Source organism: Bifidobacterium ruminantium DSM 6489 (genome assembly GCF_000770925.1).
GTDB classification, from domain to species: domain Bacteria; phylum Actinomycetota; class Actinomycetes; order Actinomycetales; family Bifidobacteriaceae; genus Bifidobacterium; species Bifidobacterium ruminantium.
This window is the reverse complement of the sequence record NZ_JDTK01000002.1, coordinates 171,285-212,754: the sequence shown is the minus strand read 5'-3', so window position 1 is coordinate 212,754 and position 41,470 is coordinate 171,285. Positions and strand designations below refer to the sequence as shown.

General features: G+C 60.3%; 35 protein-coding genes and 4 tRNA genes (1 of these 39 running past the window's edge). 13 read left to right on the top strand and 26 right to left on the bottom strand.

Annotated elements, in window-relative coordinates; translation table 11 throughout:
* Positions 1–159 precede the first annotated feature (159 nt).
* On the top strand, positions 160–1,440 hold the full coding sequence (locus OU26_RS02070) for an O-acetylhomoserine aminocarboxypropyltransferase/cysteine synthase family protein (protein WP_026646431.1): 1,281 nt from the start codon (positions 160–162) through the stop codon (positions 1,438–1,440).
* 312 nt (positions 1,441–1,752) lie between these two features.
* Here OU26_RS02070 and OU26_RS02060 read toward each other — a convergent pair whose 3' ends face one another.
* On the bottom strand, positions 1,753–3,252 hold the full coding sequence (locus OU26_RS02060; protein ID WP_026646433.1) for an amidohydrolase: 1,500 nt from the start codon (positions 3,250–3,252) through the stop codon (positions 1,753–1,755).
* Between the two features lie 247 nt (positions 3,253–3,499).
* Here OU26_RS02060 and OU26_RS02055 point away from each other — a divergent pair, with 247 nt between their 5' ends.
* Positions 3,500–4,441, top strand: a complete 942-nt coding sequence (locus OU26_RS02055) for a DUF559 domain-containing protein (RefSeq protein WP_026646434.1) — start codon at positions 3,500–3,502, stop codon at positions 4,439–4,441.
* Positions 4,442–4,652: 211 nt separating this feature from the next.
* On the opposite strand, the gene OU26_RS02050 is transcribed toward OU26_RS02055, so the two are convergent.
* Positions 4,653–5,450, bottom strand: coding sequence for a bifunctional diaminohydroxyphosphoribosylaminopyrimidine deaminase/5-amino-6-(5-phosphoribosylamino)uracil reductase RibD (locus OU26_RS02050; protein WP_237743825.1), 798 nt, complete (start codon positions 5,448–5,450; stop codon positions 4,653–4,655).
* Between the two features lie 155 nt (positions 5,451–5,605).
* On the opposite strand from OU26_RS02050, the gene OU26_RS02045 reads away from it, so the two are divergent.
* From OU26_RS02045 to OU26_RS02035, 3 genes are all read left to right on the top strand, one after another.
* A complete protein-coding gene (locus tag OU26_RS02045; RefSeq protein WP_026646436.1) occupies positions 5,606–6,031 on the top strand; it encodes a peptide deformylase in 426 nt (141 codons plus the stop codon).
* Between the two features lie 245 nt (positions 6,032–6,276).
* A complete protein-coding gene (ettA, locus tag OU26_RS02040) occupies positions 6,277–7,953 on the top strand; it encodes an energy-dependent translational throttle protein EttA (RefSeq protein WP_026646437.1) in 1,677 nt (558 codons plus the stop codon).
* Positions 7,954–8,143: 190 nt separating this feature from the next.
* Positions 8,144–9,067, top strand: coding sequence for an acyl-CoA thioesterase (locus OU26_RS02035; RefSeq protein ID WP_026646438.1), 924 nt, complete (start codon positions 8,144–8,146; stop codon positions 9,065–9,067).
* A gap of 3 nt (positions 9,068–9,070) precedes the next feature.
* On the opposite strand, the gene OU26_RS02030 is transcribed toward OU26_RS02035, so the two are convergent.
* The 9 genes from OU26_RS02030 to OU26_RS01990 form a co-directional block, all read right to left on the bottom strand.
* Positions 9,071–9,610, bottom strand: a complete 540-nt coding sequence (locus OU26_RS02030) for a DUF3180 domain-containing protein (RefSeq protein WP_026646439.1) — start codon at positions 9,608–9,610, stop codon at positions 9,071–9,073.
* Positions 9,607–11,190, bottom strand: a complete 1,584-nt coding sequence (gene folK / locus OU26_RS02025; protein ID WP_026646440.1) for a 2-amino-4-hydroxy-6-hydroxymethyldihydropteridine diphosphokinase — start codon at positions 11,188–11,190, stop codon at positions 9,607–9,609. The genes OU26_RS02030 and folK overlap by 4 nt, the downstream gene beginning before the upstream one ends.
* Positions 11,191–11,245: 55 nt before the next feature.
* Positions 11,246–12,124 carry a dihydropteroate synthase gene (folP, locus tag OU26_RS02020; RefSeq protein ID WP_026646441.1) on the bottom strand — a complete coding sequence of 293 codons (879 nt, stop codon included), beginning with the start codon at positions 12,122–12,124 and terminating at the stop codon, positions 11,246–11,248.
* A 118-nt stretch (positions 12,125–12,242) separates the two neighbouring features.
* Positions 12,243–12,878 carry a GTP cyclohydrolase I FolE gene (gene folE / locus OU26_RS02015; protein ID WP_026646442.1) on the bottom strand — a complete coding sequence of 212 codons (636 nt, stop codon included), beginning with the start codon at positions 12,876–12,878 and terminating at the stop codon, positions 12,243–12,245.
* Positions 12,878–14,992: an ATP-dependent zinc metalloprotease FtsH gene (gene ftsH / locus OU26_RS02010; RefSeq protein WP_026646443.1), complete on the bottom strand. Its 2,115-nt coding sequence runs from the start codon at positions 14,990–14,992 to the stop codon at positions 12,878–12,880. Before ftsH ends, folE begins: the two co-directional genes overlap by 1 nt.
* Entirely contained in the window at positions 14,989–15,552 is a 564-nt protein-coding gene (gene hpt / locus OU26_RS02005) for a hypoxanthine phosphoribosyltransferase (RefSeq protein WP_026646444.1), read from the bottom strand. The genes ftsH and hpt overlap by 4 nt, the downstream gene beginning before the upstream one ends.
* Positions 15,553–15,632: 80 nt before the next feature.
* Positions 15,633–17,075: a D-alanyl-D-alanine carboxypeptidase/D-alanyl-D-alanine endopeptidase gene (dacB, locus tag OU26_RS02000; protein WP_033498817.1), complete on the bottom strand. Its 1,443-nt coding sequence runs from the start codon at positions 17,073–17,075 to the stop codon at positions 15,633–15,635.
* Between the two features lie 92 nt (positions 17,076–17,167).
* On the bottom strand, positions 17,168–18,391 hold the full coding sequence (locus tag OU26_RS01995) for a glycosyltransferase family 2 protein (RefSeq protein ID WP_026646446.1): 1,224 nt from the start codon (positions 18,389–18,391) through the stop codon (positions 17,168–17,170).
* Positions 18,391–19,908 (bottom strand): AI-2E family transporter, encoded by a 1,518-nt coding sequence (locus tag OU26_RS01990; protein ID WP_026646447.1) that lies wholly within the window; start codon positions 19,906–19,908, stop codon positions 18,391–18,393. The genes OU26_RS01995 and OU26_RS01990 overlap by 1 nt, the downstream gene beginning before the upstream one ends.
* A gap of 54 nt (positions 19,909–19,962) precedes the next feature.
* On the opposite strand from OU26_RS01990, the gene OU26_RS01985 reads away from it, so the two are divergent.
* Positions 19,963–20,889: a glycosyltransferase family 2 protein gene (locus tag OU26_RS01985; protein ID WP_026646448.1), complete on the top strand. Its 927-nt coding sequence runs from the start codon at positions 19,963–19,965 to the stop codon at positions 20,887–20,889.
* 108 nt (positions 20,890–20,997) lie between these two features.
* On the opposite strand, the gene fucO is transcribed toward OU26_RS01985, so the two are convergent.
* From fucO to trmB, 5 genes are all read right to left on the bottom strand, one after another.
* Positions 20,998–22,149, bottom strand: a complete 1,152-nt coding sequence (gene fucO / locus OU26_RS01980) for a lactaldehyde reductase (protein ID WP_026646449.1) — start codon at positions 22,147–22,149, stop codon at positions 20,998–21,000.
* A gap of 418 nt (positions 22,150–22,567) precedes the next feature.
* Positions 22,568–22,643 (bottom strand) — tRNA-Phe (locus tag OU26_RS01975).
* A gap of 23 nt (positions 22,644–22,666) precedes the next feature.
* Positions 22,667–22,740 (bottom strand) — tRNA-Asp (locus tag OU26_RS01970).
* 25 nt (positions 22,741–22,765) lie between these two features.
* Positions 22,766–22,837: transfer RNA gene (locus tag OU26_RS01965), tRNA-Glu, on the bottom strand.
* Positions 22,838–22,971: 134 nt separating this feature from the next.
* A complete protein-coding gene (gene trmB / locus OU26_RS01960) occupies positions 22,972–23,844 on the bottom strand; it encodes a tRNA (guanosine(46)-N7)-methyltransferase TrmB (RefSeq protein WP_033498815.1) in 873 nt (290 codons plus the stop codon).
* A 167-nt stretch (positions 23,845–24,011) separates the two neighbouring features.
* Between trmB and galE the strand changes: the two genes are divergently transcribed.
* Both galE and OU26_RS01950 read left to right on the top strand, forming a co-directional pair.
* The gene (galE, locus tag OU26_RS01955; RefSeq protein ID WP_026646451.1) at positions 24,012–25,022 is read left to right on the top strand and encodes a UDP-glucose 4-epimerase GalE; all 1,011 of its coding nucleotides are present in this window, start codon (positions 24,012–24,014) and stop codon (positions 25,020–25,022) included.
* 222 nt (positions 25,023–25,244) lie between these two features.
* Positions 25,245–25,321, top strand: a tRNA-Asp gene (locus tag OU26_RS01950).
* A 411-nt stretch (positions 25,322–25,732) separates the two neighbouring features.
* Here the strand turns inward: OU26_RS01950 and OU26_RS01945 are convergent.
* The 3 genes from OU26_RS01945 to OU26_RS01935 all read right to left on the bottom strand — a co-directional run bounded on the left by OU26_RS01945 (position 25,733) and on the right by OU26_RS01935 (position 27,858).
* On the bottom strand, positions 25,733–26,236 hold the full coding sequence (locus tag OU26_RS01945) for a low molecular weight protein-tyrosine-phosphatase (RefSeq protein WP_026646452.1): 504 nt from the start codon (positions 26,234–26,236) through the stop codon (positions 25,733–25,735).
* 7 nt (positions 26,237–26,243) lie between these two features.
* Positions 26,244–26,909, bottom strand: coding sequence for a dihydrofolate reductase (locus tag OU26_RS01940; protein ID WP_026646453.1), 666 nt, complete (start codon positions 26,907–26,909; stop codon positions 26,244–26,246).
* A 76-nt stretch (positions 26,910–26,985) separates the two neighbouring features.
* Positions 26,986–27,858, bottom strand: coding sequence for a thymidylate synthase (locus tag OU26_RS01935; protein ID WP_026646454.1), 873 nt, complete (start codon positions 27,856–27,858; stop codon positions 26,986–26,988).
* A gap of 164 nt (positions 27,859–28,022) precedes the next feature.
* On the opposite strand from OU26_RS01935, the gene OU26_RS01930 reads away from it, so the two are divergent.
* Positions 28,023–28,436, top strand: coding sequence for an OsmC family protein (locus OU26_RS01930; RefSeq protein WP_026646455.1), 414 nt, complete (start codon positions 28,023–28,025; stop codon positions 28,434–28,436).
* A 124-nt stretch (positions 28,437–28,560) separates the two neighbouring features.
* On the opposite strand, the gene OU26_RS01925 is transcribed toward OU26_RS01930, so the two are convergent.
* From OU26_RS01925 to OU26_RS01915, 3 genes are all read right to left on the bottom strand, one after another.
* Complete coding sequence (locus tag OU26_RS01925; protein WP_026646456.1) at positions 28,561–29,595, bottom strand: universal stress protein; 1,035 nt, start codon at positions 29,593–29,595, stop codon at positions 28,561–28,563.
* 156 nt (positions 29,596–29,751) lie between these two features.
* Positions 29,752–30,519 (bottom strand): C40 family peptidase, encoded by a 768-nt coding sequence (locus tag OU26_RS01920; RefSeq protein WP_026646457.1) that lies wholly within the window; start codon positions 30,517–30,519, stop codon positions 29,752–29,754.
* 75 nt (positions 30,520–30,594) lie between these two features.
* Entirely contained in the window at positions 30,595–31,530 is a 936-nt protein-coding gene (locus tag OU26_RS01915) for a CHAP domain-containing protein (protein ID WP_026646458.1), read from the bottom strand.
* A 238-nt stretch (positions 31,531–31,768) separates the two neighbouring features.
* Here OU26_RS01915 and serC point away from each other — a divergent pair, with 238 nt between their 5' ends.
* Both serC and OU26_RS01905 read left to right on the top strand, forming a co-directional pair.
* Complete coding sequence (gene serC / locus OU26_RS01910) at positions 31,769–32,911, top strand: phosphoserine transaminase (RefSeq protein ID WP_026646459.1); 1,143 nt, start codon at positions 31,769–31,771, stop codon at positions 32,909–32,911.
* Positions 32,912–32,941: 30 nt separating this feature from the next.
* Entirely contained in the window at positions 32,942–33,196 is a 255-nt protein-coding gene (locus tag OU26_RS01905; protein ID WP_026646460.1) for a DUF2530 domain-containing protein, read from the top strand.
* A 115-nt stretch (positions 33,197–33,311) separates the two neighbouring features.
* On the opposite strand, the gene OU26_RS01900 is transcribed toward OU26_RS01905, so the two are convergent.
* Positions 33,312–34,487, bottom strand: coding sequence for a sensor histidine kinase (locus tag OU26_RS01900; protein WP_081815630.1), 1,176 nt, complete (start codon positions 34,485–34,487; stop codon positions 33,312–33,314).
* A 194-nt stretch (positions 34,488–34,681) separates the two neighbouring features.
* Here OU26_RS01900 and phoU point away from each other — a divergent pair, with 194 nt between their 5' ends.
* Together phoU and OU26_RS01890 are read left to right on the top strand one after the other, a co-directional pair.
* Entirely contained in the window at positions 34,682–35,362 is a 681-nt protein-coding gene (phoU, locus tag OU26_RS01895) for a phosphate signaling complex protein PhoU (protein ID WP_026646462.1), read from the top strand.
* 319 nt (positions 35,363–35,681) lie between these two features.
* Positions 35,682–37,562 (top strand): oleate hydratase, encoded by a 1,881-nt coding sequence (locus OU26_RS01890; RefSeq protein ID WP_026646463.1) that lies wholly within the window; start codon positions 35,682–35,684, stop codon positions 37,560–37,562.
* A 212-nt stretch (positions 37,563–37,774) separates the two neighbouring features.
* Here the strand turns inward: OU26_RS01890 and OU26_RS01885 are convergent, their stop codons facing one another.
* The 3 genes from OU26_RS01885 to lysS form a co-directional block, all read right to left on the bottom strand.
* Positions 37,775–38,515: a phosphoglyceromutase gene (locus OU26_RS01885; protein ID WP_026646464.1), complete on the bottom strand. Its 741-nt coding sequence runs from the start codon at positions 38,513–38,515 to the stop codon at positions 37,775–37,777.
* A 108-nt stretch (positions 38,516–38,623) separates the two neighbouring features.
* Positions 38,624–39,706 carry a 1,4-dihydroxy-2-naphthoate octaprenyltransferase gene (gene menA, locus OU26_RS01880; protein ID WP_026646465.1) on the bottom strand — a complete coding sequence of 361 codons (1,083 nt, stop codon included), beginning with the start codon at positions 39,704–39,706 and terminating at the stop codon, positions 38,624–38,626.
* Between the two features lie 222 nt (positions 39,707–39,928).
* Positions 39,929–41,470 carry the 3' portion of a lysine--tRNA ligase gene (gene lysS / locus OU26_RS01875; protein ID WP_026646466.1) on the bottom strand. 138 nt of this gene lie beyond the right edge of the window, so the window shows 1,542 of its 1,680 coding nt (coding positions 139–1,680); its start codon lies beyond the right edge, outside the window — the gene reads right to left on this strand; it ends in the stop codon at positions 39,929–39,931.

Genomic DNA, 41,470 nt, shown 5'->3' with positions numbered 1-41,470 from the left:
TTCTTCAGTCCAACAATCGGGGTGCGGTTCAGCACGGGTAGACGGGGCTCATCCTTATTTCAATAAAACCACCGAAGTGATAAAGTGTGCTTGTTTGTTCACATCGCGGCGCAACACTTGCGCGGCGCACAGAAGCGCGGAATCAAAAGAAGGAATCATATGAGCGAAAACGTCGATACCATTTGCGTGCAGGGAGGCTACCAGCCAGGCAACGGCGAGTCCCGCACTCCCCCAATCATTCAGGCGACGACCTTTAAATACCAGTCGAGCGAGCAGATGAGCCGCTTGTTCGACCTGTCCGAATCCGGATACTTCTATACCCGTCTGCAGAATCCGACCAACGACACCGTAGCCGCGAAGATCTGCGAGCTGGAAGGCGGCGCCGCAGCGATGCTCACCTCATCCGGCCAGGCGGCGAATTTCTTCGCTCTGTTCAACATCTGCAACAACGGAGACCACATCGTCGCTTCCTCCGCCATCTATGGCGGCACGTTCAACCTCATCAACGTGACCATGCGCAAGATGGGTGTCGAATGCACATTCGTAAGCCCGGACTGCACCGAAGAGGATCTTGAGGCCGCGTTCCAGCCGAATACCAAGGCCGTGTTCGGCGAGTCCATCTCCAATCCAGCGCTTATCGTGCTCGACTTCGAGAAGTTCGCGAACGCGGCGCATCGCCATGGCGTGCCGCTGATCGTCGACAACACCTTCCCAACACCGATCAACTGCCGTCCGTTCCAGTACGGCGTGGATATCGTCACGCACGCCACCACCAAGTACATGGACGGCCACGGCTCCTGCGTGGGCGGCGCGATCGTCGATTCCGGCAATTTCGATTGGCTGGCCCACGCGGAGAAGTTCCCGGGCCTCACCACTCCGGACGACTCCTACCATGGCGTCACCTACGCGAAGGAATTCGGCAAGGCCGCATACATCACCAAGGCCACCGCACAGCTCATGCGCGACTTCGGCTCCACGCCGGCACCGATCAATTCGTGGATCATGGGTATGCATCTGGAATCCCTTGGCGTGCGCATGGAACGCCACTGCGCGAACGCTCTGGCCGTGGCCAAGTGGCTCGATGCAGATCCGCGCGTCAGCTGGGTGAGCTTCCCGGGCCTCGAAACGGACAAGTACCATGCGCTGGCGGAGAAGTACATGCCGAACGGCACCTGCGGTGTGATCTCCTTCGGCGTGCCGGGCGGCCGCGAGAAGGTCTCCGCGTTCCTCGACCATCTGAAGATGGTGTCCATCGCCACGCATGTGGCCGACGCCCGCAGCTGCACGCTGTATCCGGCCGGCACCACGCATCGCCAGCTCACCGAGGAGCAGCTTGAGGAAGCCGGCGTCGGCATCGACCTGGTTCGTCTGAGCTGCGGCATCGAGAACGCGGCCGACATCATCGCCGACCTCGACCAGGCCCTCGCCGCCGTGCAGTGAGCCTCATAAGCCTGTAGATAGGGCTTGTATCCCCGCCATTGCAGGGATACAAGCCCTATCTTTATTCGAATTCATCTTCAACCCCTGGATAACCAACTCCTTGGATATCCAGCAGCACATGAAATCCGCTATATGTGGCAGATTTCCGTACCCATCGAAAATGATTTGTCCTATGTGTGGCAGCTCCAGGTACAAAGCCCTATGTTCGGGGGCATAAATCCGGCGATTCCTTCATCTTAGGAGCCATCGACCTGCCACATATAGCGGTTTTGACTTTTCCGGCATCCCAGGATCTGCCACACATAGCGGTTTTCATTCAGCGCATTGATATGTCCAGCGGCCGGCAAGCATGGTGGCAAGCACATGGTCGGGCATGGCGCGCATGGCCTCCGGAGAGTCAAGCGTGCTCGGGTCGCAATCCAGCAGCACCAGGTCCGCCACGTCTCCGGCTTGCAACGTAGTGCGTCCAAGTGCGGTGGACGAGGCGAGCGCGGTTTCAAAGTCCAAGCATTGCTCAGGCTGGAAAGGCTCCCGGTCGGAACTCTCCGTGCCGAATACCGCGGCGGAGATGGCCAGCCATGGGTCCAACGGCGCGACCGGCGCGTCCGAGCCCATAAGCAGTTTGGTTCCGACCTCATGCAGACTGTTGAACGCGTAGGGAATGCCAGCGGGATTACCCCAGAATCGTGTGATGACGTCGCGGTCGTCCATGGCGTGCTGCGGCTGGATGCTGGCGGCAAGTCCCAGTTGCGCAAGACGCGGAATATCACGCTCCTTGAGCATTTGGGCATGCTCGATGGAGCCGTGCGCATGGGTGCGCTCCGCACAGTCGAGCACGATGGTGTTCGCTTCGTCGCCTATGGCATGACAGGCGATATCAAAACCATGTTCGGTGGCTAGCCGCATATACGATTCGATTTGCTCAGGGGTGTAGCTCAACGTGCCGTAGGTTTCCGGGGCGATGCCCGAGTATGGCGTGGAACAGTAAGCGGAGCGGGTGTTGAGTGAGCCGTCGGAGATCATCTTCATCGCACCGACGTGGCCTAGCCCATGACTTCCAGGCAGTTCGTCGCCGGTGTGCCAGCCGTCGTCGATGGCCTGCTGGAGCCGTTCGGGGTATACGCCGGCCTCGATACGCAGGCCGACGAGTCCTTGCGAGAATCGCTCGATCCATGTGTCGATGTTCTCCGCCATCTCGTAGTCGCGCACACCGACCACACCTTTGCCGGCAGCGTCCCGCTCCGCGTTGCGTAGCAGACGAGTCAGTTCATCGGCCGCGCCTGGCCCTTTGTCCAGCTTGCAGTAGGCGTCGAACCACTCAAGCTCTCCGACGAGCCCGGATTCGCCCACATGCACACCCAGGTTGCGCGCGGCAGCGGAGTTCACCCAGCCGCAGTGCATGTCGGCACTTGACAAAGCCACCGGCTGGTCGCCCGACACCGCGTTGATCGCGGCCAATGTCGGCTGGGCGGCATCGGCCCACAGTGAGTGCCGGAAGCGCATGCCGACCACATATTGGTTCGGGTCGAGCGTGCCGTTCTCACGACGTTCATCCAAGTGCCGACGCAACATGTCGAGCGCCTCGTCGGCACTGCGCGCGTCGATCAAATCAAGACGTCCCAACGTGTACGACCACTGCGTGAAGTGCGTATGACAATCCCACAAGCCGGGAATGATCCACGTTTTCGAAGCCTTCTCTACCGACTTTTCCGAAGACCGTACATCCGCAATCCGCCCTTGCTCAATCGTGATGTCGACAGGCTCATTGGACCCCACGAAACACACATTTTCAATCACATACGGTTCGCCCATACATCCTCGATTCAACAAAATGACCTCATTGCCAGTCATAGTATCCTTGCGATGCTTGCGATTGCCACCCTCATCTCAATCGGCTATGTGCACTTTGGGTTTTCGCTATTGAAATGCGTTTATCTACATAGGCAAGAGAAAGGCGCAGTTATCCACCGGTTTTTCAAGGAAGGGTGAATCATCCACTTTTCCACCGTTTCCCAAAAGCCGGTAGACAGCGCAGTGCCATTTCCTCTACTTTGACGCTATGGACAATGGAGTACAATATTCGGAAAACCTCGCGCAGCTGAGGGCAAGGACCATCGAACAATGTCTTGAAGCGCAGAAAAGAACCGGAAGGCGATTGGTGTTCGCGCTCAATACCGCACTGGACCTTCTAGGCATCGAAAGGCCAAGATATCCACGAAACCAGCAAACGGAATCTTCCCTACACGTTCTCGCTTCATGCAACAACGCCCGAACGCATCTTCAGAACATCCACTTCGCACTATGGGAAGGCCCCGTTCTCGAAACAACCACGCATTATGGCAAAATTCATCACACTGACGCGATAACCACTTGGGCGATGCACGCCAATCGTATCCCGCAAGAGGAATTGGTAACGCTCGGCGATTCCATGATGAGGAGGAACGCTCGCTTTGGAACAATCACTCTCGACGAATTCATCGACTATGTAAACCGTCTCGAAAATCTCAACGAATATGTGAGAACAAACAGACAACGGCCGATTCGCGGAATCAACAAAATGAGGCAAGCCCTACGGCTTATGCGCGAAGGCACGGATTCCTCACAGGAGAGCCGTTGCCGAATCACGCTGATTCGACACGGGCTTCCCTGCCCGGAAGTCAATTACAAGGTCCGCTCATCTAATGGGAAAATCGTTTTTCTGGACATGGCTTATCCAGAGATAAAAGTGGTTATTGAATATGATGGAAGGCATCACGCCGGACAGTGGCTCGCAGACAGCAAGCGACGCGAAGCCCTAGAGGATGAGGGCTGGATCTACATCCAAGTGACCGCCGAGAATCTGGCGAGCGAAAACGAAGAACGGCTCCTCGCCGAACGAGTGGCCAGCAGAATAAATCAGAGGCTCAGCAAATCCATCAGACTCAGCCAAAGAATGCCATCAGGAAGAATACATATCCGTATAGCGTCCCTTGCCACTGGGAACAGACGGATTCTCATCTGACAATCCCTATATGTGGCAGATTTGACATCCCCAGGAAACTTAAAACCACTACATGTGGCAGACCTAAGTAGACAATGACCGTCAAACCCACTGATTTATACCCTCTAACTCAGGATTTCTTTGGTTGTCTGCCACATATAGGGAAAATCACTTTCGTACGACGACGGAATCTGCCACATATAAGGCATTTCAAAACCGCGAACGCGACACATCAGTCTTTTTGGCAGGCCGTGGACAACCGCTCGAACGCTTCGTCTCTTTCCACGATGAGGCTGTCGATTTTGCATTTGCCCAGTTCGTGCAACCACTCGTCCGGGTCCGCGCCGGCGAGCGTGCTGGTCTTCAACAGCAACGGCTTGTGACGGCCGATCACCACTTCGTCCGCACCGACGGATTGGACCGGTCCGTCGAAGTGCGCGAAGGACTCGTCAGAAACATCCGATTCAGTTCCGGCAAGCACCGCCGCATACGTGGCATACAGTTCGCGCCGACGGACCGCATACTCGGCATCCGATTCCCCCACACGTCTTCTGCTGTCCACAATGTACGGCATTCCCGTGGTGATGTAGTGGAAGAAATGACGATTGATGGCGTCGCATTCCGACCGCATGACGTCACGCACCACTTTCACGCCGGCTTCCTCAAGGATGCGAAGGCCTTTCCCAGCCACGACGGGATTGGGGTCGATGGAGCCGACCACCACCCGCGAGATGCCGTGGGCTAGAATCAGATCAGTGCATGCCGGCTGCGATCCAACGTGGCAGCAGGGTTCGAGCGTATCGATGACTGTAGCTCCACACATATCGATGCCATGCGCGTCGGCATAGTCGAACGCCATGCGCTCCGCATGCGGACCACGGTAACAGTCGTGGTATCCGGCGGCAAGGACTTCGCCGTCGCGCATCACCACCGCGCCGACCAGCGGATTCGGATTCACCCATCCGGCTCCCTTGCGGGCCAGTTCGAGCGCCTGCTTCATGTATTCCCGATATTGAGACATGTCATCCATGGTCCCAAGCATATTGCACCGATTGCGCTTCACATTCCGAAGCCGACATGAGGCGCCATGCAAATGGACGGGCACGAGTCGACCATCCGTTTCACCGCCGTGCGACGCATACAATATTGGCAGACCGGCAAAGGAACCAGCGAGAGGAAAACCACATGCAGCGCGAAATCATGACGTCCATTCCATTTTTGAGCCAGCCATCCGTCGAAGCCGAGAACACCGAAGCAGATTTGGCCGTGGCTCAGGACCTGAAGGATACGCTCGACGCGCACCGCAACGGCTGCGTCGGTATGGCAGCCAATATGATCGGTGTATCCAAACGCATTATCGCATTCGTGGACAAGGAGCTGGGCGACCGCATCACCATCATGTTCAATCCACACATCACCGCGCGGGACGGAGCCTACGACACCGCCGAAGGCTGCCTGTCGCTCAAGGGAGAGCGCCGCACCCTGCGCTACCAGCGCATCGAGGTCACCTATCTCGACCGCCGCTGGCGCGAGCGCCACGCTGCGTTCACCGGTTTCACCGCGCAGATCATCCAGCATGAGATCGACCACTGCGACGGCGTGATTATCTGACGCGCCTGCACCGCACTCGATACGCCTACTGTGTAGACGGGGTATGGGATAATCGGCGATGGTACTTTGCGTAATGGCATGGTCCGAGAATACTTGGTTTCGACCGATTCGCAGCAGATTTGCGATTCGTCCACGGCCAAGCCGCGTCACGTAATGCGCCGCAAAGCGGCGATAAGTGCGATTCCCGTCGACCGACGTACGCAAGACGCTGGAATTCCAACGTTCTTTAAGGATGGAACACAACATTGGCTGAGTTTATTTACCAGATGATCAAGGCTCGCAAGGCCTACGGCGACCGCGTGATCCTCGACGACGTGACCCTGAGCTTCCTGCCGGGCGCCAAGATCGGCGTCGTCGGCCCGAACGGCATGGGCAAGTCCACACTGCTGAAGATCATGGCCGGACTCGACACCGTTTCCAACGGCGAAGCCTATCTGACCCCGGGATTCACTGTCGGCATCCTGCAGCAGGAGCCGCCGCTGGATGAGACCAAGACCGTCGGCGAGAATATCAAGATGGCATTCGGTCCGATCGCCGAAAAGGTGGCCCGCTTCAACCAGATTGGCGAGGAGATGGCCAATCCTGACGCCGACTTCGATGCCCTGATGGAAGAGATGGGCAAGCTGCAGAACGACATCGACGCGGCCAACGGCTGGGATCTCGATTCCCAGCTTGAGCAGGCCATGGACGCCCTGCAGTGCCCAGACCCGGACACTCCGGTGACCGTGTGCTCCGGTGGCGAGCGCCGTCGTGTGGCGCTGTGCAAACTGCTGCTTGAAGCTCCGGATCTGCTGCTGCTTGACGAGCCTACCAACCATTTGGACGCCGAGTCGATTCTGTGGCTGGAGCAGTTCCTGCACCAGTACAAGGGCGCGGTCATCGCCGTCACCCACGATCGTTATTTCATGGACAATGTGGCCGAATGGATCTGCGAAGTGGATCGTGGTCACCTGTATCCGTACAAGGGCAACTACTCCACCTATTTGGAGACCAAGGCCAAGCGCATGGAGATCCAAGGCGCCAAGGACGCCAAGCTTGCCAAGCGACTCAAGAGCGAACTCGACTGGGTACGTTCCTCGCCGAAGGCTCGTCAGGCCAAGAACAAGGCCCGTCTGGAACGTTACGACCAGATGGAGCAGGAGGCACGCAACAACAAGAAGCTTGACTTCTCCGAAATTCAGATTCCGGCAGGTCCGCGTCTGGGTTCCACTGTGCTGGAAGCCGAGCACATCCACAAGGCATTCGGCGACCGTGTGCTCATCGATGACCTGAGCTTCACCCTGCCGCGTAACGGCATCGTCGGCGTAATCGGTCCGAACGGCGTGGGTAAGTCCACCCTGTTCAAGACCATCGTCGGTTTGGAACCGTTGACCTCCGGCTCGCTCAAAATCGGCGACACCGTGCAGATCAGCTATGTCGATCAGAACCGTGCAGGCCTCGACCCGAACAAGAACCTGTGGGAGGCCGTGTCCGACGGACTCGACTTCATCGAGGTTGCCGGCGTCGAGGTGCCGACCCGCGCCTACGTGGCGTCCTTCGGTTTCAAGGGTTCCGACCAGCAGAAGCTTGTGGGCGTGCTCTCCGGCGGCGAGCGCAACCGTCTGAATCTGGCGCTGACCCTGAAGCAGGGCGGCAACCTCCTGCTGCTCGACGAACCGACCAACGACCTTGACGTCGAAACGCTGGAATCGCTCGAAAACGCGCTACTTGCCTTCCCGGGCTGCGCTGTGGTGATTTCCCACGACCGTTGGTTCCTCGACCGTGTGGCCACGCATATCCTCGCATGGGAAGGCGATGACGAGAACCCGGCCAAGTGGTACTGGTTCGAAGGCAACTTCCAGGCCTATCAGGAGAACCGTGTCGCCCGCCTCGGCGAGGACGCGGCCCGCCCGCACCGCCTGCATCGCAAACTAACGCGCTAAGCACATATGATGAGGCGCCACCTTTCGCAACGAGAGGTGGCGCCTCATCATATGCAGCCATCCCCCGCAGCTAACCGGCCGTTCACTCTTCTCACGTACTCGTTACAAAACCATCCGGCGAAATTTACCGCACGTCGATAGACTCAGTGTCAGTACAAAGCTTTCCAGTGCAGGAGGAATCAGGACCATCATGACGCAGACAGACATGACGCCGTTGCAGCGGCTGACGAAGGTGCTTCAGCTGGGCACGCCCTCAAATTACCGCAATCACACCTATATCAATGGCGAGAGCCTGTACTTCCCCACAGGCCGCGTCTACGGCGGGCAGGTCATCGCGCAGTCGCTGGTGGCCGCGGCGAAGACCGTTCCGCCGTCAAGGCTGCCGAATTCGATTCATGGTTATTTCATTTCGGCCGGGGACATCCACCAGGATCTGCTGTTCGATGTGGAGAATCTGCGTGACGGCCGCTCCTTCTCCGCCCGCCGCGTGAACGTCACGCAGGCGCAGGGTTCGATTCTGACCGCGATCGCCAGCTTCCAGGAGCATGACCAGGAAGGCATCGAATTCGCGGATCCCATGCCGGAGGACGTTCCGGATCCGGACAGCCTGACCAGCGCGAAGCAGCTGATGGAACCGTTCGCGGAGAAGTCGTCGTTCGCCAAGTATTATGCGAAGAAATCGCCGTTCGATATCCGCCATGCGACACGCACCATCATGCTCGGCGCCGACAAGAAGAGCGCCAGCAACGATTCCGGCAAGCAGATGGTGTGGATGAAGGCCGATGGCAAGGTGGACGCGCCGCAGGCCATGCACCGCGCGATGCTGGCGATGGGCTGCGACCAGATCATGCTGGAACCGATTCTACGTAGGGCGGGCTTGAGCATCGCCACCCCCGGCATCTCGTACGCGTCCATCGACCATTCGATGTGGTGGTATCGCGACATCGATATCAACCAATGGCACCTCTACGTGCAGGACACGCCGACCGCGGCCCATGGGCGCGGCCTCGGCTCGGCGAAGGTCTACACGCAGGACGGCAGTCTGGTGGCCTGCATGGCGCAGGAAGCCATGTTCCGCGTGCCGAACATGGCAGAAACGCCGGAGAAGGCCTGATCCTCAGATCTTGGATTTGGTGGCGGCGGCCGCATAGCGATTGCGCTGTGCGGCTTTTTTCATTGCCGGGCTTTCCGGGCCGTCGATGGGCGGAATCCGGCACAGCCACTCCCCCACGATGCCGACAATCATGTTGGCGACGCACACCACGCACGCCACGGCGCATTCGATGATCGCCTGATTGTAGAATTCCGCCTCGCCGTGCGGCAGGCTCATGATGATCTGCCCGCCGTACCAGCCCGCCAAGGCTGCTCCCGCAAGGCCGAGCGCCTTGCACGCCACCAGCGTGCCGAAGGCCTTCTGTGGATCCAATGGCTTGAGCTGCGCGCGTTTGATGGGGTCCTTGGTCGTGTATTTATGGATTTGCAGGGCCATGTACAGCACGGTGATGCCTAGCGCGGCCAGCACCACCGGCACGATCCATGGAGCGCCCACCAAGGGCAATCCCGAGATTTCGCCATATTTTGCCAACCCCATGCCGGCGAGCACGCCAAGCACGGCCGCGAGGACGAAAGACCACCAAGGAGTTCTGCGTACTCTCATAGCGTGTCTCCAATGATCCAATTGTCGGTCAGCATCCCCACCTGCGCGGCGTCCGGCGCCACGGCCAGCAGGAACGCGACTGGATCCCTGCCGAGTCTCGCATCCGGATCCATGTCGAACCAAGGAGCCAGCACGGATGCGTGTTCGCGCGCGGACGGCCATGGCACTTTGCAATCGGGTTCATCCGAGACCACGCCTTCCATGTCCACAAGGTCGAGATCGAGATCCGGCGAGATGGAGGATTCCACCGACTCCAACGCTCCGATCAGTTCACGCGCGGACATGCGCGTGGAGATCTGCATGACGGCGGCCATTTTGTCCGGAAGATCGTCGACCTGGCTGACGTGGTAAAGCGGCGAAATGCCCTCCACTTGGTTGCCGGGGAGTCCATCGACGGCCACGATGGCACGACGGAACTGGTTTTCCGCGTCGGACGATGCGCTGTCCAAGGAGATCACCGCGCGACGGGACGTCAGTCCGGGTCTCACCGCGGCAGCGGCGGCCGCTTTGGAGGCGGCGGTGCCTTCCGGAAGTTCGGCAGGATCGGCGGTTTCGGCGGTATCGATAGTTTCAGGGGAATCGATGGTTTCGGAAGTATCGGCGATGCCGTGCGAATCTTCGGAATCGCGTTCGGCATGCGTATCGGCGGCGCCCGCCGTGCCGGCGACCATCCAATCGTCGGAGATCTCATCGATATGGTCGCGGTCGGACGCCTCATGCAGCAGCTGCGCCACGGAACCCGCATGCGCGCCGCCGAGCTCGGCGTCCGGTTCGAGTGCGAGCCAAGGCCCCAGCACGAAGGCCCGCTGCCATGCGCGCGGATGCGGCAACGTCAGGTCGGGGTCATCGCTTTCCTGACCATCGAAGTCGATGATGTCCAAATCGAGCGTGCGCGAGGTCCAGTGATCGGTGCGTTCCCGCCCATGCGAGGCTTCGATGCGCTGCAATCCGTTCAGCAGCTCGGCCGCGGAAAGTCTGGTGTCCACGGATATTACCGCATTGCGGAATTCCGCCGTGTCTTCCGGCATGCCCCACGCGTCGGTGCGATACAGCGGAGAAACCCCCGTCACCTGCGTCGACGGCAGTCCGTCCACGCAGCGCACGGCGTCGCGCAACGTCGCCGTCACGTCGCCCTGGTTGCCTCCCATGGCGATGACGGCATGATGCGTCCGCCTGCTTTCCCCCGCACCGTCCGTTGTCCGTTCATCGATCGTTTTGCTTGTTTCACGCGCACGTTCCACGGTCACGCTGACGTCGTCGAATGGCACGGTAATCGGCGCGTTCGGCTTGTGCACGGTCACTTGCGTGCGGCGCACGGCCGGAAAATCGAGGATCATGCGTGCGATGTGGTCGGCGAGCTTTTCGATCAAGTCGACATGTTCGCCTTCGATGATGGCGACGATGCCTTTGGCGATCGCGCCGTAGTCGACGGTGTCGTTCAGATCGTCGGAGCGTCCGGCCGCGGCAAGGTCAAGGAACAACGTGGCGTCCACCACGAAGGTCTGGGCCCGCTCATGCTCGAAATCAAGCACTCCGTGTTTGCCCGTAGCGCGGATTCCCGTCAATCGAATCTGATCCATGCCAGCCTTTCCATGCTGTTCCTACGTTTTTACGAATGAATGTTCACGCCACCGCTCACGCGTCCGCGCAGCCACGCCATGCATTGCCGACGGCGACCGCGTCACGGCTTTTCGCCACGTCATGCACGCGCACAGCCCACGCGCCATGTTCGGCGCACAGAGCGCTGATGGCCGCGGTGGCGTTATCCTTGGACGCCATGTCCGGCTCATCCACACCGGCGTCCGCCAGCAGCGCCCCGACAAAACGCTTGCGGGATGCGCCGATCAGCACCGGGTATCCTGCCGCGTTGAACCGGTCCAGAGCCTTCAGAATCGGCAGATTGTGCTCCACTCCCGGCTTGGAGAATCCCAGACCCGGGTCGATGATGATCTGTTCGGCCCGCACCCCAGCCGCCAGCACCGCGTCCACCTGACGCATGAGCTCATCGTAGACGTCCCGTACCACGCCATGTTCGTAGACGGAAGTGTCGGCGTCGGGCACATTGCCCGCGGCTCCGGCAAGCCAGCCACGCCAATGCTGCACGATATACAGGCTCTCGGCATAGTCGGCCACCACGTGCGGCAGCTCGCGATCCAATTGGCCTCCGGACACGTCATTGATGATCTGCGCGCCATGCTCGAGCGCGGCCGACGCCACCGAGGCTCGCGTGGTGTCTATGGACAGCACCGCGCCTTCGGGAGCCAACGCGTCCACCGCGCCCAGCACGCGGGTCTTCTCATCGGCCTCGCCGACACGTTTGGCGCCGGGTCGGGTGGATTCCGCGCCGATGTCGATGATGTCGGCGCCGTCCTTCATCATCGCCTCGCCGTGGGCTTTGGCCGCCGCCGGATCAAGCCACAATCCCCCGTCGGAGAAGGAGTCCTCCGTGATGTTGAGCACGCCCATCACCAGCGTGCGGCGGCTGTCGTGAATCGCCTTCATATCGATCGACATCGGTTTCCTCCCTTGTACGGCATATCCGATTTGCGATTTGCACGGTTTGCTCGTTTTGCTCGTTTTGCTCAGCCCGCCCGATTTGCGCGACAACACGGCGAGACGAGCGGGCTGAATATCACGAATGGTTCGACAGAATCAGGCTCATCGCCTCGGCACGCGTGGTGGCGTCGCGCATGCACCCGCGGACCGCCGAGGTGACGGTGCGGGACTGGGCCTTCTTGACGCCTCGCATGGCCATGCACATGTGGTCGCATTCGGTGACCACGATCACGCCACGCGCGTCGATGCCTTCCATCAACGCGTCGGCCACCTGCTGGGTGAGACGTTCCTGCACCTGGGGCCGACGGGCGTACAGTTCCACCAGTCGGGCCAGTTTGCTCAGCCCCGCCACCTGGCCGTTGGATGGGATGTATCCGACGTGGGCCACGCCATGGAACGGCAGCAGATGGTGCTCACATACGGAGAACAGCTCGATGTCGCGCACCAGCACCATTTCGTCGGTATCCACCTTGAAACGTGTTTTGAGCACTTCCTCCGGCCCGTGTCCGAGACCGGCGAACAGTTCCTTGCATGCTCGTCCGATGCGGTCGGGCGTATCCAGCAGACCCTCACGTTCGGGGTCCTCGCCGATGGACTTCAGAAACAGGCGCACGGCTTGGCGCACGCCTTCCTCGTCATAGCCGACAGGCCCGGCCGCATGGGCGGCACGGGCCTTGTCGTCGAGGAGGGTATCGAAATCGGTATCGCTCATCAGTTGGTCAATCCTGCGCTTTTCTTCAGGTTCTCGGGAATCGGGACCGGCGGAATGTCGGAGTCCGGACGCTTGTCGTCGCTCAGCCAGACCTCGCGCTTCGGCGCCTTCTTGATGTTGGCGAAGATCGCGGCGAGCTCCTTTTCGTTGAGCGTTTCCTTGACGAGCAGCTGACGCACCAGCTCATCGAGGATGTCACGGTTCTCGTTGATGACGTTCCAGGCCTCGGTATGCGCCGTCTCCACAAGCTTGAGCACTTCCTCGTCGATGATCTCGGCGGTTCGCGCGGAATACTTGTGGGTCAGGGCACCGAGGTCGCTCTGCTCGTCATCGGACCACTTGATGGCGCCAAGCTTCTCGGAGAAGCCGTAGTCGAGCACCATCTGGCGGGCGATCTTCGTGGCCTTCTCGATGTCGTTGGACGCGCCGGTGGTCGGATCGTGGAACACGACCTCTTCGGCGGTGCGTCCGCCCATGGCGTAGGCCATCTGGTCGAGCAGCTGGTTGCGGGACATGGAATAGCGGTCCTCGGTCGGCATCACGGCGGTGTAGCCGAGCGCGCGGCCACGCGGCAGAATCGTCACCTTGGTCACCGGATCGGTGTCGTTCATGGCGGCGGCCACCAGCGCATGGCCACCCTCGTGGTACGCGGTGTTGCGCAGCTCGTCGAGCGCCATGCCCTTGGAACGGCGCTTCGGGCCGGCCTGGACGCGGTCGATGGCCTCGTCGATGGCGCGGTTGTCGATGAGCTGGGCGCCGGCACGGGCGCACAGCAGCGCGGCCTCGTTGAGCACGTTGGCCAGATCGGCGCCGGTGAAGCCAGGCGTACGCACGGCGATCATATGCAGATCGACGTCCGGCACGAACGGCTTGCCTTTGGCATGCACCTTCAGAATCGCCTCACGTCCTTCGAGATCAGGCGCTTCGACGGCCACCTGGCGATCGAAACGACCAGGGCGCAGCAATGCCGGATCGAGCACGTCCGGACGATTGGTGGCCGCGATGATGATGAGGTTGGTGTCGTTGTCGAAGCCGTCCATTTCGACCAGCAGCTGATTCAGCGTCTGCTCGCGTTCGTCATGGCCGCCGCTCATGCCGGAACCGCCGCGCTTGCGGCCGACGGCATCGATCTCATCGATGAAGATGATGGCGGGAGCGTTCTTCTTGGCCTCGTCGAACAGGTCACGCACTCGGGACGCGCCAAGGCCCACGAACATCTCCACGAAGTCGGAGCCTGCCATGGAATAGAACGGCACGCCCGCCTCGCCTGCGATGGCTCGCGCCAGCAACGTCTTACCGGTTCCAGGAGGGCCGTACAGCAGCACGCCTCGCGGAATGCGGGCTCCCAATGCCTTGTAGCGGGACGGATCCTTGAGGAAGTCCTTGATCTCCTCGACCTCCTGCACGGCCGCATCCTCGCCGGCCACGTCGGAGAACTTGGTGGTCGGAGTCTGGCCGTCGAGCAACTTGCCGCTGTTCTTCTTACCGCCCATGCCGAGCATGCCGCCCGCGCCGCCCATACGGCTCATCAAGAACCAGAACAGGGCGAAGATGATGAGGAACGGCAGCAGCGAGGTCAGCAGATACGTCCAGATGCTGGTCTGCTGCATGCTGGCGGTCCAGCCCTTGGCCGGATCGGCCTTCTGCACGGCCTTGACCACCGCCGCCGACTGCGCGTACGTGTAGTAGAACTGCACGTTCTTGCCGTAGTTCTTCGTACGGCCGGTGTCCGGGTCGGTCGCGGAGTAATCGCTCGAAAGCTTGAGCTTGACCTGCTGGGTGTTGTCCACGATCGTCGCGTACTCGACGGTGTTGCCGTTGAGGATCTGCATACCATCCTTGGTGTCGATGGTCCGGGATCCAGAGCCTGCGAAGATCTGGAACATGGTCACGGCGAGCAGTGCCACGACCACCACCCACAGCCACGGCGACTGCCAGAACGGACAGGAGCCGTTGGGCTTGTTGCCATCCGCTCCGTTCTTGCCGTTCCTGCCATTGTTGTTGCCGTTATTGCCGCTGTTGCGGCCGAACGGATTGGTGAACGGGTTGTTGCCACCATTGGGGTTATTGCCGCCGCCGTTGCTTGGCGGCTGGTTCGGACCAGGAAAACTCAATCCTGACCTCCTTCATATACTGACGGCTTCAGCACCGCGATCGAATCGAGGTTGCGGTAGCGCTCATCGTAATCCAAGCCGAAACCGACCACGAATTCATCGGGAATCTCACGTCCCTTGTATTTCACATCAACGTCGACCGTGCGACGCGCCGGCTTCTCCAGAAGCGCAAAAACCTCCACGGAAGCCGCGCCACGGCGCTTGAGCTCGTCGACCAGCCAAGCCAGCGTGAAGCCGGAATCGATGATGTCCTCGACGATCAGCACATGGCGTCCGCGCACATCGGTGGACAAATCCTGCCGAACGGTAATCTTTCCACTCGACTCGGTGCCGGATCCGTAGCTGGACAGGCTCATGAAATCCATCTCGGCGGGAATGCTCATGGCCTGGGAGAACGCCGCGAGCGTGTTCACAGCCCCCTTGAGCACGCAGACCAACAACGGATTCTTGCCACGGTAGTCTTCACTGGCCTGAGCCGCGGCATGGTTGATGATGTCGGCAATCTCTTCTTTGCTGATCAGCTCGTGATCAATATCTTCTTGTACGTCAGCGATTCGCATGCCCACCATCTTGACACATGCGAATGACGTGTTTCTGGCTATATGCTGAATATCCGCTGAGAAGATTCACACGCGTCCCGTCATAACCGCGGCAGGCCGGCCACAAACTTGTCGATGGCCGATTTCGCCGCGGAGAGATCGGTGGGATTGTTGACGATTACGGCGAAGGACAACGCTCCGCCGTTGATCCGCGACACATTGCCCGTCATGGAAGTCACATCGCCCAGACTGCCGGTTTTCGCGCGGATCAGACCGGCCTCGCTGGCGTCAAGCAGACGGTTGGCCGCGGTGCCGACGAATCCGGCGATCGATAGACCTTCCGCGGCCGCGGCTCCCGAACCAGCGGTCAAATTGCGCTGCTGCACTTCGAGCAGCGTGCGTGCCGTGAGCTTGGAATCCTCGGTAAGACCGGAACAATTGCGCATGTCGAGCCCCTGTGTGGAGATCCCCTCGCGTTCAAGCACCGACTTGACGGCCTGCACCGCGCCTTCCGGGGAATTGCCGGTGCCGGTCTTCAAAGCCAGCAGCCTGCCGAGCTCCTCGGCGAGCGAATTATCGGAATGCCGCAGAGTGAATACCATGACCTCGCTCAGTGAGGCGGAACGCACGCTAGCGAGTGGGCTACTGGATTGCGGCGCCGTCCCCTGCTCCACGGAGCCCTGCACCGTGATGCCCTGCTCGGCGAGCCGCTGCGCGAACACCGCGGCCGCATCGGCAGCAGGGCTCATGCTCAGCGCCGGATACGACGTAAACTGATCCGGATCGGACGGTGCCGCGCCATTCCAGTTCCTGCCGCCGTCCACCGCCATGGAGGAAGACGGCGCGTAATACACGTGATCGGTATCGAGTTCCGCAATGCCCTGCGGCCAACGGTTCTCCCCGAACAGGGAATCGTCATATGCCAAGGTCACGGAGGTGATGCCGCGCTGCCTCAACGCCTGGGCGGTATCCGCGGCAAGCGTGCCAAGCCCGGCGCGTCCGTTGACATGGTCCGGATCGGACAGGCCAGCGCCGAGCAGCATGTCGCCGTTGCCTTTGAGCACCAGATGCGCGAAGCCGTTCTGCACCTGTTCCAGATAGGTCTGCGTATCCAAGGTGGAACCCATATCAAGCTTGCTGGCGGCCGCATACGCGGTCAGCGTCTTCATGGTGGAGGCCGGCGTGCGGGGCGTGTCGATGTTCCGCTCAGCAATCACTTTGCCGGAAGCGTCCGCAATGGCGATCGAATAATCGCCTCCGAAACCGTCCGCTGCGGATGAAAAGGCGCCGATCAGCGATTCCGCCGCGGAGGCATCGACATTGGCGGAACCGAGATCCGGAACCACGTTAGCCGCCTCGATCGACTGCTTCGCGGCCGCGACCGTCGGACGATCGACCTGACGCATCGTGAGGACGCCCGGAACCACACCGCAGATGTCGGCCACGACATAGCCGACGCACAACGCGGCGGTAACCGCGACGGAAACCGCCACGGTCAACGTCCGGCGGCGCCGGACGGCACGATAACCGTCAATATCGTCCATATCCAGAACACACCTTCCTGTCACACAATCCCGATTTCCATCGCCGCGCCCGCGTCATGCCAAGCCATCGCAGAGCGCGCAACACCGGCATGTCAGCCCTTATGGGCGATGGGCTTCCATTCGGACTTGGCGAAAATCGCCTGGAACGAAATCGGCACGTAGCTCAGCATGTAAATGGGGAAGGCCAGCACATAGGCGAACAGCTCCTTGTTGGTGGCGCCCACATGGTCGCGTTCCGCCACGATGGTCAGCGCGGCAAGACCCATCATGCCGACCACCGACAACACGATGCCGGACGTCCATCCGGTCAGCGAATTCAGCTGGCTCTGCCACGTCACGAATCCGCAGGCGGCGAACAGCATGCCCAGCAGTATGCGCGCGATGCCAAGCACGGTGAACGGGCACAACAGCAGTGTGAAGTCGACGGCGGAGAAATCGCGCTCCCTGACCGCGCGCTTGATCAGCGCCGGACCATAATAACGGAACACCTGCAGGAAGCCCTTGCTCCAGCGCAGACGCTGCCTCCAGCTCTGCGCGAAGGTGACGGGCTGCTCGTCATACAGGATGGCGGTGCCGCAATAACCGATACGGTCGCCGTGCAGCACGCTGTCCATGGTGAATTCCAGATCCTCGGTGAGCAGGTGGAACTTCCAGCCATTGTTGCGGCGCATGATCTCCTGCGAGAACATGAAGCCGGTGCCGCCCACATGGCAACTATTGCCGAGCCACATGCGCGAGGCCGACACGAAACGCGACTCGCGGATGAACCATAACGCGGAACCGGACGACACCCAGTTGTCAGACAGGTTCACGGAATTGCGGTAACTGGTGAGGATCTTGAACCCGGCCTGGAAGCCCTTGTTCATCTCCTCGAGGTAATGCTTGTCGAGCTTGTTGTCCGCGTCGAAGACGAAGAAGGCGTCGTACGGGTCGGACGCGCCAGATTCGTTCATCCGGTCGAGCAGGTAGGTCAGCGCGTAGCCTTTGCCGACCTGCTCCTTGTTGAAGCGTTCGATGACGTGGCATCCCATATTCCGCGCCACTTCGGCCGTATTGTCGGTGCAGTTGTCCGCCACCAGCCAGATGTCGACGAGTTCGCTCGGATAAGTCTGCTCGTGCAGGCAATTGATGAGGTTGCCGATGACGTTGGCCTCGTTTCGCGCGGAGATCAGCACCGCGTAGCGCTTGTCCATCGGCGCGGCGGGAAACTTGATCGGCTTGGCGAACAGCGAGATGACGATGCAGACCGCCTGATACAGCATGCCGGCGCCACCCAGAACGACCAGCACGACATCAAGCACGCTCAGCAACACCATTAACGCCACCTACTTCTCGGATTGTCATCCGGATTGTCATCCGTCTCATGCGATTGAGTCCCGTCCTCTTCCTCGGACTGCGCTTCATCCGCGCCCTCGGTCCCCTGCAACGGTTTGCGTCCGCTTCCATCCAGCAGATGCTTCGGAATGGCGACGGTCTGCGATTCCTCCGCGTTGCCGTCTCCGTCGGACAGGTTGATATTGTACGCCTGCTCCTGCAGGATCCGCACGTCATCGGGAATCGGCACATGCCCGCTCGAGCCCTGCACGGCGCGCGGCATGGTGTGCAGATGCTCGCTGATGGCTTCGGCGCCCTCCACCAGCTTCGACTTCTTCTCCGGAACCGGATCGTCCATCAACGGGGAATCCACCAATTCGTAACGCTTGGTGTAGGTGCGGAAGATCGTCTGGATCGAGGCGACGATCGGCAGGGCCAGGAACGCGCCGATCGCGCCGAACAGCGAGCTGAACGCCAGCACGGCAAGGAACGCCACGGCGTCGTTGACGTCCATGGTGCGCTGGGAGATCTTCGGTGCGAAAATCAGGTTCTCGATCTGCTGGTAGATGCAGATGAACACCACCACGGCGACCGCCTGCCACAGACCGCAGCTGCCCCAAGCGAACAGCACCGGCAGCGCGCCGCCGATATACGTGCCGAGCATGGGGATGAACTGCGAGACCACACCGCAGAACAACGCCAACGGCATCCAATACGGCACATGCAGCGCCATCAGGCAGATCGAGGTGAAGAACGCGTTCAGCACGGCGAGGATAGCGCGAGAGAACAGGAAGGACGAGATCTGGGTCTGGCTGACGGTCCAGACGAACAGGAAACGGCGCTGCGCGGCGGGAGCCATCCACTGGCAGGCCGAACGACGCAGTTTCGGGCCGGCCGCGGAGATGTAGAACGTGGTCATGATCACCGTCATGAGGTTCAGCAGGAAGGAGAACAATCCGGACACCGTGCTGATGGCCGTGCCCGCGAAGTCCGTGACCCAGGAGGTCTGGATGTTCTTCAGGATCTCGCTGCCGAGGCTGTTGATCTCGGGAAGCTTGAAATCCGTGTATTGCTCGACGAAATCGACGATCTGCCTATACAGGTCCGGCAGACCGTTGCACAATGCGATGACCTGCTGCACGAACAGATTGCCGAACAGACCGAACATGGCACACAGGATGATGGCCAACATGAGCAGCGCGAATATCGAGGCGAACGCACGCTTCCAACCATGCTTGACCAGCGGCACCACCACGGGTTCCACGGCGAGCGCGAGGAACAGCGAAACGATGATGTCGATGACCAGATATTCGATTTTGCCCCAGCTGCGCCAGCAGAAGGAGAACAGCACGATGGCGATGGCGATGTACAGCAGCGCCCGTCCCAGCCATTCAGGGGGACGCCGTGGATCGTCCTTCGCGGGGAACAGGGTTCCCAGGTCCCAACGCATCTCGTCGGTGCTGCCGGGACGTCCGGATGATTCCGTATTCGTGTTCTTCTGCCGTTCGATGTCGCTCATGGCTCCTTATTGTAGGCAGACGCCGTGTACGGGCTGGAACCTATTCTTGAAACTATGCTGAACGTTTCAATTGTCATCCCCGCTTGGAATGAACAGGAGCGTATCAACGATTGTCTGCTCAACGCCACCCGGCAGACCGTAATGCCCCATGAGGTGATTGTCGTCGATAACCGTTCCACCGATTCGACCGTCGAAGTGGTCGAACAGTTCATGAAGGATCATCCGGAAGCTCCGGTGAAGCTGCTGCACCAGGATGAGGAACAGGGTTTGATCCCCACGCGCGACTATGGGCTGAATCACGCCACCGGCGATATTCTCGGCCGATTCGACGCGGATTGCATGATCCGTCCGGATTGGGTGGAGGTTGTCTCCGGCATTTTCACCGAGGATCCGGATGCGATGGGCGCCACCGGTCCGGTGATGTACTATGACATGCCCAGCCGCCATTTCGGGCTTCGCGGGGACAATTCCACACGCAAGAGGATTTATAAGGCCGATGGCGGCAGCCCGCTGCTGTTCGGCTCCAACATGGCGTTGCGCGCCACCGCATGGCGGCAGATCGCCGACGAAGTCTGCCGCGACAAGGCCGATGTGATGCATGAGGACATCGACATCTCCCTGCATCTGCTAGGCAAGGATCTGAAAACCGTGTACAGTCCGCGCATGGTCGCGGGCATCAGCGCGCGTCGCATGGACACGTCGCCGTCATCGTTCCTCAATTACATGCGCCGGTTCAAGAACACTTTCAACGCGCATCCGCAGCATTATCGCAAGCATCGTCCGGAAATCCTCCTCACCGCGCTGTATCCGGTGATGCACCTGTTGTATCCGGTGTGGCAGAAGGTGCTGGACACCGCGGATATCAATCCGGCCGAGGCGGCTTGGATCAACGAGCAGATGGAGCTGGCGGAGCAGGAAGGCCGCGAATTGTACGACGACACTCCCACGGATGAGGAGTGGAACGAGAAGCACGAGGAATAGCGCGTGCTTTGCCAGCCATACGTCCACTTCCGATGACGAAAACGGACGGTGCCGGGTTTTTCGGCACCGTCCGTTTTTTCTTTCCGCGATTTTCTTATCGCGAACGAACTACATCAGGCTGGTGTAGATCTTGAGGATGTCCTCCTGGGTGGCCTTACGCGGGTTGCCCGGCGTGCACACGTCATGGAAGGCGTCGTGCGCCAGCGGCTCGAGATCGGCCTCGGTGGCGCCGACCTCGGAGATCTTGGTCGGGTTCTTCAGATCGACGGTGAGCTTGTGCACGGCCTGCACGGCCTCCTCGCGCACTGTTTCGATGTCTCCGGTGTACGCGTCCTCCACACCGAAGGCGTCGGCAATGTCACGATACTTCTCACCGGTGTAGTCCTTGTTGTATTCCATGACCGGCGCCAGCAGAATGCCGTTGGCCACGCCGTGGGCCACGCCCAGACGGCCACCCAGCGGGTGAGCCATACCATGCACCAGGCCAAGGCCGACGTTGGAATAGGCCATGCCGGTGATGTAGGAGGCATAGGCCATCTGCTCGCCGGCAGCCACGTCGCCGTCCGCGCTCTTGGCCAGGTTCTTGGCGATCATGCGGATGGTCTGCATGGACAGGCAGTCGGACAGGCTCCACGCGCCCGGGGTGATGTAGCCTTCGATGGCGTGGGTCAGCGCGTCGAGACCGGTGGCGACCTTGAGGCCGCGCGGCATGGAATCGGTCAGATCCGGATCCACGAAGGCGACAATCGGGATGTCGTGCGGATCGACGGCCACGAACTTGCGCTTGTTGGCGGTATCGGTGATCACGTAGTTGATGGTGGTCTCGGACGCGGTGCCGGCGGTGGTCGGCACGCCGAAGATCGGCACGGACGGGTTCTTGGTGTCCGCCACGCCTTCAAGGCTCAGCACGTCGGAGAACTCGGGGTTGGCGGTGACGATGCCGATGCCTTTGCAGGTGTCCTGCGGGGAGCCGCCGCCCAGACCGATCAGGAAGTCCGCGCCGGAGGCCGCGAACTTGGCGACGCCGTCCTGGATGCATTCGACGGGCGGGTTCGGCTTGACATTGTCGAACACCTCATACGGCATGCCCGCCTCGTCCAGCACATCGGTGACCTTCTTGACGGTGCCGGTCTTCAGCAGCACCGGATCGGTGACGATGAACGCCTTGGTGAATCCGTGCGACTTGGCAACATTCGGAATCTCCTTGATCGCTCCGCGACCGAAATACGCCGTCTGGTTGAAAATCATGCGATAGACCATAATGCTCTCCTTTAAGCGACTGTGTGTTCATGGGCTCCGGCATCCTTTGCCGTAAAGCCAACGCTCCCATCATAAACCCATTTTCGACCGGCATGCGGCCAACGACACCGCAGTATTACACGAGTTTTCCACCCAGCAGAAGAAAACCAGACGAGACATCGCCGGATATCAAATAATTCGCTCCAAGCGAGCCGATCCCTCCCATTTCGAAGACCCACATGGTCTCGTCCAGGGATTTGCCGTCCGCGACAATCGTTTATCCACCTGCGCCGTAGTTTATCAACACTAGGAACAAAATTCCCTCTTAGTTAGGAGCAGCGATAACAAGAGATAATTGCATCGATACCACAGAAACCATGAAACAGTGAAGAAAAACCTGATACAAAACAATAAACCCCGAATCTCTCCGGGGTTTCCATGGTGGCTCCGAGCGGCATCGATCCGCTGACCTAACGATTTTCAGTCGTTCGCTCTACCAACTGAGCTACAGAGCCATGAACAACTTGCGTTGTTCTAGCGACCACGGCCGGACTTGAACCGGTGACCTCCGCCGTGACAGGGCGGCGCTCTAACCAACTGAGCTACGCGGCCATTGCCACCTTGTTACCAAGGTAAGTACCCCCTGAGAGAGTCGAACTCTCGTTGTCAGATTGAAAGTCTGGTGTCCTAACCGTTAGACGAAGGGGGCGCTTTCAGCGTTTCCGCTTGACAACTTGACTTACTATACGCGGTTCTGACCTACATGCAAATCACGGCGTGTCGCAACGCGGCGCAGCAAGGCGGAAAACGCTGGAAACCGTTGGAATCACACGCTTTGCAAGGTCATACGCGGCGATAGGTGAAATCGTGGATCACACGATTGGCGGCAAGTCCCTTCTTCTCGAAATTGGTGAGGACACGGCCGTCGAACCGCTCCGATTCGACGAAATCGGCGTGTCGCAACGCGGCCGCCTCGTCCGCATTGCCCTTGCCGACATGCTCGACGGGCAGGCTCACGGTGAGCGTGCCGTCGTTATGGAAGTCCTTCAGACCGTCCATGACCTCATGGACGTGCAATGCGTAGTCCTCGATGTCGGTGGCGATGCGCCACACCCCGCCTTCGGCCAGCGTGCGGTGGATGTCCGAGGCGAGCTCCGGCTGCACGATGCGGCGCTTGTGATGGCGCATCTTCGGCCATGGATCGGGGAAGAACGTCCACACTTCGGCGATGGATCCGTCGGCGGCGGCCTTGAACAGCTCCGGGGCGTTGACCTGGGCGATGCGCAGGTTCTGAAGACCCTGCTTGCCGGCCAGCAGCATCGTATGGGCCACGCCCGGGTCGTAGACCTCCAGCGCGAGGAAATTGGTCTCCGGATGCGCGGCCGCGACGGCAACGACGTTCTCGCCCTGTCCGGAACCGATTTCCACGATCAGCGGATTGCCGTTGCCCCAGGTCTCGCGGATACAGGCTTGGTCGAACACGAATCCGTCGCGCACGTCGAGCGACCCCTCGCCCGCGTTGATCTTCAGCAGATAGGTATCGGAATAGGCATCCCATGCGCGCTGCAGACGCGCATCGAGCCGTGCGGAACGTCGCACGAACGACAGCACCTTGCGTCCGTACAGCGCTGGCCTGCCGTCGGCGGACGCCTGCGCACCCCTCACGTTTTCGTCTGTTCCATGGCCATCAATCGGCGTGTTTTCGTCTTGTTGCATACCCTAATTTATAGAGGAAACACAGGAGCGAATCGATTATGTGCGTTCGTGTTCGCGTGTTATACTCAAATTGTTCAAAAGGTAACAAACTCGAGCAAAAGTGAACAATGGTTGACGTTTTCACCAGCCATTGCATCCCGGAGCTCATTTGGAGGAAAGGCCAGAACATGACAGTTCTCGTCACTGGTGGGTGCGGTTACATCGGCGCCCATGTCGTCCACGCGCTTCATCAGGCCGGTGAAAGGGTCGTTGTCGTCGACGATCTGAGCTACGGCAAGCCCACCCGCATCGAAGGATCCCGCCTGTACGGCATGGATATCGCCGCTCCGGGCGCCGGCGAACGCCTTGCGGAGATCATGAAGGCCGAAGACGTCGATTCCGTGATCCACTTCGCCGCCCGCAAGCAGGTCGGCGAATCCGTCGAGAAGCCGCTGTGGTACTACCAGCAGAACATCAACGGCATGCTCAACGTGCTCATCGGCATGCGCGATTCCGGCGCCAAGAAGCTCGTCTTCTCCTCCTCCGCCGCCACCTACGGCGTGCCGCCGGTCGACGTGGTTCCGGAGGATGTCGTGCCGATGCTGCCGATCAACCCGTACGGACAGACCAAGCTGTTCGGCGAGTGGATGGCCCGCGCCTGCGAGGAGCCGTACGGCATCCGCTTCTGCGGCCTGCGCTACTTCAACGTGGCCGGCTGCGGCCCGGTGGAGCTTGAGGATCCGGCCATCCTGAACCTCATCCCGATGCTGTTCAACCGCCTCAAGCAGGGCAAGGCCCCCGCGATCTTCGGCGATGACTATCCGACTCCGGATGGCACCTGCGTGCGTGACTACATCCACGTGTCCGATCTGGCCGACGCGCACATTGCCGCACTGAAGTATCTGGATCGCGACGAGCGCAAGTACGACGCGTTCAACGTCGGCACCGGCGAAGGCACCTCCGTGCGCCAGATCGTCGATGAGGTCAAGAAGGTCACCGGCCTGCCGTTCAAGGAGACCGTCATGGCCCGCCGCGCAGGCGACCCGCCGCACCTGATCGGCTCCCCGAAGCGCATCAACGAGGAAATGGGCTGGCACGCCAAGTACAACGTCGAGGACATCGTGAAGTCCGCCTGGGCCGCATGGCAGGCCAATCCGGAGCATCACATCGACGTCGGCACCTGGAAGCAGGAAGACTAGTCTCCGTAATCGGTTGTCGTTGCCGTCGTCGGTATACGGCAACACACTGAAAACACGATGAGGAACCGTCTTGCATGGGAGTTTTCCCTTATGCAAGGCGGTTTTCCATATCTTATCAACACCTTTTTAATCGATTGCGACAATCATGACACGCCGTAATTTGCATGATGATGATTTTGCCGTAATATTTCTATCTGTTGTCAGTCGCAAGATTGAAACAACGGCCGCGTAGCTCAGTTGGTTAGAGCGCCGCCCTGTCACGGCGGAGGTCACCGGTTCAAGTCCGGCCGTGGTCGCCACCAAACCCCAGCCCAACCCGCTGGGGTTTTTCTTTTCCCTCTCCCCTCCCTCCCCACGCCAATATCCGCTGTCGCAACACACCCAAAATAAAGGCGGGCACACAAAAAATAGCAACATACAAATGAAAGGAGGTGGAGGCCGGCATATGCGTTATAAGACCGTAAAGACTCGGCCTGAGCGGCTCGGAGCGTGTCGTTAATGCATATGCGCAAATCTATAGAAATCCCCAAAGCGAGGTGGGCGGCCGGATATACGTTGTAAGGCCGTAAGCTTGGCCGAACGGCCTTGAGTGTGCCGTCAACGTATATCCGGCCGCCACCGGCCGTCACGGAAAAATAAATATTCCATCGGACGCGACAAAAAACGGCATGCCTGCAATACAGAGCATGCCGCAATCGCAATAAGAAAATTCAGTTCTGCAACCGCTTTTCGACCCAATCGACGATATATGGCGCAACCTCTTCGATTTGGTCGATCGCCACTTCGAATTCGCGCGGCCCGCCATACCACGGATCCACCAGATCGATCTCGTCCTCGCGCCCAGCGGAAGGCTTGGGCAGATTCGGATCGAAGCTGCGGTACATATGCACCTGCGAACGCTTGCTCTGCGGAAGCTGGCGAAGCAGCGCGCGCATATGCGAGGCGGTCATCGGCAGGAACAGGTCGGTGCGTTCGATCTCATCGCGGGTGATGCGATGCGCGAAATGACGCGCCGGAAGCTCATAACCACGCTCCTTCAGCACCTTGACCGCGCGACGGTCGATCGGATTGCCGTATTCCTCGTCGCTGACGCCACTGGATTCGACATCGACTCTGTCATCCAATCCGCGACGCTCGAATTCGGCGCGCAGAATGATCTCGGCCATGGGGGAACGGCAGATGTTGCCCGTGCACACGGTCATCACGGTATACATGAAATGACTACTCCTTGCGATTCTTCTCGTACGTCACGAAACGGAAGCCCTCGATGTCGTCGCTTCCCTTCTGCGTCTTCATCCACATGCCTTCCTCGGCCACACGCCATGCGCCGGATTCGACCAGCGCGTGGATGTCCGGCGCGTAGGTGTCGGCGTCCACGTGCATGCTGATCTGCGTCACGTACGCCTTGTCCGCGAATGGCATGGCCTCCCGGAATATCTGCGATCCGCCGATGATCCAGATTTCACTGCGGTCGAGACCGTCGTCCGGAATGGCCTCCTGACGGGCTAGGTCCAGCGCGTCCTCCAGGGAATCCACCACGGTGGCTCCCGGCGCACAATAGGACGGATCATGTGAGATCACGATGTTGTCGCGATTCGGCAGCGGGCGGAATTTCGGACTCAGCGACTCCCACGTCCTGCGACCCATGATGACCGGATGAGAGACGGTCAGTTCCGTGAAACGCCTCATATCCTCAGGCAGATGCCATGGCATGCCGCCTTCGAATCCGATGGCGCCGTCGTGACCTTCCTTGTCACAGGCCTGCGCCCAGATCAGATTCACCGAAAAGGTCTTGGGGAAATCGTCACCCCAATCCTCTTCTTCTTCACGCCCGGCAAGTCCGGGCTCGGGTTCGTGATAGCCACTACGGCTACTGTCGTGCTCCATTTCACTCACTCCTTGAAGTCGAACTAGAGTCAGTAGTCTAACGTTTGGCGAAGACTCGCCGAACGGCGTGATTGTTTCAGACCGCCACCGGCGCCTTGATGGTCGGATGATGCCGGTAATCCACGATTTCGAAATCGTCGTAATCGTAGTCGAACAGCGAATCGGCCTTGTTGATGCGAATCTTCGGATACGGGTACGGCGTGCGTCCCAGCTGCTCCAGAACCTGGTCGATGTGGTTGTCGTAGACGTGGCAGTCGCCGCCGGTCCAGACGAATTCGCCCGGTTCGAGATCCGTCTGCTGCGCCATCATGAGGGTCAGCAGCGAATAGGATGCGATGTTGAACGGCACTCCGAGGAACATGTCGCAGGAACGCTGGTACAGCTGGCAGCTCAGGCGCCCGTCGGCCACGTAGAACTGGAACAGCGCATGGCATGGCGGCAGGGCCATATTCTCCACTTCCGCGGGGTTCCATGCGGAGACCACCATGCGACGGGAATCGGGATGGTTCCTGATCAGGTCGAGCACATTCGAAATCTGGTCGATGGTGCGGTTCGGATCCTCCGGCGTCGGAGCGGGCCAGCTGCGCCACTGCGCGCCATACACCGGTCCCAAATCGCCGTTCTCGTCGGCCCATTCGTCCCAGATGTGCACGTTATGCTCCTGCAGCCAACGCACGTTCGTGGAGCCCTTGAGGAACCACAGCAGCTCATAGGCCAGCCCTTTGAAGAACACGGTCTTCGTGGTGAGCAGCGGGAAGCTGTCTTTGAGGTCGAAGCGCATCTGCTGGCCGAACAGGGAGATGGTGCCGGTGCCGGTGCGGTCGGATTTCAGCGTGCCTTCCATGAGGATCTTGCGCACCAGATCCTCGTAGGGCATCGGAATGTCGGTTTCCGGACGTGCGGGGATGCGGGTGCGGATGTCTGCGAGTTGTTCGGAAGTCAAAGCCATAACCGTTCAGTTTATACACAGCCATGGAGCCGTTCCGCCGATGGCTTCCATGGAATCGACCGAAGACTTACGCAATGCGGAACGCGTTCTTCCGATTCCATGGCGATACGCTAGATTGGAACATGGTCGGCGCGAACGGCGCGCCATAGGACAGAGGAGTTTCCATGGGCAAGAGACTGTGGGTAGAGCGCAACAAAGACGGTTCCTGGGACGCGTTCAGCGATGACGGCGCGCATATCAAGTTCGGCAAAGGCCGCGGACAGTTCACGCCGGGCGATCTGATGAAGGTCGCGCTGGCCGGTTGCGCCGCGCTGTCCAGCCAGTTCGCCGTCGAGCACACGCTGGGCGAGGGCAAGGGTGCCAAGATCGTGGTTGATGGCACCTACGATGCCGATAGCGACGCCTATGTCGGTTTCGACGAGCAGGTGGTCATCGACGCCACCGACGCCGGTCTGAGCGACGAGGACGCCGAGAAGCTCGCCGATCGCGTCAGCCGCCATATCGAGAAGGGCTGCACGGTCAAGCACACGTACGTTGAGCCGACGCCGGTCCGTATGAACGTCACCGTCAAGCACTGACATACGTTTCGTGACGTGCGCACGCACGAACGCGCATACGCATACGAAGGGGCGGTTGCGATTCCCAGCTGGGATTCGCAACCGCCCTTCGTTTTTCTGTGATTATCAGGCGATTACCGCGATGTCACTGACGTTCCGGATCGATCTTCGTCTCGATGGCTTCGGCGACTTCCGGCTCGGCCTTCTTGACCGGCACCTCCTCGACGCCCTTGATCTCGTCGATCGCCTTCGGCTTGATGTCGGCAGGCGAGCTCGGCGTGGTGTCGAGACGGCTTTCCGCGGCCTCCACATACTTGCGAGGCACCACATACACCGGACCGGCCGCGTGCTGCAGCAGACCCTGGCTGGTGGAGCCGAGTAGCAAGCCGGTGAAGCCGCCACGGCCACGGGAGCCGACCACGACCACGTCGTGATCGAAGCTGGCCTTGGTCAGCGCTCCGATAGCCGGCCCCGGCACGATCTGCTTGTTGATCTTGAGGTTCGGATGGGCCTCCTCGAACGGCTTGATGCGCACGTCGAGATCCTCCTTGTAGGAGACCATGACGCCCTCATCCTCAGAACCCTTCATGTTGGGCACCGCGGAGATGACATCCAGCTCGGCGCCCCAGGAATCGGCGAACGCGGCGGCGATCTCCAGAGCCTTCAGACCCCACTTGGATTCGTCGGAGCCGACGGCGACTTTGGTGATGGTGTTGTTCAGATGCATCAGGTTGCCTTCGTCGTCGGTATACGGCACCACGACGATGGGGCAATACGCATAAGCCGGCAGGCTGGAGCTGGTGGTGCCCAGCAGGCGCTCGGCCAGACCGCCCTTGCCACGGTTGCCGATGACGATGAGGTTGTAGTTGCGGGACAGTTCGACGAACACGGATGCCGGGTCTCCCGTGACGATCAGCGTCGATGCTTCGACACCCTGCTCGCCGGCAATGGCCTTGGCCTTCGACAGAATCTCCTGGGCGTCGTTATGGGCCGCGTTGTCATCCCCCATGGCCGTGTATGTGGCATCGAACGAGACCGCAGCATAGCTTGGCAACGAGTACGCGCAGACGATCTGCAGCGTCAGTCCGGCATGCTTCGCATAATTCGCTGCCCACCACGTAGCTTTATAGCTGGCGTGGGATCCATCAACACCAACGAGGATTGCCTTGTCATTAATCATGAGCGACCTCCTTGAATCACATCGCGGCAACGCGACTGTGCGTTGCACCTACGTTCCACAATACCGCGCGACATGCGGTTCGCGCGTAGCGACGCGGAGAAAACCAAACGAAAAAGGCGTATCCCATGTGGGATACGCCTTCAGCGCAAAGCCGATTCACAGCACGCGACGAATCACATAGCTGCTGGTGAACACCGCCAACGAAGTGACCTGGGTTCCCTGCGCGGGATCCAACGCGTTGATGACCATGCCGTTGCCGATATAGATGGCGGCGTGATGCGAATTGACGATGATGTCTCCAGGAGCGGCATCCGCGATGCTGCCCACCGGAGAGCCGACGCTCATCTGCGCGCCGGAATAATGGGGCAGGCTCACACCGAACTGGGAGAACACCCACTGCACGAAACCGGAGCAATCCCAGCCGGACGGCTGATTGCCTCCTGCAACATACGGATAGCCCTGGAATTGAAGCGCGTACTGGGCAAGGGCCTGACCCGTGGCGGTGGCCGGCGGAGCAGGGATGCTGGTGGTCGAGGACGCGGTGCCGGATCCCGTGTTCAAAGCGGTACGGCTTTCGGAACGGTTCGCGGCCTGGGACTGGGCTTGCGCTTGAGCTCGAGCCTGCTCCTCTTCCTGGGCCTTCTTATCGGCCGCTTCCTGATCCTTCTCAGCCTGGGACTTCGTCTGCGGAACGTTCAGGCTTTCCACTCCGCCCCAATCCGAGCCGGATTCGACCTGGGTGGATGTGGATTCCGCGAGGATGTTCTTCTTCACGGCGTTGGTCTTCGGGAAGGAACGGGTTGCGACGACGGCTTCCTGCCGCGTCGCGTCACTTGCGGCAATAGCGGTAGGAGCCACGCCGACGAAAGCAAAAGAAGTCGCGGCGAGCACAGTAATCAAAGGAAATAATTTAATGCTCTTCATCACCGTCGATGATACCGCATCCCCCATACAGAGACGGTGGACCATTGATATGACCGACGATCCAGTAGTGGATGCTCAGTAGTGAATGTAGGTCAGTTTCGACGCGTCGTCCGCGCTGAAGGATCTGTTGGAGATCACGCCAAGACCCTTCACATTCGATTCCGAAATCTCGATGGATCCGTCGGCATTGATCTTCTCGACAATCGCCACATGCCCGTAATCGGCGTCCGCGCCCTGCTGCCCCGGAGCGAACACGATGATGTCGCCAACATGGCGAGGGGTGCCGTCCACCCAATAGCCCAAAGCCTTCGCGGACGCGCCCCAATCGCGGGCATTGCCGAAATGGCTTCCGACCGGCAATCCCAGCTGGTGCCTACGGGTGTAGGCCCACCAAGTGCACTGGCCGTACGGATAGCTGCCGCCATCCTCGCCGGTGGCATGGTTCGGATTGAAACCTGCGGGCAGAACCGAGCTGTCCTGATCCATTAGCACGGCAACGTTCGGATTGTCAGCGAGAGACTTGGACAACAGGTTGGCATCCATGGAGGCGCTAGTCTCGCCCAGCTGCCATCCGCCGTTGTTGCTGGTCGAGGATTCCTTGAGCGCGGTACGGTCCTCGGAACGGGAGGCCGCGCCATCCGACACTCGTTTGATCTGCGTGGTCTCGACGCCATCGTCCGCAATCACCAGACGGGAGGCGTTCTGCTGGCTGAATGCCAGAGCGGTCGCCGCGGTGCCGACGAGAGCGGCTAGGGACGCGGATGTGACCAGCGTGGATTTGCGGGAAGCTGCTTTGGCGGCCTCACGCATGGCACGGCGGCTCATCGGAGCGACTTCGTTGAGCTTTTCCGCCACTTCAGGAGCAAGACCCACCACTGCGCCGCCATCCGCCAGCTGCGCCATGCGCACCGCCTTGGCAGTATGGGAACCGCGGCTGGACGTGAACAGCGCCTTGGAAACGCTGAAACGCGCGCTCGAAGCCTTGGCAGCCTTATGCGCCGCATGTCTCATATATCAATCACTCCTTGCGGATTAAGAAATCGCATCAACTTATGGCCGTGCAATTACAGAACCGTCACACAATACCACAGGCTACACCGACATAGGGATTAGCATCGAGCCATATTCCCCACATTGCTCCCCGTATCGCCAGATCGCATCCCCAGCATTTTCCCGCATTCCATGACGGAAAGGCCGGAAAATGAACGAGCCGTCATGCAATCCGACCATCTGACTACCCTATGGAACCATGACGAACACCATGAACATTCCTTCCGATTTGCTTCCCGAGGACGGACGCTTCGGCTCGGGACCGAGCAAGATCCGCCCGGAGCAGATCCAGGCGCTCGACGCGGGCGCGCGCAATCTCCTGGGAACCTCCCACCGCCAGACCCCGGTCAAGCAGGTGGTCGGCTCCATCCGAGAGGGACTGTCGGACTTCTTCCATATCCCCGACGGCTATGAGGTGGTTCTCGGCAACGGCGGCGCCAGCGCGTTCTGGGACATCGCCTGCGCCTCGCTCATCACCCGCAAGGCCGCATTCGGCGCATACGGCTCCTTCAGCGCGAAGTTCGCCAAATCCGCGCAGTCCGCGCCCTTCCTCGAGGATCCGGAGATCTTCGAAGGCGAGCCGGGCACGTATCGTCTGCCGGAACTCACCGAATATGTGGACGCCTACTGCTGGGCGCACAACGAGACCTCCACCGGCGTGGCGGCCCCGGTCAAGCGCATCGAAGGTTCCAAGGAACAGGGCGCACTGACCCTCATCGACGCCACCAGCGGCGCCGGCGCGCTTGACGTGGACATCAGCCAGACCGACGCCTACTACTTCTCCCCGCAGAAGGCGTTCGGCTCCGACGGCGGCCTGTGGATCGCCGTGCTCTCCCCCGCCGCAATCGACCGCGCCTACGGCATCGCAAAAAGCGTCAAACTGCCGGGCGCACGCCGTTGGATCCCTCCGTTCCTCTCCCTGACCTCCGCCATCGAGAACTCCCGGAAGGACCAGACACTGAACACTCCGGCAGTGGCCACACTGGTCATGCTGGAGAGCCAAGTGCGCTGGCTCAACGACAACGGCGGACTTGCCTGGGCCACGGCGCGCTGCGCCCGTTCCGCGTCCCTGCTGTATCAGTGGGCGGAGAAATCCGACTACGCGCAGCCCTTCGTCTCCGACAAGAACGCGCGTTCCAACGCCGTGGTCACCATCGACCTCGACGAGAACGTCAACGCATCCCAAGTGGTCGCGGCACTGCGCGAGAACGGCATCGTAGATACCAACGGCTATCGCAAGCTCGGCCGCAACCAGCTGCGCATCGGCGTGTTCCCTTCGGTGGAGCCAAGCGATGTCGAGGCGCTCACGAAGTGCGTCGATTACGTGGTCGAGCATCTGTGACCCGAAACGCGAGGTGAGACTCCCATGAAACTGAAACTCGCTCCGATCATCGACCCGAGTGTACGCAAGCCATCCCCGAAACCGGTCCGCGTCGATCTGCGGAAGGTGTTCACATTCGGCACCGCCTTGTGGGCCATCGCCTTGGAGGTCTGCATGATCCTGCTGGCCATCGGAATCAATGCGGAACGCGCGCAGACCATGTGCGCCGCCGGCACGGTAGTCGGCGTACTCATGCTGGTCTGGGAGCATTTCGACCGGTGGGACTACCGCCGACTCGGAGAATGATTCCTCTGTTCGGCCGACCGGAAGTTCAGCCGAACGCGAAAAAGAACCGATTGTGCCGCCTGTCGAACACCACGGCAAGCGGCACAATCGCATTTCCTCGACCTTCCATCACCCTTTAACCACGGGCGGCAGGCAACGTCAACGTGAACGTGCTGCCCTGTCCGGGAGCGCTCCACACGGAAGCCGACCCATGATGGGTCAACGCCACATGCTTGACGATGGCAAGCCCCAATCCGACGCCGTCGACGGAACGCTCGTTCTGATTGCCGCCACGATAGAACCGCTCGAAAATACGGCTCTGTTCCTTCCTTTCGATGCCGCAACCGCGGTCGATCACACTGATCAGCACCTGCGAACTATCCTCGTCCGGCTTGACGGACACGGTCGCTCCCTTGCCATCCGGAGAGTAGGAGATGGCATTCTCGAGCAGCTTCGCGATCGCGGTTTGGATCTGCTCGTCGTCACCATTGACCTCCAGCGATCCGTCGCCATTGACCTCGATGTCGATTCCCCGCTGCCGCGCGGCCTGTCGATGCGCGTCGGCGACGGCCTGCACCTGTTCCATGACGTTGATGCGATTGTCGGACGTCGGCAGAATCGGTTCCTGCGCTTTGATGAGCAGCAGCAGATCGGACACCATATGCTTCATGTGGGCGCAGGATCGGCGTAATTTGGCCGCGCTTTCCTTGACGACCTCCCTGTCGGCGCTGTCGTTCTCCAAAGCGTCCGCAAGCTCCTCCAACGATTGCGTCGGCTTGAGCAGCTGCTCGGAAACGTTGACGATGAAGGAGTCACGCATCTGGGAGAACCGGACCGTATCGCTCACATCGGAGACGAGCACCACCACGAACCGTTCGTTGAGTCTGCCTACGATCACCTTCAACCAGTTCGGGCGGGACACCGACGTGGAGGGTTTGTCCTGCGATTGCCCCATCAGCGACTGTCTGGCCATCTCGCGAACGGATGGTCGGCCGGCCTTGGGCGCCTTCTTCGGCGAATGCAATGTGGTGGTCGTCAGATCGAACTGCCTTTTGCCACCGTAGGAACGCACCTCGTGCACCGCCCTTGCCACGGTGTCGTCCGCAATGGCGTCGTCCCGCACCACGCCAAGGGCATAGGCGTCGGGATGCGCGCGCACCACCTCGTCATGCTCGTCGACCACGATGGAGACCAACGGAAGAATGGACAGCAACGCGTTCGTCGCATCATCCAACGTATCGTCACCAGCATCACGGCCATCGTCACGGCGATGCGTCAGATCGCCCCACCACGCCTTCAGGGATTCAAACATGCCTTCATTCTCGCATAATCCGGACATGCCCGTGGACGGCTCCGCGCGTTCGTGAACGCAGGGTGAACGCACGGGTGAACTTTGACGGAACAACACGTTCGACGCATGCGGAGCCGCCGTTTACCTAATACACTTGGAAAAGGCTATATCCGAACCTGATACCAACATACGTGAAGCATTTGAAAGGCAAGCATATGCGCGTTATTTTCAACGAAGAGCTCAAGGCTGTCGCCGATGACCTCGACCGCATGGTGCAGGACGTCCGCAAGGCGATCAACGGCGCCGGCGACGCGTTGATCAACCAGAATCTCGAAGCGGCCCAGGCGGTCATCGACGGAGACATCGAAATCGACGCCCTCGAATCCAGCGTCATCGACCAGTGCGTGAAGCTGCTGGCCAAGCAGAGCCCGGTGGCCACCGACCTGCGCGTGGTCGTTTCCACGCTGCGTCTGGCCGCCACCTTCGAGCGCATGGGCGATCTGGCCCGCCATATCGCCGAAGCGGCCCGCCGCACCTATCCGGCCTCCCCACTGCCGGCCGAGGCACAGCCGCTGTTCGCGGAAATGCAGGCGTTCCTGGATAATGTGGCCGACCAGATGACTTCCATGCTCTCCGACCGCGACACCAAGACGGCCGAGGAGATCATCCTCAACGACGACAAGCTCGACGCCCTGCACAAGAAGACCTTCGAACTGGCGCAGTCCGAAACCTGGTCGGGCACCAACCAGCAGCTTATCGACGTGGTGCTGATCGGCCGTTTCATGGAGCGTCTTGGCGACCACGCCGTTTCCGCGGCCCGTCGCGTCGTGTTCATCGTCTCCGGCTTCGACCCGTCCAAGGAGCCGACCCGCGACGAAGGCACCGACATCGACTGATTGAGCCTCTCCTTTTCTTGCATTTTCCTTGACGAGATGGGTGGTTTCCGTTTGGAAGCCACCCATTTCGCTTATATGTGGCAGATAGCTTCGGACAAAACATCCCAAGGGGGTAAATTTCTCACCCCCGAACAACCTTTTGCAAAGAAAATCTGCCACATATAGGCAAAATCACTTTCGCACACAAGCGAAATCCGCCACCTATAAGCGAAATTCCTCCGACATCCACAAAATTAGACATCGCGTCCAGTTCATGCCCGTATACTTGCGCCCAACGACGCGGCACAATAGTGCCCAGCGACGTCCAAAGGAGGAAGTCATGTACTATTCCAACGGCAATTACGAAGCGGTCGCCCGGCCGAAGAAGCCCGAGGGAATCGACGACAAGAACGCCTACATCATCGGCACCGGACTTGCCGCCCTGAGCGCGGCCTGCTATCTGGTACGCGACGCGCAGATGCCCGGCAGCCACATCCATGTGTTCGAGAAGGACGCGATCCCCGGCGGCGCCTGCGATGGCGCGAACATCCCGGGACTGGGCTATGTGATGCGCGGCGGACGTGAGATGGACAACCATTTCGAAGTGATGTGGGATCTGTTCCGTTCCATCCCCTCCATCGAGACCGAGGGCGTTTCCGTATTGGATGAGTACTACTGGCTCAACAAGGAGGATCCGAACTTCTCGCTGTGCCGCTCCACCAAGGCCCGCGGCGCCGACGGCGGCACGAACGGCAAGTTTGCGCTTTCCGACAAGGCCGCGATGGAGATCATGAAGCTGTTCTTCACGCCGGACGAGGAGCTGTACGGCAAGAAGATTTCCGACTTCTTCGACGACGAGGTGTTCAATTCGAACTTCTGGATGTACTGGCGCACCATGTTCGCCTTCGAGAACTGGCATAGCGCATTGGAAATGAAGCTGTACATCCGCCGTTACATCCACCACATCGGCGGCCTGCCCGATTTCAGCGCGCTGCGTTTCACCCGCTACAACCAGTACGAGTCGATGATCCTACCGATGATCAAGTATCTGGAAAGCTTCGGCGTGCAGTTCCACTACAACGTGAAGGTGGAGAACATCGCATTCGCCATCGGCGGAGGCATGGGTCCCGTGCGTCAACGCACTGAAACCGGTCAGGATACGATTCTCAGGAAGCAGGCCGAATACGGTGCCTATCCACGCAATCCCTACAGCTCGCCGACCAAGAAGGCGGCCACGCGCATCGACCTGACCGAAGCCGACGGCACGTCCCGCAGCATCGACCTGACCGATAATGACCTGGTGTTCATCACCAACGGCGGCTGCGTGGAGAACTCCTCCATGGGTTCGCAGACCACGGCCGCGGCTTGGACGCCGGACATCAAGCCCGGCGGTGGATGGGACATGTGGCGTCGCATCGCAGCACAGGATCCAAGCTTCGGACACCCGGACGTGTTCTGCTCCGATCCGGAGCATTCGAAGTGGATGAGCGCCACCGTCACCACGCTTGACATGGAGATTCCGCCGTACATCCAGAAGATCTGCAAGCGCGATCCGTTCACCGGTCATGTGGTGACGGGAGGCATCGTCACCGTGGAGGATTCCAATTGGCTGATGAGTTGGACGCTCAACCGCCAGCAGCAGTTCCGGGACCAGCCGAAGGACCAGCTGTGCGTATGGGTGTACGGCCTGTTCCCGGACAAGCCCGGCAATTACGTGAAGAAGCCGATGCGGGAATGCACCGGCGAGGAGATTTGCGCCGAATGGCTCTACCATATGGGCGTGCCGACCGACAAGATCGAGGATCTGGCCAGCAACCACGCCAACACCATACCAGTGATGATGCCGTACATCGACGCGTTCTTCATGCCACGATCCGCCGGCGACCGGCCCGACGTGGTGCCGGACGGCGCGGTGAACTTCGCGTTCCTCGGCCAATTCGCGGAAACCCCGCGCGACACGATCTTCACCACCGAATATTCGATGCGCACCGGCATGGAGGCCGTATACACACTGTGCGATGTGGATCGCGGCGTACCCGAGGTGTGGGGCTCGGTCTACGACATACGCGACCTGCTCAACGCCACGGTGATGCTGCGCGACGGCAAGCCGATCACCGACATGAACCTCAATATCGTCGAGAAGACACTGCTGAAGCAGGTCCTGAAGAAGCTGGATTCCACGGATGTGCCGAAGCTGCTCAAAGAATACGGCGTGATCTGAGCCGATTGCGATAGCGTCCGTCCGTCGCGCGCATTTCGATATTTCGAATTGTGCACGACGGACGGCACGGCAGGCGAACGTCAGACGAGCGCGGCATTCCGACAAAGGCGCCGGACGTAAAAAGGTGGGAACCCACGTACTGTGGATTCCTACCTTTTCATATGCGTTTCATGCGACTGAACGCGATAGCCCGCGTATCAATCGCAGCGAACTCACTTCTGGCCCTGGGCGGCGACAGCGGCGGCACCGGCAGCTGCGGCTTCCGGATCCAGGTACTCGCCACGCGGCTTGATCGGTTTGAAGTTCTCGTCCAGCTCGTACAGCAGCGGCATTGCGGTCGGGATGTTGACCTTGGCGATCTCCTCTTCGGAGAGGTTGTCAAGCATCTTCACGATGGCGCGCAGGCTGTTGCCGTGGGCGGCGATCAGAACGGTCTTGCCGGCCTTCAGCTCCGGCTCGATGTCGGACTTGAAGTACGGCTCAACGCGCTTGACCACATCGGCCAGGCATTCGGCTTCCGGAACCGGATCGCCGGTGTAGCGCGGATCATGGTTCTGCGCGTACTCGTCGTCCGGATTGATGTCCGGCGGCGGGGTGGCGTAGGAACGACGCCACAGCATGAACTTCTCGTCGCCATACTCTTCGCGGATGGCGGTCTTGTTCTTGCCCTGCAGAGCGCCGTAGTGACGCTCGTTGAGACGCCAGCTGCGCTTGACGGGGATCCACAGGCGATCGGCCTCGTCCAGCGCGTAGTTGGCGGTGTTGATGGCGCGACGCAGCATCGAAGTGAAGACGATATCCGGAAGGACGTTCTTCTCCTTGAGCAGGCGGCCACCGTTCTTGGCTTCCTCGACACCCTGCTCGGTCAGCGGGACATCGACCCAGCCGGTGAACTGATTGGTTTTATTCCATGCGCTCTGTCCATGACGGAGCAGTACTAGTTTGTAAGTCATAGTTGCCAGTCTACCGCCTTGTGCGGCCAACACAACCGATGATGACGATTATTCGGTTACGGTCATGAAACAATTTTCATTCCGTTGCACGGACGTTTGCAGTCGGGCTCAAGCGAATGCCACCGTCGCGACAAATGCGGCGGCGAGCGCCAGCGAGGCGAATGTGCAGAGCGGCAGTGCTTTGCCGTAGTGTTTTCTTGCGATTGCGACGGCTACAGCAGCGCATATCGCGCAGGTGATCGCCAGCATGATGATTGTCGGGATCGTGCACGCCGATTGCAGCTTGGCATACGCGACAGCCAGCAGTATGGCAGCGGCCAGCAGCACGATTGTGAATACGGTACCGTTGCGCCGGCCCAAGGCGGTCATCCACGTGTGTTTGCCGTGTTCGCGGTCGGATTCGATGTCACGCAAGTTGTTGACGCACAGGACCGCGACGGCGATAAAACCGACGTTCGCGCCACCGAGAACTCCGCTTAGGGAGACTGTGCCGGTCAGGGCGAACATCGTGCCGCAGGTGGCGACCAGGCCGAAGAAGACGAAGACGAATATCTCGCCCAAGTAGTGGTAGCCATAGGGGTGTTTGCCGCCGACGTAACACCACCCGGCCACAAGGCAGGCGACGCCGACCAGGATGAACCACCAATAACCGGTCAACGCAATAACGGCCAGACCGCACAGGCAGGCGATCAGCGCGTTGATTCCGGCCGCGGCCAGTACTTTCTTCGGATTCACGCCGGATGCGACGAGGCGGGCCGGGCCATGCTGGGGCTGCGATGCCGGAAGCATTTCCGGAGTCGAAGTCGATTCCGCGGATGGTGTTTTTGCAAATGACCGTGCGGAATCGACGGCACGCCCCTCGTCGGTGCCACGTATGCCGTCGGAATAGTCGTTCGCGAAATTCGCGGCGACCTGCAGGAACAACGCCACGCAACCGCACAGCACCGCCACCAAGATGAACCAGCCTGCGGAACGCTGGCATTCGCCGACCAGCGAGCCGAATTTCAATTCGCTCAAGTCATGCTGCCCGCCGAAGAACGGACACGGCTCATGCCATATATCGCCACCCTGCGAGTAAAGAAACACGCCCCGCCACGACAGCGCGGCCCCGATAACCACTGGGGCGATCGCCAGCGGCAGGGTTTTCAGGCGAGCGCCGCGAATCCAAGCCGATATTTCCATGAATCTCATGTTAGATGTTGGGTGTGCGAGAGTGTGCGAGGGTATGCAAAAGGGCGCTCCCGTATTGGGAACGCCCTTTAGTAATTGCTCTTTTATTTTTTAAGGATGGCTCCGGCGGCAAGCGGATACCTTCGTCGGAGAACAGTCCACAGGACTGTTCTTCTCCTCGGGCGGCATCCTGCCAAGCGGGATGCCGCGGCTCGCGTCAAACCGATATGAATTGAGCTTTGCTCAATTCAGCGGTTTGACAAGCGGGAAGGTGATGGTCTCGCGGATGGTGGCGCCGGTCAGTGCGATGAGCAGTCGGTCGATGCCCATGCCCATACCGCCTGCCGGAGGCATGCCCACGCCGAGGGCCTCCAGGAAGTCCTCATCGATATCGCAGGCCTCCTCGTCACCGGCGAGCGCGTCCTTGGCCTGGGCCACGAAGCGTTCGCGCTGCACGACCGGGTCGTTGAGCTCGGAGTAGCCGGTGGCCAGTTCGAAGCCGCGCACGTACAGATCCCACTTCTCGACCACGCCGGCCTTGGAACGGTGGCCCTTGACCAGCGGGGAGGTCTCGACCGGGAAGTCGCGCACGAAGGTCGGCTCGTACAGCTTGTCCTCGTAGAAGTGCTCCCACAGGTGTTCGACGAGCTTGCCGTGGTTCTCCACGTCGTCGCGTTCCACGCCGAGCTTGTCGGCGATCTCGCCCAAGTGCTCCACGGAGGTGCCGGGGTTGTCCGGACCGCCGTTCGGCACGATTTCCTCGCCCAGGGCCTTGGAAAGGGAGTCGTACATGCTGATGGTCTTCCATTCGCCGCCGAAATCGTATTCGGTGCCGTCCAGCAGCGTCACCTTGTGGCTGCCGAACACGTCCATGGCAGTGTCCTGCACGAGCTGCTTGACGAGCGCGCCGATGGTGTCATAGTCGCCGTAGGCCTGGTATGCCTCGACCATGGTGAATTCCGGGGCGTGGGTGGCGTCGACGCCCTCGTTGCGGAAGTCGCGGTTGATTTCGAACACGCGGTCGATGCCACCGACGAGGCAACGCTTCAGGAACAGTTCCGGCGCGATGCGCAGGTAGAGGTCCAAGTCGAAGGCGTTCATATGCGTGGTGAACGGACGGGCCGCGGCGCCGCCGTGCACGGTCTGCAGCATCGGGGTCTCGACCTCGAGGAAGTCATGGTCGGCGAAGGTCTTGCGCAGGGAGGCGACGGCCTTGGAACGGTTGCGCACCATGTTGCGGATCTTCTCGTCCGCGATCATGCCGATGTACGGCTTGCGGGTGCGAGTGTCCTCGTTCAGGTCCTTGTGCAGCGCCGGCAGCGGCTGCAGCGCCTTGGCGGCGATTGCCCATTCGGTGGCGAACACGGACAGTTCGCCGGTTTTGGAGGCGATCACTCGGCCCTTGATGAACAGGTGGTCGCCCAAGTCGACCAGCTGCTTGAACTGCTTCAGAGAGTCGGCGCCAATCTCCTTCTTGGAGATCATGCCCTGGATCTTGGTGCCATCGCCGGCGGACAGCTGCACGAAGCACAGGCCGCCCGCGTTGCGCAGGAACAGCACACGGCCGGCGATGCCGACCACGTCCTCGGTCTCGTCGCCCGCTTCGAGCTTGCCGTCGTACTTGGCGCGGACCTCTTCGATGGTGGCGGTGACGTCGAGGGTCACCGGGTACGGCTGGATGCCTTCCTTGAGCATCATGGCGCGCTTGGCCACACGCATCTGCACCTGCTCCGGGTGGGCCAGCGGGCCGAATTCCTTGTTGGACGGGTCCACGGCCTCGTCCAA

Excerpts from the sequence above, each read along its gene's own strand:
- OU26_RS02070 (WP_026646431.1), top strand. The coding sequence starts at position 160 with ATGAGCGAAAACGTCGATACCATTTGCGTGCAGGGAGGCTACCAGCCA.
- OU26_RS02060 (WP_026646433.1), bottom strand. The coding sequence starts at position 3,252 with ATGGGCGAACCGTATGTGATTGAAAATGTGTGTTTCGTGGGGTCCAAT.
- OU26_RS02055 (WP_026646434.1), top strand. The coding sequence starts at position 3,500 with ATGGACAATGGAGTACAATATTCGGAAAACCTCGCGCAGCTGAGGGCA.
- OU26_RS02050 (WP_237743825.1), bottom strand. The coding sequence starts at position 5,450 with ATGGATGACATGTCTCAATATCGGGAATACATGAAGCAGGCGCTCGAA.
- OU26_RS02045 (WP_026646436.1), top strand. The coding sequence starts at position 5,606 with ATGCAGCGCGAAATCATGACGTCCATTCCATTTTTGAGCCAGCCATCC.
- OU26_RS02035 (WP_026646438.1), top strand. The coding sequence starts at position 8,144 with ATGACGCAGACAGACATGACGCCGTTGCAGCGGCTGACGAAGGTGCTT.
- OU26_RS02030 (WP_026646439.1), bottom strand. The coding sequence starts at position 9,610 with ATGAGAGTACGCAGAACTCCTTGGTGGTCTTTCGTCCTCGCGGCCGTG.
- folK (WP_026646440.1), bottom strand. The coding sequence starts at position 11,190 with ATGGATCAGATTCGATTGACGGGAATCCGCGCTACGGGCAAACACGGA.
- folP (WP_026646441.1), bottom strand. The coding sequence starts at position 12,124 with ATGTCGATCGATATGAAGGCGATTCACGACAGCCGCCGCACGCTGGTG.
- folE (WP_026646442.1), bottom strand. The coding sequence starts at position 12,878 with ATGAGCGATACCGATTTCGATACCCTCCTCGACGACAAGGCCCGTGCC.
- hpt (WP_026646444.1), bottom strand. The coding sequence starts at position 15,552 with ATGCGAATCGCTGACGTACAAGAAGATATTGATCACGAGCTGATCAGC.
- dacB (WP_033498817.1), bottom strand. The coding sequence starts at position 17,075 with ATGGACGATATTGACGGTTATCGTGCCGTCCGGCGCCGCCGGACGTTG.
- OU26_RS01995 (WP_026646446.1), bottom strand. The coding sequence starts at position 18,391 with ATGGTGTTGCTGAGCGTGCTTGATGTCGTGCTGGTCGTTCTGGGTGGC.
- OU26_RS01990 (WP_026646447.1), bottom strand. The coding sequence starts at position 19,908 with ATGAGCGACATCGAACGGCAGAAGAACACGAATACGGAATCATCCGGA.
- OU26_RS01985 (WP_026646448.1), top strand. The coding sequence starts at position 19,963 with ATGCTGAACGTTTCAATTGTCATCCCCGCTTGGAATGAACAGGAGCGT.
- fucO (WP_026646449.1), bottom strand. The coding sequence starts at position 22,149 with ATGGTCTATCGCATGATTTTCAACCAGACGGCGTATTTCGGTCGCGGA.
- trmB (WP_033498815.1), bottom strand. The coding sequence starts at position 23,844 with ATGCAACAAGACGAAAACACGCCGATTGATGGCCATGGAACAGACGAA.
- galE (WP_026646451.1), top strand. The coding sequence starts at position 24,012 with ATGACAGTTCTCGTCACTGGTGGGTGCGGTTACATCGGCGCCCATGTC.
- OU26_RS01945 (WP_026646452.1), bottom strand. The coding sequence starts at position 26,236 with ATGTATACCGTGATGACCGTGTGCACGGGCAACATCTGCCGTTCCCCC.
- OU26_RS01940 (WP_026646453.1), bottom strand. The coding sequence starts at position 26,909 with ATGGAGCACGACAGTAGCCGTAGTGGCTATCACGAACCCGAGCCCGGA.
- OU26_RS01935 (WP_026646454.1), bottom strand. The coding sequence starts at position 27,858 with ATGGCTTTGACTTCCGAACAACTCGCAGACATCCGCACCCGCATCCCC.
- OU26_RS01930 (WP_026646455.1), top strand. The coding sequence starts at position 28,023 with ATGGGCAAGAGACTGTGGGTAGAGCGCAACAAAGACGGTTCCTGGGAC.
- OU26_RS01925 (WP_026646456.1), bottom strand. The coding sequence starts at position 29,595 with ATGATTAATGACAAGGCAATCCTCGTTGGTGTTGATGGATCCCACGCC.
- OU26_RS01920 (WP_026646457.1), bottom strand. The coding sequence starts at position 30,519 with ATGAAGAGCATTAAATTATTTCCTTTGATTACTGTGCTCGCCGCGACT.
- OU26_RS01915 (WP_026646458.1), bottom strand. The coding sequence starts at position 31,530 with ATGAGACATGCGGCGCATAAGGCTGCCAAGGCTTCGAGCGCGCGTTTC.
- serC (WP_026646459.1), top strand. The coding sequence starts at position 31,769 with ATGACGAACACCATGAACATTCCTTCCGATTTGCTTCCCGAGGACGGA.
- OU26_RS01900 (WP_081815630.1), bottom strand. The coding sequence starts at position 34,487 with ATGTTTGAATCCCTGAAGGCGTGGTGGGGCGATCTGACGCATCGCCGT.
- phoU (WP_026646462.1), top strand. The coding sequence starts at position 34,682 with ATGCGCGTTATTTTCAACGAAGAGCTCAAGGCTGTCGCCGATGACCTC.
- OU26_RS01890 (WP_026646463.1), top strand. The coding sequence starts at position 35,682 with ATGTACTATTCCAACGGCAATTACGAAGCGGTCGCCCGGCCGAAGAAG.
- OU26_RS01885 (WP_026646464.1), bottom strand. The coding sequence starts at position 38,515 with ATGACTTACAAACTAGTACTGCTCCGTCATGGACAGAGCGCATGGAAT.
- menA (WP_026646465.1), bottom strand. The coding sequence starts at position 39,706 with ATGAGATTCATGGAAATATCGGCTTGGATTCGCGGCGCTCGCCTGAAA.